A 57,671-nucleotide genomic window follows, 5' to 3' on the forward strand; every position below is an offset into this window, starting at 1 on the left:
TCATGGGCTTAGTGCGCCCAAAAATAGGAAAATAAGCAAAAAGTAAGCTTCGAAAGCGAAGCTTACTGGAATTAATGCTTACAAATAGGGCTTACTTAACAACTACTTGAAGTTTTTAGAGGTGCCCATTAAAATTCATGATGAAATGATCGGTACCTATTTTAATTCGAAATTTGTAAGTATTAGAGAACAATGATGTTAGAATATTGTTTTGATATATTTTTAAAAGTTTTACCGATTATTTCTTGTATTGTAGTAGCCCAATTAGTTGTAAAAGCAAAAAATAAGCATTCAAAAGAGAAAGAAGGGAAAAAGTAGAGGGCGGAACAAAAATTAGTTACGTCCAATGAATTTGATTTTTATTATCCTTTACATCTTAGGTTCGAGCTACAACGAGTAGATTAGTATTAAATAGTCTGGAAATAGACTATCGAAGATGTGAGCTTAGAAATGCAAAAGCGAACAAGGCCTGTTTTCTGTTGTTCAGAAAGGTTACTTGTTCGCTTTTAAGTTTCTAGGTGTAGGATGATGACTATTTCGCTATTAGGTTGCTGACATCTAAAGTGGTTTTAAAATTAGTTAAATGTCACCACAAAATACTTTTTCTTTCCGCGGCGGATAACGGTCAATTCATTTTCGAGTTTATCTGCGTCTGTTAGTATATAGTCTAGGTCTTGTATGCGGTCGCCATTGATATAGATAGCGCCGTTTTGGACATCTTCACGGGCTTGGCGTTTTGAGTTGACCACACCTGCGGTGACAAGAAGTTCAACAATATTGAGGTTGTCATCTGCGGTCACTGTGTAATTTGGCACGCCACGAAGTCCTTGTTTTAGTTCTTTGACGGAAAGATTTTTGATATTCCCTGCAAAGAGCTGTTCGGTGATATTGAGCGCTTCTTGGTAGGCTGTTTCACCGTGGACCAGGGTCACGACTTCCCGAGCGAGGATTTTTTGTGCTAGGCGCTCGTGCGGTGCTGCTTCAAATTGCTGGCGAATCTCTTCGATTTCTTCAAGTGGCAGGAAGGTGAAAATCTTTAAGAAGCGGATGGCATCTGCATCCATAATATTCATCCAGAATTGGTACATTTCATAAGGAGATGTCTTATCAGCGTTGAGCCAAACGGCATTGCCTTCCGACTTTCCGAATTTTTTACCAGTCGCGTCGGTAATGAGGGGGACAGTAATGACATGTCCCGTCTTGTCGGCCTTGCGGCGGAGCAATTCTGTTCCAGCAGTCATATTTCCCCACTGATCACTTCCTCCAATTTGAAGGGTGACGTTGTGCAGGCGGTTGAGTTCGTAGAAGTCAAATCCCTGCATGATTTGGTAGGCAAATTCTGTGTAGGAAATCCCTGTGTCAATCCGCTTTTTAACAGACTCCTTGCTCATCATGTAGTTGACTGTGAAGTATTTTCCGACATCACGCAAGAAATCAATAAAGCTGATACTAGCAAACCAATCGTAGTTATTGGTCATGACAGCCTTGTTGTCACCATTTTCAAAATCGAGGAAACGCTCCAGTTGGGTTTGGATGCTTTTGACCCAGCTGTCAACGGTATCTTTTGTTTGTAGGCTACGTTCTGCATCTTTGAAAGACGGATCGCCGATCAAGCCAGTTGCGCCTCCCACAAGCGGGTACGGCTTATGGCCAGCTAGCTGCAAGTGACGGCAGACGAGGATGGGCACCAAATGTCCTAAGTGCAGGCTATCAGCAGTTGGATCGTAGCCTGAATAATAAGAGACTTGACCTTCTTCTAAGGCTTTTCGCAAAGCATCTTCATCTGTGGTTTGAAAGACCAAACCACGCTCTTTTAGCTCATCAAAAATGTGCATGTCTCTTCTCCTTTTTAGTTTTTCATTGATTTCCATTGTATCATATTTTAAGGCAAACCGTGTAGGAAATTTTCGTCAAAATATAAAAAATATGATAAAATAGGGAGGATAAGGAGTTATCTATGACGACTAAATTACCTAAGAAAAAGAAAGAGACGAGCAAAATCGTTTCTTTGACAATCAGTGATATAGCTGGGATTGCTTTGAGAACCTTGAAACTATTAGTAGACTTTGGTGTTATTGTCATGTTTTTGTTGGGGGTCTTAGGGGCAGGTATCGGACTGGGCTATGTTGCTAGTCTTTTTGATAGTGTAACTGTACCGAACTCCACCGAATTGGTCAAACAAGTGACCGAAGTCAGTCGGATTTCTAAAGTGGTGTATTCAGATGGCAGTCTGGTTTCGGAGATTAGTTCGGATTTGCTGCGGGCACCCGTAGGCAGTGATGCGATTTCTGATAATGTCAAGCAGGCGGTCATTGCGACAGAAGATGCGACCTTTGAAAGCCATAATGGTGTCGTTCCCAAGGCGGTTTTACGTGCGGCGCTTGGTTCGGCGGGTATCGGCTCCTCGAGCGGGGGTTCGACCTTGACCCAGCAGTTGATCAAGCAGCAGATCGTAGGGGATGCCCCTACCTTTAGCCGAAAGGCTAATGAAATCATCTCCGCTCTTGCTCTTGAGCGTGCGATGAGCAAGGAAGAGATTTTAACGGCCTATCTAAATGTTTCTCCTTTTGGGCGCAATCATCAAGGACGCAACATTGCTGGAATTGAGGAAGCAGCGCGTGGAATCTTTGGAAGATCAGCCAAAGATTTAACCGTACCACAAGCAGCCTTCATTGCTGGTTTGCCTCAAAGTCCGATTGTCTATTCGCCTTATACAGCGAGCGGTGGTTTTAAATCGGAAGAGGCTATGTCCTATGGGATTGAGCGTTCAAAAGACGTGTTGTACAACATGTATCGTTCGGGGTATATTAAGAAAGAGGACTACGAGGTCTACCTCGCCTACGATATTAAGAAAGATTTTATTGCGCCAGCTCCGATTTTAGAAGATACCAAGGATTACCTGTATTATGCGGTCTTGTCTGAGGCAGAAGATATCATGTATCGGCACTTGGTTAAGAGAGATCAAGTATCTGGACAGGATTTGAAAAATGATGAGACGGTGAAAGCCTATCAGGCATTGGCAAAGCAGAATATCAGCCAAGGTGGCTATACCATTACGACCACTGTCAATAAAAATATTTATAGCGCTATGCAGTCCGTTGTAGCCAATTATGGCGAGGTGCTAGATAGTGGTGGGGGGCTAGTCGAGACAGGAAGTGTCCTCCTCGACAATCGAACTGGAGCTATTTTAGGATTTGTGGGTGGTCGAGATTATAGCTCGAATCAGAACAATCACGCCCTTAATACCAAACGTTCTCCAGGATCAACCATTAAGCCATTTCTAGCTTATGGAGTCGCTATTGACCAGGGGCTACTAGGATCTGCCAGCGTTCTGTCCAACTATCCGACTACCTTCTCTGATGGAACACCGATCATGCATGGAGCCAGCCGAGGTACAGGGATGATGACCTTACAAAGCGCCTTGAATGCATCAGCGAATATCCCTGCCTTCTGGACCTACAAAATGTTGCGAAATGCAGGGGTAGATGTCAAATCCTATATGGATAAGATGAAGTACCCTATTGACTTGTACGACATTGAAAGTCTCCCATTGGGGGGTGGAGCTGAAACGACGGTTGTTAGCAATACAAATGCTTACCAGACCCTTGCCAATGGTGGTGTCTACAATGAAAATTATATCGTAGAGAAAATTACTGCCCATGATGGAACGGTGATCTATCAGCATGAGGCAAAACCTGTGCAGGTCTATTCTAAGGCGACCTCTAGTATCATGATGATGTTATTGAGAGAGGCCTTGGCATCTGGAGAGACTTCAACCTTCTCAGGACGCTTAGCAGCGATCAATCCTCAGGCAGCTGCCAGTGACTTGGTTGGGAAAACGGGAACCAGTAATGATACGGCAGATGTGTGGCTCATGTTGGCAACTCCTCAAATCACCTTGGGAACTTGGGCAGGTCATGATGACAATACTGGCATGGAATTTCTAACAGGCTATAACAATAATGCAGCCTATGTGGCTTATTTGACGAGTGCCATCTATGAGGTGAGTCCCGAGTTATTCGAGAAACGCTTCCAGTTGGATGATAGCGTGATTGCTTCAAGTGTCCTAGCTGCCACTGGTGCAAGACCTGGTAGCGTTCAGGTAAACGGTGTATCCATTACCCTAGGAGGTCCAATGACGACAAGCTATTGGGCGAAGAATGGAGCGCCTGTTACCGACTATCGGTTTATGATTGGTGGGACGGATGGTGATTATGCAAGAGCATGGAGCACCTTGCTTCCTCCAGAGCCGCCTAAACTAGAACCGAAATCCTCGTCCAGTAACAGTTCATCATCTTCCGATACAAAACCGTCTTCAAGTAGCGAATCCAGTCGCTAATCTATTTGTGAATGATGGGAGCTAGCCACTCGCTAGCTCCCATTTTCTTTATAGAATGATTGCTTAGCCTATACTCAAGGAAAAAACAAAATGGAACAGTAGGCAAGGAAGCCAGCACGACAAAGAGGCATCTATTGAAATGATACTGGAAATGCAAAAGGGCTAGTGTCAGTGGTTATAAAAAGGTTTTAATCTACATTTGTCATTAGTCCATGCAACTTTTACAATCTGTGCAGGGAATTTGTTTTTGGAGAAGACAGTCAGCTATTGCGGAAGTATTTTGAAAAATGTTGGTCCTTGTGCTGTTTGTCGTTTGTCGTGAAAAAAGCTGAATAGGTGTCGTGAAAGAAAGTTGAAAGTCTTGAAAAATCGTGAGAAATAGGGTATAATAAGGGCATAGTATTTGTCGTGCGTCTTGTTTGAAATATTGTCCAGACAAGGCTTACAGCAGTTAAATCATACTTGGTTAAGGAAGATTTAACTGCTCTTTTTGTGCTTATTTTTAGTGTTTTTTAGGAAATGTCATTTATTCTTAAAGATTCTAAAAATTCAGACAAAACGACAGTGTGGTCTGAACAATTAGACCTAGAGAAAAAAGAAGGAGCTAAAAACTTGGCAGGACATGAAGTTCAGTACGGCAAGCACCGTACCCGTCGTAGTTTTTCAAGAATCAAAGAAGTTCTTGATTTACCAAATTTGATTGAAATTCAAACTGACTCATTCAAAGAATTCTTGGATCACGGTCTCAAAGAAGTTTTTGAAGATGTACTTCCAGTATCCAACTTTACAGATACAATGGAGTTGGAGTTCGTTGGTTATGAATTGAAAGAACCAAAGTATACCCTAGAAGAAGCGCGTATTCATGATGCGAGTTATTCAGCACCAATCTTTGTGACTTTCCGCTTGATTAACAAGGAAACAGGCGAAATTAAGACACAGGAAGTGTTCTTTGGTGAGTTTCCAATCATGACTGAAATGGGAACCTTTATCATCAATGGTGGTGAGCGGATTATCGTTAGCCAGCTCGTGCGTTCGCCGGGAGTTTACTTCAATGATAAGGTTGACAAGAATGGTAAGATCGGCTATGGTTCAACCATTATCCCAAACCGTGGTGCATGGTTAGAGCTTGAGACGGATTCAAAAGATATTGCTTATACACGGATTGACCGCACCCGTAAAATTCCTTTTACAACCCTTGTTCGTGCCCTTGGATTTTCAGGTGATGATGAAATCTTTGACATCTTTGGTGATAGTGAATTGGTACGCAATACCATTGAAAAAGATATTCATAAAAATCCGGCGGATTCACGTACGGATGAAGCCCTCAAGGAAATCTATGAGCGCCTGCGTCCGGGAGAGCCTAAGACGGCAGAAAGCTCACGTAGCTTATTGACGGCTCGTTTCTTTGATCCACGCCGCTATGATTTGGCGCCTGTTGGTCGTTATAAGATTAACAAAAAATTGAACCTTCGTACACGCTTGCTCAATCAAACCCTAGCAGAGCATGTGATCAATGGTGAAACAGGTGAGATTGTCCTTGAAGCAGGAACAGTCTTGAACCGTGCGATCCTTGAGTCACTCGAAGATCAATTCGATGAGTTGAACTTGGTGGAATACAGCCCCAATGACGCAGCGGTTGTGGTAGAGCCAGTCTTGCTTCAGAAGTTCAAGATTGTGGCACCGACAGACCCAGACCGTGTCGTAACCGTTATTGGGAATGCTAATCCGGCAGAAAATATTCGGACGATTACACCAGCAGATATCTTGGCGGAAATGAGCTACTTCCTCAACCTTGCAGAAGGTCTTGGTAGAGTTGATGATATTGACCACCTTGGAAATCGTCGGATTCGTGCGGTGGGTGAGTTGCTTGCGAACCAAGTCCGCATTGGTTTGACGCGGATGGAGCGCAATCTCCGTGAGCGCATGAGCGTGCAGGACAACGAAGTGTTGACACCACAACAAATTATCAATATCCGTCCTGTAACCGCAGCGATTAAAGAATTTTTTGGTTCTTCCCAGTTATCTCAGTTCATGGATCAGCACAATCCCTTGTCAGAATTGTCCCACAAGCGCCGTCTATCTGCCTTAGGACCTGGTGGTTTGACGCGTGACCGTGCGGGATACGAAGTGCGTGACGTGCATTACACTCACTATGGACGGATGTGTCCGATTGAAACGCCTGAGGGACCAAATATCGGTTTGATCAACAACTTGTCTTCTTATGGACATTTGAACAAGTATGGGTTCATCCAGACACCTTACCGTAAGGTTGATCGTGCGACAGGGATCGTAACCAATGAAATCGTCTGGCTAACTGCTGATGAAGAAGATGCCTATATCGTGGCACAGTCTACTTCTCCGCTTGATGAAAACAACCGTTTTGTAGACAAGATTGTCATGGGACGCCACCAAGGGAATAACCAAGAATTTCCAGCAGAATCTGCTGATTTTATGGACGTATCACCTAAGCAGGTAGTTGCCGTTGCGACAGCATGTATTCCTTTCCTTGAAAACGACGACTCCAACCGTGCCCTCATGGGTGCCAACATGCAGCGTCAGGCTGTTCCATTGATTGATCCAAAAGCTCCTTATGTGGGAACTGGTATGGAATATCAAGCAGCACACGATTCAGGGGCGGCAGTTATTGCCCAGCATGACGGAAAGGTCACATACGCAGATGCAGATAAGGTAGAAGTGCGTCGTGAGGACGGTTCACTAGATGTCTACCATATCCAAAAATTCCGTCGCTCAAACTCTGGTACGGCATACAACCAGCGTACCCTTGTTAAGTTGGGTGATATCGTTGAAAAAGGTGACTTTATCGCGGACGGTCCTTCTATGGAAAATGGAGAAATGGCGCTTGGTCAGAACCCGATTGTTGCCTACATGACATGGGAAGGGTACAACTTCGAGGATGCGGTTATCATGAGTGAACGCTTGGTGAAAGATGATGTCTACACTTCTGTTCACTTGGAAGAATATGAGTCAGAAACGCGCGATACTAAGTTAGGCCCTGAAGAAATTACGCGCGAAATTCCAAACGTTGGTGAAGATGCTCTGAAAGACCTAGATGAAATGGGGATCATCCGTATTGGTGCGGAAGTAAAAGAGGGTGACATTCTGGTTGGTAAAGTGACTCCAAAGGGTGAGAAAGACTTATCAGCAGAAGAGCGCCTCCTCCATGCGATCTTTGGTGATAAATCTCGCGAAGTTCGGGATACCTCACTTCGAGTGCCTCACGGTGCTGATGGTGTCGTTCGTGATGTGAAAATCTTTACCCGTGCAAATGGTGATGAGTTGCAATCTGGTGTCAATATGCTGGTTCGTGTCTACATTGCTCAAAAACGTAAGATTAAGGTTGGAGATAAGATGGCGGGACGCCATGGAAACAAAGGGGTTGTCTCTCGTATTGTACCGGTAGAAGACATGCCTTACCTTCCAGATGGTACACCAGTTGATATCATGTTGAACCCACTTGGGGTACCATCTCGGATGAATATCGGACAGGTTATGGAGCTTCACCTTGGAATGGCTGCCCGTAACTTGGGTATCCATATTGCAACACCAGTCTTTGATGGAGCAAGTTCAGAAGATCTCTGGTCAACCGTTAAAGAGGCTGGTATGGATAGTGATGCTAAGACGATTCTCTATGATGGTCGTACGGGTGAACCGTTTGATAACCGTGTATCTGTTGGGGTCATGTACATGATTAAACTCCACCACATGGTTGATGACAAACTTCACGCGCGTTCTGTCGGACCTTACTCACTCGTTACCCAGCAACCGCTTGGAGGTAAGGCGCAGTTTGGTGGACAGCGTTTTGGTGAAATGGAGGTCTGGGCACTGGAAGCCTACGGTGCTTCAAACGTTCTTCAAGAAATCTTGACCTACAAGTCAGATGATGTCAATGGTCGTTTGAAAGCCTATGAAGCAATTACCAAAGGAAAACCAATTCCAAAACCGGGTGTACCAGAATCATTCCGCGTCTTGGTTAAAGAATTGCAATCACTTGGTCTTGACATGCGTGTCCTTGATGAAGATGATCAAGAAGTAGAACTTCGTGACCTTGATGAGGGCGAAGATGATGACATCATCCACGTAGATGATTTAGAAAAAGCGCGTGCAAAGGCCGCAGCTGATGCAGCGGCAGCATTTGCAGCCGAATCAGAAGAATAAGGATGAGTGGAAACAGGAGCCTTCCTGTTTCTGGCTGATTCTCTTGTTAGAAATGAAGAAAGGGATTATTAGTGGTTGACGTAAATCGATTTAAAAGTATGCAAATCACTTTAGCTTCTCCCAACAAAGTCCGTTCATGGTCTTATGGGGAAGTTAAAAAACCTGAAACAATCAACTATCGTACGCTCAAGCCAGAGCGTGACGGGCTCTTTGATGAGGTCATCTTTGGTCCGACAAAAGACTGGGAATGTTCATGCGGAAAATACAAACGCATCCGTTATAAAGGAATCGTTTGTGACCGCTGTGGTGTAGAAGTCACCCGCGCTAAAGTCCGCCGTGAGCGGATGGGGCATATCGAGTTGAAAGCGCCGATTTCTCACATTTGGTATTTCAAAGGGATTCCAAGCCGTATGGGCTTGACCCTCGATATGAGCCCACGTGCCCTTGAAGAGGTCATCTACTTTGCGGCTTATGTGGTGATTGATCCAAAGGATACACCGCTTGAGCACAAATCGATCATGACCGAGCGTGAATATCGTGAAAAATTACGTGAATATGGCTACGGTTCATTCGTTGCGAAAATGGGGGCAGAGGCGATTCAAGACCTGCTCAAACAAGTGGATTTACCAACGGAAATTGCAGCCTTGAAAGAAGAATTGAAGACAGCTTCTGGTCAAAAACGGATCAAGGCAGTTCGACGTTTGGATGTGTTAGATGCCTTCTACAAATCTGGCAACAAACCTGAATGGATGATTTTAAATATCTTGCCAGTTATTCCACCGGATCTCCGTCCAATGGTGCAATTGGATGGTGGACGTTTTGCGGCATCTGACTTGAATGAATTGTACCGCCGTGTTATTAACCGGAACAATCGTTTGGCGCGCTTGCTAGAGTTGAATGCACCAGGTATCATCGTACAAAATGAAAAACGGATGCTCCAAGAAGCAGTTGACGCCTTGATTGATAATGGTCGCCGTGGTCGTCCGATTACAGGACCAGGTAGCCGTCCGCTCAAGTCTCTCAGCCACATGCTGAAAGGAAAACAAGGTCGCTTCCGTCAGAACTTGCTCGGAAAACGTGTGGACTTCTCGGGACGTTCGGTTATCGCTGTTGGTCCAACCCTTAAAATGTACCAATGTGGTGTGCCACGTGAAATGGCGATTGAACTCTTCAAACCATTTGTGATGCGTGAAATTGTTGCCCGCGATATTGCAGGGAACGTAAAAGCGGCTAAACGCTTGATCGAACGTGGGGATGACCGGATTTGGGACATCCTTGAAGAAGTGATTAAAGAACACCCAGTGCTTCTGAACCGCGCACCGACCCTTCACCGTCTCGGAATCCAGGCCTTTGAGCCAGTCTTGATTGATGGTAAGGCGCTTCGCTTGCACCCGCTTGTTTGTGAGGCCTATAATGCGGATTTCGACGGGGACCAAATGGCGATTCACGTACCTTTATCAGAAGAAGCACAGGCAGAGGCACGTATCCTTATGCTTGCGGCAGAGCACATCTTGAATCCGAAAGACGGAAAACCAGTTGTAACACCGTCTCAGGATATGGTCTTGGGGAACTACTACCTGACCATGGAAGATATTGGTCGTGAAGGCGAAGGAATGATCTTCAAGGATATGGATGAAGCCGTTATGGCTTACCGCAATGGTTATGTGCACTTACATACCCGTGTCGGAATTGCAACAGATAGCCTTGACAAGCCTTGGACGCCATCCCAACAACACAAGATTATGATGACCACTGTTGGTAAGATTTTGTTTAATGCGATTATGCCAGCGGGCTTGCCATATCTCCAAGAGCCGACCAATGCCAACTTGACAGACGGCACGCCAGACAAGTATTTCTTGGAGCCGGGATCTGATATTAAGGCTGCGATTGCAGAGCTTCCAATCAATCCTCCATTCAAGAAGAAAAATCTTGGAAATATCATCGCTGAAATCTTCAAACGTTTCCGCACAACGGAAACATCTGCCCTCCTTGACCGCTTGAAAGACCTTGGTTACTACCATTCGACTCTCGCAGGTTTGACGGTGGGTATCGCAGATATTCCAGTGATTGATAATAAGGCAGAAATTATCGAAGAATCTCACGAACGTGTTGAACAGATCAAGAAACAATTCCGTCGTGGTATGATTACAGATGATGAGCGTTATGCAGCCGTTACGGATGAGTGGCGTTCAGCTAAAGAGAAATTAGAAAAACGGTTGACAGAGTCACAAGATCCGAAGAACCCGATCGTTATGATGATGGACTCCGGAGCCCGTGGTAACATCTCTAACTTCTCCCAGCTTGCCGGAATGCGTGGGTTGATGTCCGCTCCGAATGGACGTATCATGGAGTTGCCAATCTTGTCCAACTTCCGTGAAGGATTGTCCGTTCTCGAAATGTTCTTCTCTACTCACGGCGCTCGTAAAGGGATGACCGATACGGCATTGAAGACAGCCGACTCTGGTTACTTGACACGCCGTCTTGTTGACGTTGCCCAAGATGTCATCATTCGTGAGGACGATTGTGGAACGGATCGTGGTTTGGATATCCGTTCGATTACTGATGGCAAGGAAATGATTGAGCCGCTTGAAGAACGTTTGCAAGGTCGTTATACTAAGAAAACGGTGAAACATCCTGTAACAGGTGCAGTTATCATTGGTCCAAATGAATTGATTACCGAAGATATTGCCCGTGACATTGTCAATGCAGGTGTCGAACAAGTAACGATTCGTTCTGTCTTTACATGTAACACCCGTCATGGTGTATGTCGTCACTGTTATGGTATCAACTTGGCAACAGGTGATGCGGTTGAAGTAGGGGAAGCAGTTGGTACAATTGCCGCTCAATCTATCGGTGAGCCTGGTACCCAGTTGACCATGCGTACCTTCCACACGGGTGGTGTGGCCTCTAACTCTGACATCACGCAAGGTTTGCCTCGTGTCCAAGAAATCTTTGAAGCCCGCAATCCAAAAGGGGAAGCGGTCATTACAGAAATCAAGGGTGAGGTGACGGCGATTGATGAAGATGCTGCAACTCGCACGAAGAAAGTCTACGTGAAAGGTAAGACTGGCGAGGGTGAATACGTGGTACCATTTACCGCACGTATGAGGGTCCAAGTCGGAGATCAAGTGGCACGTGGAGCAGCTCTTACAGAGGGTTCAATCCAACCGAAACGCTTGCTTGAAGTCCGTGATGTCTTGTCTGTTGAAACCTACCTCCTTTCTGAAGTACAAAAAGTATACCGCAGCCAAGGGGTGGAAATCGGAGACAAGCACATTGAGGTAATGGTTCGCCAGATGCTCCGGAAAGTCCGTGTCATGGATCCAGGGGATACAGACCTACTCATGGGTACTCTCATGGATATTACAGACTTTACTGACGCCAATGCAGATGTGGTGATTGCAGGTGGTATCCCGGCAACTGCTCGTCCAGTCCTTATGGGAATTACCAAGGCCTCTCTTGAAACCAACAGTTTCTTGTCAGCGGCTTCCTTCCAAGAAACGACCCGTGTCCTTACAGATGCGGCAATCCGTGGAAAACGTGACAACCTTCTCGGCTTGAAAGAAAATGTTATCATCGGTAAGATTGTCCCAGCAGGTACTGGTATGGCACGTTACCGTAACATTGAGCCACAGGCTGTCAATGAAGTTGAAATCATTGAAGATACTATTGCTGAAGAATTAGCAGAAGAAATGGTATAGTCTTTAGTTTATCTTTTATTACTTCGTTAACTCGTCTTGTATAATTGAACTTGAGCTACAACTCACTGACAAAAAGATAAATACTCCTAGAAGCCAAAGCTTCTTCGTTGTATTTCCTATTTTGTCTAGGAGTTGCTTAACGCTCTCGTATCTTGAGCTGTACTATTGAGAAAAGTTACACTTTTCTTATCTATCGCTTGTCTAGTTATCAACTAGACAACTACCTGCGACTCGTTGCCTAGTATTAGAAGTAAACTAAATAACTATAACAGAATAATAATGAAAAGAGGGTGGCTTTGTCAGCCCCCTTTTTATGAACAAATTTCACAAGCCAAATCTTTTTCTCCTTTTTGAAAATCCGCTATAATATTGGACATAGAGGAGTATCAGAGATGTATCAAGTCATTAGAATGTATGGTGATTTTGAACCATGGTGGTTCTTAGATGGCTGGGAAGAACATATCACCAGCAATAAAGAGTATGATAGTTATGAAGAGGCTTTGCAAGATTACAAACGCCAATGGGTGTACTTGTCGGAACAATTTCCAATGAAGAAAAGTCGGGGTGGTTTGATGGTGGCTTTCTGGACTCCAGAGGATCGCTATTGGTGCGACGAATGTGATGAGTATTTGCAGCACTACCATTCCCTAATCCTCATAGAAGCCAAGGAAAATTTGCCCGCAGGCTTGCAACGCAAAGCTAAGGGACGAAGACCACGTTTTTGCAAAATGAAAAATAAGATTTCATAGAAAGATCGGTATATTTTGCCGATTTTTTTATTTATACTCTATAAAAATCAACATCTGGAACTGGCTAAAGCTGAAACAGTTATGTCCCAAAGGGGGTCACACTTGACACGAGTTTCACTCGTTTTATTTCCGACCTTCCCCAGTCAATTCCTAGACTGTTTGACACGAGTTTCACTCGTTCTATCTTGTTTTAAGGGAACCGGCTAAAAAGCTCCACTGGAGCTTTTTACTCAGCAAGGCGAGTTAACGATGTCAGATTTTGAGCTTTGACGAGTATTATTCAGAAAAAATTTAAAAATTTTAAAAAAATAAAACTATTTACGAATAAAGGAAGTGAGGGGGAAATATGGTTCAAAAAATAGCGCAGGAACTGATCCAGAAAGCAGTGGCAAAGCGGGTGAGTGATCTTTATTTGTTACCGAGAGAAACGTCCTATCACGTCTATGAACGGGTAGCGGATACTAGGCACTTGGTTGGCGAGTTTGATGAGGCTACTTACGCTGCGGTCATTGCACATTTTAAATTTGTGGCTGGGATGAATGTAGGTGAGAAACGGCGTAGCCAGCAAGGGGCATGTGATTATGACTATGAAGTAGGAAAGATAGCGCTTAGGCTATCAACGGTGGGTGACTATCGTGGAAAAGAAAGTCTGGTGCTTCGACATCGACCAGATTTACTGATTATTGGAGAGATTCGAGATAAAGAGACGGCGCGTGCGGTGATTCGTGCCAGTCTGACAGGAGTAACGATTTTTTCAACCGTTCATGGAAAAAGTATCGCAGGTGTCTATGCTCGCATGTTAGAGCTAGGAGTGAGTTCTGATGAACTGCACCATGCCTTACAGGGAATTATTTATCAACGTTTAATCGGAGGAGGAGGAATTGTAGATGTGGCGACGAAAGCCTACCAAACCTATGCAGCAACAGGCTGGAATCAGCAGATTGATCAACTTTTTGAAGCAGGACATATCACTGCTGGTCAGGCGCAGACCGAAAAAATTATCCTTAGTTCGTCAGCGTAAAATGATCGAATTATTTACCAACCTGCTGACCAGTGGTTTTCACTTGGTAGAAATCGTTGACTTCCTCAAAAGAAGTCAATTACTAGCAGATAGCTATACGGATATTTTATCCAAGGGCTTGTTGGCTGGAAAATCCTTTGCGCTGCTTCTATCAGACTTGCAATTTTCAGATAGAGTTGTGACTCAGGTCGCCTTGGCAGAAGTGCATGGCAATCTGGAGTTGAGCTTGAAAAACATTCAAGATTATTTGGGAAACCTCGTGAAAGTTCGTAAAAAGCTAGTGGAGGTCGCTAGCTATCCAGTGATATTGCTAGTCTTTTTGCTGGCGATTATGCTGGGATTAAATGTCTATCTCTTGCCCCAATTAGAAGAGGGAGGTGGGGCAAGCAAGCTGCTGGACTATCTTCTAATTGCCCTTCTGGGAGCGATTGCTACTAGCCTTATTTTGCTGGTGTTAGTGAGGGATTGGTATCGGAAATCAGAGAAAATAAGGGCAGTTGGGCTACTGGTACGACTTCCATTTTTAGGGAGACTGCTTCAGTTGTATCTGACGGCTTATTATGCGCGAGAATGGGGCAATCTTATCGGTCAAGGTCTGGAAATGTCTAATATTATTTGTTTGATGCAAGAGCAACAATCTGCTTTATTTCGCAGGATTGGGACAGAGTTGGGTCTCGCTCTGGAAAGGGGAATAGCCTTTGAGGAGCATATTAAGGGTTATCCCTTTTTCAAGAAAGAATTGAGTCTCATGATTGAATACGGTCAAGTAAAAGATAAGTTGGGGCACGAATTACGACTATATGCGGATGAGTGTTGGGAGGAATTTTTTACGCAGCTGAAGACTTCTATGCAGCTGATTCAACCACTTGTATTTATCTTTGTCGCTCTGATTATTGTCTTTATGTATGCAGCAATGTTATTGCCAATCTATCAATATATGGAGGTATAAAATGGAAAAATTAAAAAAGATAAGTGTCCGAGCTTTCACTCTAATAGAAATGCTTCTTGTCCTGTTCGTCATCAGTGTCCTATTGCTCTTGTTTATCCCAAATTTAAGCAAGCAGAAAGAAAGCGTTAGGCAGGCAGGAAATGCAGCTGTTGTAAGGGTTGTAGAAGGGCAGGCTGAATTATATGAATTGGAAACTGGAGGGGCAGCAAGTCTGTCGAAGTTGGTGGAGACAGGAGCAATCACGGAGGCACAGGCGAAAGCCTATAATGAATATTATGAGAAACACACAGATAAGTCTCGTACGGTCACCCCTTAGAGCCTATACCCTATTAGAAAGTTTACTGACGCTGTTTATTGTTAGTTTTGTCACGATTCTACTATCAAGTTCTGTTCGTACGGTATTTACAGGAGTAGAGGAACGGCTATTTTTTCTAGAATTTGAAAGGATGTACAAGACGAGTCAACAACTAGCTATTTCTTCTCGTCGACCAGTGGTGCTTCATCTGACAGGGACTACGATTTCAAATGGGTATGATCGCTTGAAGCTCCCCTCTACCCTGCAACTCCAACAGGAACGAGACCTTGTATTCGACTATAAGGGGGGCAATTCATCCTTGTTAAAGATTGAATTTTTAGCAAGACAAAAGAAAGTAATCTATCAATTGTATTTAGGGAGTGGGAATTATAAAAAAACAGAAAAATAAGGCATACATTCTGCTCGAAAGTTTGGTCGCTTTAGCTATTTTTTCCATGGTTACGAGCCTGCTATTAGCAGGAGTGATTCATAGTAGAAAGTGGCAGGAGGAGCAGTGGCAAAAGCAAGAGGTGCTTTTGCTAGCGAAGATGGCGATCCAGACAAAACAGGACCATCTTTCCTTGAATGGATTGCGCATCACAGTTGAACGAGACCCTCATCATCTTCGCGTCTGGCATAAGGGGGAGGAGGTGCTATCTATTGAAAAAGAGTAAGGTATCCGCTTTTTCCCTGCTGGAGTGCCTATTAGCCTTGCTGGTTTTATCGGGTAGTTTATTGGTTTTTGATGGTCTAGCAAAGTTGATTCACCAAGAGGTGATTTATCAAGAAGCAAGTATCGAAAAGAAGTGGCTTGTGTTTGCAGAACAATTGCGTTATGAACTGGATGATGTCCGTTTCATCAAGGTCGAGCATGACCGCCTGTATGTTGATAAGTCTGGGCGCAAACTGTCTTTTGGCAAATCAAAAGCAGATGATTTTCGTAAAACAGATGATAAGGGACGGGGCTATCAGCCGATGTTGTATCAGGTTAGATCTGCTAAAATCCACCAAGAAAAAGCCTTTGTCCAGATTGATATCACCTTTGAAAATGGTTGGGAGAGAAGTTTTGTTTATCGTTTTGAAGAAAAAATGTAGGGCAGGGGTGATGCTGTATGCTGTACTCATGGTTACGATTTTTAGTCTGGTCTTGCAATTCTATTTACATGCTCAGCTATCAGAAGCACGGCTTGCCTCGGCTAATGATGAAAGTACCGAGGCCTATGTGATGGCGGAATGGACGGCTGATTTTGTACGAGAGGAAATCAAAGCAAGGCGTCAAACGACAGCCATTCCTCCGAGCTCTTCAGAGCTGGAGCGAGGCTTAGGAATGAAGGGTACAGAGCCTCAAAAGGAGACAGGGGATAGGAAGCTGCAAGGAAGTCTTCGATTTTCTAAAGGACAAGCCCACTATCAGTCGGAGAACAATCGGCTCCTTGTGACAGTCACGACGACAGCGGGTCATGATTTTTTCTACACCTTCCCTTTATCTAGCCAAAAGTAGCCTTATTGATATGATAGGAATATGAATTTTGAGAGAATAAAAAGATAGCAGTCATATATCGCTATATATCGCCATAAATAGCCGTAACCCTTTGATATTACTGACTTTTTAAAAAATCGTAGCTTCATACATCATCATAGATTTTCGTAGAAAGTCCACAAAAAGGGGAACAAATTTTTGAATAAAAAAAGCCTATCACCTCAAGGGGTGATAAGCTCAATACAGGAACAAAAGTCCACAAATTTTGACGAGTTCAGCAGGCAAGACTAGCGTAGTTTACAGCTACATTTTTGGGTTGCTGATAAGACTTAGTAAGTGGAAGCGGCTGCCTTTTACGGCTTCCTACTGCCTACGCAAAAGTGCTAGGCTTTATTTATAAATCTCTTTTCTGTGTCCGACTTCAAGGGCTAGTATCATCAGTTTGTCATTTTGGATATCGCAGATAAGACGATAATCGCCGATACGGTATCTCCATTCATTGGCTCGATCCCCTGTCAACCCCTTGCCCTGCTGTCTGGGATTTTCTATTCCCTCTAAATGCTTATCAATCCATGAAAATAATAAGCGTTGTATCCCTTTATCTAACTTCTTAATCTGCTTTTGTGCCTTTTTGGAGTAATGAACATGATACATCTATAACCCTAGTTCTTTCTTAAAATCAGCATGTGAGATTGTTTCAGGGTCGGCTTGATATTCTTTATAGGCTTGCTGATAAATTTTCAAATCATATTCATCTTGGATTGTAGTTTCCAAAGCTCTTTTAAATAGACTGGAAAGACTTTGTCCTGTTAGTTGTGCATAACTCTTGAAAAAGATTTCTTCTTCTTGGTTTAGCCGTACTGTAACTGTACTCATGATACTTTTACCTCTTGTTTTTAATTCCTTTGTGTTACATTGTAACACATTTCAGAAGATAATTCAATAAATTACGCTATCTAACTGGCAGCTGTTTGCCTGTTTTGCCCTGATAAAAGCCTAGCTCTTTCCACCCCTTGCAATCATAGTAGCGTGCAATTAGTAACGCTTGGTATATCGGATTGTTTAGCTTGTTAATAAGGTTTAACTAGCTTTTTGTTGCTCCTCAATTTGTTTTGAATGTCCCTGCTTAACCTCTACCAAAGCAGACGGCAGGAAGTCGTATAGCTTCTGTTCTTTTTGAGTGCTGTTTCAAAGTATATAGTTCCTTTATATCCATTCCTACACCTCTTATGATATAATAGTTTCACGACTTTTCTCAATAGCTCATATCTTAAATTTCAAGTTTTATAGCTCAACCAAATTTCAATCTGACGTAAAAAGGTTACGTTTTGTTAAGGTTTGCGATCGTTGCGTGTGGGTTCTTGAAAATATGACTATAAGAGAAATCAAAAAGCGGTATTCCGTGAAGATGTAGGGATACCTATTCGCACCTATCCAAGGATAAAGAGAGAGGCGGTGACTTATTTTGAAAAAGCTATCAACTCCCTTTAGTCCACAAAAAGGTGAATAAATTGTAAAAGAACAAGAAAGTAAAAGTCTGAAAACCTTTGTCCATCAAGGGATTAGACGATTTAGAAAGTAACAAAGTATGAATTTTGAAAAGATTGAGCAGGCTTATGACCTGCTATTAGAAAATGTTCAGACCATCCAAAATCTTTTGGGAACAAACTTTTATGATGCTTTGATTGAGCAGAATGCTGCTTATTTGGCGAGTAATCATGAGAATGCTGTCGTTGCAGCTAATATTGATGTTTTGAAGCAATTGCAGTTGACAGCTGAGGAATGGCGCAGAGCCTACCAATTTCTCTTTATCAAGGCGAATCAGACAGAACCGATGCAGTACAATCACCAATTTACCCCAGAGAGTATCGGGTTTATCTTGACCTTTCTGTTGGATCAATTGGTGACTGGAAAACAAGTAACTGTCCTAGAAATTGGTTCTGGAACAGGCAATCTAGCGCAAACAATTTTACATCATAGTCAGAAAGACATTGACTATCTAGGCATAGAAGTGGATGATTTGCTGATTGACTTGTCTGCAAGTATTGCAGATGTGATGGGAAGCGATACCCATTTCGTCAAGGGAGATGCTGTTCGGCCGCAGATTTTAAAAGAGAGCCAAGTCATCATTGGTGATCTGCCGATTGGTTATTATCCTGATGATCGTATAGCCCAGCGTTATCAAGTGGGCAGTTCCAAAGAGCATACCTATGCCCATCACTTGTTGATGGAACAGTCTTTGAAATATTTGCAACAGGGTGGATATGCGATTTTACTCGCACCGCATGATTTGCTGACCAGCCCTCAAAGTCCGCTCTTGAAAGCATGGCTAAAGGACAAGGCCAGCGTTGTTGCGGTGATGACCCTGCCAGCCACTTTATTTGGAACACAGTCGATGGTCAAGACGATTTTTGTATTACAGAAACAAACAGATCTGCCGGTAGAGACCTTTGTATATCCGCTGACAGATTTACAGAATCCCCAAGAATTACAGCAGTTTACTGTAAATTTCAAAAAATGGAAACAAGATAATGCAATTTAGGTGAAAATTTGATATACTAGTTAGGAAAACGCTTAAAAAGGGGAATCTTATGTCAAAAACAATTGCGATTAACGCAGGTAGTTCTAGTTTGAAATGGCAACTATACCAAATGCCAGAAGAAAAAGTGTTGGCGAAAGGTTTGATCGAACGTATTGGTCTAAAAGATTCGGTTTCAACCGTTAAATTTGATGGTCAATCTGCTAGTCAGACACTTGATATTGCTGACCATGTACAGGCTGTTAAAATTTTATTAGATGATTTGTTGGCGCATCAGATCATTGGAGATTTTTCAGAAATTACAGGTGTTGGTCACCGGGTGGTAGCAGGTGGTGAACTCTTTAAAGATTCAGTTTTAATCGATGATGAAGTGCTTGCTAAAATTGAGGAATTGTCAGCTCTAGCACCTCTTCACAATCCAGCAAATGCTGCCGGTATCCGTGCCTTTAAGAATATCTTGCCAGACATTACCAGTGTTGCCGTTTTTGACACAGCATTCCACACAACGATGCCAGAAGTGGCTTATCGTTATCCAATTGCAACGAAGTATTATGAAGATTATCAAGTGCGTAAGTATGGAGCGCATGGTACCTCTCATTACTATGTTTCACGTGAAGCGGCAAAGATGTTGAATAAGCCAGTAGAGGACTTGAAATTGATTACCGCCCATATCGGAAATGGTATTTCAATCACCGCTGTTGACGGTGGTAAATCTATCGACACCTCAATGGGCTTCACTCCGCTAGCTGGTCCAATGATGGGAACTCGGTCTGGAGATATTGATCCAGCGATTATTCCTTACCTCATTGAAAATGTTTCAGACTTGAAAGATGCCGCTGATGTTGTGAATGTTCTCAACAAGCAGTCTGGTATTTTGGGTATTGCGGAAGTATCCAGTGATATGCGTGAGGTAGAAGCGGGTCGTGAAGCTGGGGAAGCCAAATGTACCCTTGCCTTTGATATGTTGGTTAACCGACTTCAAAAGTTTATTGGACAGTACTTTGCGGTTCTCAATGGGGCAGATGCTCTTATTTTCACAGCAGGTATCGGTGAGAACTCTGTTGCAGTCCGTGAAGCAGTTGTAAAAGGCTTATCTTGGTTTGGTATGGAATTAGACCCAGAAAAGAATGTCTTTGGAGCCGAAGGGGATATTTCAACTCCAGAATCTAAGGTTAAAGTTTTGGTCGTTCCAACAGATGAAGAACTCGTCATTGCGCGTGATGTTGAACGTCTGAAAAAATAAGACGAGCCACTTCGTAGCTTATTCATTGCTCGTTTGTTTCTACTCCATTACATAAATGGAAAACCAGCTTTGGATACAGCATGATTTATGAATAGACTTCTAAGACAAATGGATTCCTAGTATTCGGGAATCCATTTTTGATTCTTTCCAGTAACTATTTTGTACCAATGATATTCAAATTACGCTACAAATCCCCTTTGGAGTGTATTTATAGCCGTTTAGTTTATTTTTAGTACTAGCTCAAACAGTCTGGGGAGAGACTGTTTGAGGTAGGAAATAAAGAAAACGAAGTTTTCGTCAACACAGTCTGGGGAGAGCCTGTTTGAGGTAGGAAATAAAGAAAACGAAGTTTTCGTTAAAAGTCGCAGGTAGTTGTCTAGTTGATAACTAGACAAGTGATAGATAAGAAAAGTGTAACTTTTCTCAATAGTACAACTCAAGATACGAGAGCGTTAAGCAACTCCTAGACAAAATAGGAAATACAACGAAGAAGCTTTGGCTTCTAGGAGTATTTATCTTTTTGTCAGTGAGTTGTAGCTCAAGTTCAATTATACAAGACGAGTTAACGAAGTAATAAAAGATAAACTAAATGACTATAAAGAATCCAATCTGTCCCCAGACAAATTCACTTTCTTCCTATTGTCTAAGAGGCTGTCTTTTTTTACAATAGGATTATTCGATATTGTCAGGAAATGGAGGGTAAGGATGGAGTATCAAACAAAATCGGTGATTGTAGCCAATGATATTGTTGGCTTGGGAAAGGTTGCGTTGTCAACAGCTCTTCCAGTTTTGACTGCCTGTCAGCTTGAGGTTATTCCCCTGCCGACGGTTTTGTTGTCTTCGCACACGGGAGGTTTTGACAATATTAGTAGGACACAGCTGAAGGCAGCTATGAGAGGATTCTTGGATCAGTGGCAGGGAATGGATTTTCAGACAGACGGGCTAATCACAGGTTATTTTGGTTCGCAAGAACAGCTTGATTGGCTGACAGAATTTGCTGATCAGAAACAGATTTCGCGGTTTGTCGATCCGATTATGGGAGATAAGGGGCGCTTGTATGCAGGCTATCAAGAGGATTTTGTGACAGCTATGCGCGGTTTTTGCAAGGGAGCAGATGTTATTACTCCCAATATCACAGAAGCCTGTTTGTTAGCAGATTGTGCCTATCTGGGTGAGCATTATAGCAAGAAAGATGTGGAGCAACTTTTAGCAGGGCTAAGCAGGTTGGAAAATAAACATATTATCGTAACGGGTGTAGCATTTGAGAAAGGTAAGATCGGTCTGGTTCATTTTGATCGAAAAAAAGGAAGTATTTCCTATCACATGGCAAAATCGTATCCCTACCATTTCTTCGGGACAGGAGACTTGCTGACAGCTGTCTTGGGAGCTGGTTATTTTCATGGCTTACCTCTGGATGCAGTAGCAAGCCTTGCGCTTGATTTTATAGATAAAACCTTGCAGCATACCCTGATGTTACAGCGTGATTTGAAAATGGGGCTTTGCTATGAGCTGTATCTGGTGGATCTAGCTAGCCAGATGAGTGATCTAAGGAGGAAAGAAAATGGTGCGTCAGACAACACGTCAGTTAGTGGAACTTAGTTTATACGCTGCCTTGATTATGATCAGTGTGCAGTTTTTGCGGATTCCCGTGGGAGCCCAATTTGTTCATATCGGCAATGCTTTAGTAGCGGTAGCTGTTTTGCTTTATGGCTCGAAACTGGGAGTCTTGGTCGCGGCAATTGGTCTTGGGCTATTTGATATTTTAAACGGTTATGCCGCAGTTGCTTGGATTACGATTTTAGAATCTCTCATTGTCTGCCTCGTACTTCATCTAGTGTTTGAAAAGCTCCTGCGTGCAGATAAGCAGATGCGGAATGTGGTGATTGTAGGGGTTGTCGCTGCGCTCATTAAAATAATCAGCAATCTGGTAAAATACACGATTATCAATAGTCTGGTTGGTGGAGTAAGTATCGAGGCGGCAGTTGCGGCTGCAGTGGTTAAGATAGGTGGAACGTTTGGAACTGCCTTAGTAACCATCATTGCTGTTCCTATTCTTTATCCGATTTTAAAGAGGATTGTTGCGCGATAGGACTTCAGAGAGTAGGATGTTTTATACTTTTTGAAAATAAAAATGAAACGTCATCAAGTAGTGGCTGTTTTGCTGGGAAATACTCTAGTCAAAATCAGATAGATATGGTAGAATGGAAAGGCAAAGTTACTTTGCACAGAGTAGGTGGTTTGCGTTAAGTGTGTATGGATGGGATGTTGCCATACAACGAAGCGAAAGCGCGGTAAACCATTGCATCCGCTGTCGATGAACCGACAGCTCCAATTGATAAAAGGAGCATAGTATGTTTTCGAAAAAATTTCCCAAATTAGGGGTTCAGTTATTAGTTGCTTTAGCGATGCTAATCGCTATTCGTTATATCTTGGGACACTACTATTCATTTTGGATTATTCCCAATACGCTAAAAGTCAGTTTATCTTTTATTGCTAATACTCTCATAGGAATGTTGGCAGGACCTTGGATTTCAGTGATTGTGTTTGTGGTCAATGATGTAGTGACTGCTTTAAATTCCGGGTATCAGTTTATTATTTGGTTTACCTTGTTAGAGGCAGTACAGGGCTTTTTGTATGGTTATTTTTACTACGGGAAAAAATTAGATATTCATAGTAAAAAAGACTGGCTCTATGTATTTTTGGCTACAACAGTGATTATGGGGATAGGTACCTTCCTTGTGACCCCGCTTCTCAACAGTATTTACCAACAGATTCCTATCTCGGTCCAATTTTTTGTTCAGGGACGTATTTTTAAAATTTTAGAAATTCCATTTAGAGTGGTTGTGACAATGCTTCTGTTGCCACAGCTTCATAGAATCCCAGAAGTTCGCAAGCTAATGGGCATTAAAAAATAAGAAAAAAGCAACAATTCATCCCATTGTTGCTTTTTGTGTGTCGTATGAAAATTAGTAATGTTTGATTAAGTCAAGAGTTGAACGGTCAAGTTTTTTGACAATTGCTTGTAGGAATGCCTGTGCTTGCAAGAAATCATCCATATTGTAGAGGGTTTGGTGTGAGTGGATATAGCGTGCGCAAACCCCGATTGTGGTCGACGGAATACCGTGGTTTTTCATGTGGGCAGCACCTGCGTCGGTTCCACCTTTTGCACAATAGTATTGGAATTTGATCCCTGCTTCTTCTGCGGTTGTCAGTAAGAAATCTTTCATATTTTTTAACAGGATATGACCTGGATCGTAGAAACGTAAGAGGGTACCATCTCCGATAGTACCTTGCTCTCCAAAGATGTCGCCTGCTGGAGAGCAATCTACCGCAAGGAAAATGTCAGGATTAAACTTGGTGGTAGAAGCATGCGCACCGCGCAGACCGACTTCTTCTTGGACATTGGCACCTGCAATCAATTGGTTTGGTAGTTCTGTATTTGATAGGTTTTCAAGCAACTCAGTTACCATGAGGACCCCGAAGCGATTATCCCAAGCCTTTGAAATGATATTTTTGCCATTCGCTGTTAAGATGGTTTCGTTTTTAGGAACCAGAAGATCACCGGGACGAACACCGAATGCTTCGGCTTCTTCTTTTGAGTGAAAGCCTGCGTCAAAAATCACATCGCTGATAGCAGGAAGTCCCGCACTACCATTGCTAGCCCGAGAAAGATGAGGTGGCATCGATCCTGAAATAGCAGGAATTTGACGACCGTCTTGTAAGTGGAGTGTGAACGCCTGACTGGATACGACTAATGGATTCCAGCCCCCGATTTCAACTACTCGGAAGGTTCCGTCTGCCTTAATCTGGCTAATCATAAATCCGACTTCATCCATGTGGGCAGCGACCATGATACGTGGTGCATCTGCTTGGCTAGTGTCTTTCACACCAAAAATACCACCGAGACCATCGGTCTCAATACGATCGACGTGTGGGGTGATTTTATGGCGAATATGGTTGCGGATTTCGTGTTCGAAACCTGCAATGCCTTGTAGTTCAGTAACTTCCTTGATTTTTTCGAATAAATTAGAATGTGGCATAATTGATCCTCCTGCCTACTATTTTATCATGAATTGTGGTAAAATGTTGGGTATGAAGAAGAAAAAAGTAGCCTTGCTAGCAGGCGTAGTTGGAGCGGGGATTCTCGCAGCTAGTGCGCGGTTTTCAATGATAGTGTATGAAGAACGAAAAAAAGCCAAGGCGCTTCAGCAGGTACGGGAATTTTTTAAGGAATATGGAGAGATTGCTACGGTATTCATCCATGAGATGGAGTCGAGTAAGGATCGTCTAGTTGGCGGGGTAGTCATGGAGGACGAGCGGGTCTATTTGTTTGAGAATGAAGCTGGAGTAATCTGGTATGAGGAGGAGTTGGGATGATTGTTCCAAAGAATATTGAAGAATTAGCTCATTTAGCAGAGCAGGAAGGGAAATATGTCTTTTTCTTTTCAGCAACCTGGTGTGGAGATTGTCGCTATATTAAGCCTTTTTTACCAGAAATTGAAGCAGATAATCCAGATGTTCACTTTGTGTTGGTGGATAGAGATGAGTATCTGGATGTGGCACAGGAATGGAATGTATTTGGGATTCCAAGCCTAGTGGTACTTGAAAATGGGAAAGAGATCGGTCGTTTTGTCAACCGCAATCGCAAGACCAAGCAGGAAATCAATGACTTTTTAGCAAGTATGAGAGGGTAAGGAATGATTTTTACATACAATAAAGAACATGTGGGCGATGTCTTGATGACGATCGTTTCAGATAGCAAGGGTGCAAAGGTCACGGCAGAGTGTAAGGGCAATGTGGCGCGTATTTTTCGGATTGACACTCAAGAAACAGTGGGTTGGAACATTTTCCAAGTATCTACTTTATTTGATATTACGGGACGAGGTCAGGTTTTTTTGACAGATCAAGAAGTTGCTGTTCTCAATCAAGAATTGCAAAAAGAGGGGTTTGCAGAGCAGTTAATCAATGATAATGAGCCGAAATTTGTTGTCGGAGAAATTCTTGAGCTAGTTGCCCATCCAGATAGCGACCACCTGAATATCTGTCAAGTCAAGGTGGCAGAAGATAAGGTTGTTCAGATCGTAGCAGGTGCACCAAATGCGGCGCTTGGCTTGAAGACGATTGTTGCGCTACCGGGCGCGATGATGCCAAATGGTGGCTTGATTTTTCCGGGGGAGTTGCGCGGAGAAAAGAGTTTTGGAATGATGTGTAGCCCTCGTGAGTTGCAACTTCCAAATGCCCCACAAAAACGAGGTATTATTGAGTTAGATTCACAGGAAGTAGCGGGAACGCCTTTTGATCCTGCGAAACATTGGCAAGGATAATAATAAAATGAAAAAAGTTGGTTTTTTACCAGCTTTTTATTATTTTTTGCGAATAGATGAGTAGGAGGATAAAAAATGTATAATAAAGTTATTTTAATCGGTCGTTTGACGGCTCAACCTGAAGTGAAGCAAACAGCAAGTGGAAAGCAGGTCACGCGCGTAACATTAGCAGTGAATCGTCGGTTTAAAACCGGCGGTGGTGAGCGTGAAGCCGACTTCATTGTAGCTGTCTTTTGGGGGAAATTAGCTGAGACCTTGGCAGCCTATGGTGGGAAAGGGAGCCTTATTTCTATTGATGGTGAGCTTCGCACGCGCACATACGAAAAAAATGGTCAAAACCAATATGTGACAGAAGTTCTAGGACAGTCCTTTCAATTGCTAGAAAGTCGTGCCCAACGTGCCATGCGGGAAAACAGTGTCGGTGATGATCTAGCTGATTTGGGATTAGAGGAAGAAGATCTTCCCTTTTAGATAGGAAGATTTACCAATAATATCCGTTCGTTAGAGACCTTGTGAGACTGGGTACAAGTTCATTCTTGTAAAAGATTTCAGTCAAAATAGCTTGATACAGTGGTTTAGTAGTCTCTAACAGGCTGTTTTTATCAGCTTTTATAGCCCTCTTTGAAGCTAGAATGCCATCATATCTTGTGGCTAAGATAGGGGATTGATGCATGTGAAAGTTGAGTATCAGTCTGGGGGCGGATTTGTGAAAAGGCGGGGAAATTCTCTTGACTATTTTTGACCAAATGATATAATAAAAACAACGGATTAGCACTCGGATACAAGTAGTGCTAAAATAGAATGTATTCTTGGAGGTATGATATGCTTAAGCCGTTAAATGACCGAGTGGTCGTAAAAGTAGAAGAGCAAGAGGAACAAACAATCGGTGGTTTTGTTCTTGCTGGACATGCACATGAAACAACGAAACGAGCAGAGGTGCTTGCTGTTGGTGAAGGAGTTCGGACACTGACTGGAGAATTGGTACCTTCTAGTCTGAAATCGGGCGATAAGGTTTTACTTGAACATCATGCGGGTATCGAAGTGACAGATGGTGACGAAAAACGATTGCTCGTCCGTGAAGCAGAGATTCTTGCTATTATTGAATAATCCGGGAGGGAACAATTATGACAAAAGAGATTAAATTTTCATCAGACGCACGTAGCAGTATGGTGCGTGGTGTCGATATTTTAGCAGATACAGTAAAAGTAACCTTAGGCCCAAAAGGTCGAAATGTTGTACTTGAAAAAGCCTTTGGTTCACCGCTCATCACGAATGATGGTGTGACGATTGCCAAAGAAATTGAATTGGAAGACCATTTTGAAAATATGGGTGCTAAATTGGTGTCAGAAGTTGCTTCTAAAACCAATGATATTGCAGGTGACGGAACAACAACAGCAACTGTTTTGACCCAAGCGATTGTCCGCGAAGGGATTAAAAACGTAACGGCAGGAGCAAATCCAATCGGTATCCGCCGTGGGATTGAAACGGCTGTCCGCACTGCGGTCGAAGCCCTAAAGGCGAACTCTGTTCCAGTTGCAAATAAAGAAGCGATTGCTCAAGTAGCGGCCGTATCTTCACGTAGCGCTAAAGTTGGGGAATATATCAGCGAAGCTATGGAGAAAGTCGGAAAAGATGGTGTGATTACCATTGAAGAGTCCAAGGGGATGGAGACTGAATTGGATGTCGTAGAAGGCATGCAGTTTGATCGTGGTTACCTCTCTCAATACATGGTGACAGACAATGAGAAAATGGTAGCAGAACTTGATAATCCTTATATTTTGATAACGGATAAGAAGATTTCAAACATTCAAGAAATCTTGCCGTTACTAGAAAGTATTCTCCAAAGCAGTCGTCCGTTGTTGATTATTGCAGATGATGTGGATGGAGAAGCACTTCCGACACTTGTTTTGAACAAGATTCGTGGAACCTTTAATGTTGTTGCTGTCAAGGCACCCGGATTCGGTGATCGTCGTAAGGCTATGCTTGAAGATATTGCTATCTTGACGGGTGGTACAGTTATTACAGATGATCTAGGGCTTGAGTTGAAAGATGCGACCATTGAAGCACTCGGTCAAGCAGCTAAAGTTAGCGTTGACAAGGATACAACTGTTATTGTTGAAGGTGCAGGTGATAGCACAGCTATTAACAACCGTATCAGTGTGATTAAGGCGCAAATCGAAACAACGACATCAGACTTTGACCGTGAGAAATTACAAGAACGCTTGGCGAAATTATCAGGTGGTGTAGCTGTCATCAAAGTCGGAGCGGCGACAGAAACAGAGTTGAAAGAAATGAAGCTCCGCATTGAAGATGCCCTCAACGCAACTCGTGCAGCTGTTGAAGAAGGAATCGTGGCAGGCGGTGGTACGGCCTTTGTGAATGTCATTGATGCCGTTGCCAGCCTTGAGGTTGAAGGTGATGAGGCGACAGGACGTAATATTGTTCTTCGTGCCTTGGAAGAGCCTGTTCGTCAAATTGCTCTAAATGCAGGTTTTGAAGGCTCAATCGTGATTGATCGCTTGAAAAATTCAGCAGCTGGAACAGGCTTTAATGCCGCAACTGGTGAGTGGGTGAATATGATCGAGGCAGGAATTATCGATCCTGTCAAAGTAACACGTTCTGCCCTTCAAAATGCAGCTAGCGTTGCCAGCCTGATTTTGACAACAGAAGCAGTTGTTGCAAACAAACCAGAACCAGCAGCCCCAGCTCCAGCAATGGATCCAAGCATGATGGGCGGCATGATGTAGGATATAAGGAAAACCCTTGAACATTCAAGGGTTTTTATGTGCTTCATTTCTTTGGTTTTACTATATGAGGCATGAAAGGGGCAGATATTATATAGCATTGATAGTCAATAAATAGTAGAATCCATAGCTAGATTTTTTCTTCGCTCCGCATTGCTTTATGCTCTTATTTCTGTTGGAATGGGGACAGTAAAAAGGACTTTTTAATGCCTGATTACGAGGTCTTTTTCTCCTCACATTTCGCTTTGATCGGTTGGAGTGTGAGAAGTTTTTTTAGTTTACGTGATGGGTGTGTTTGGTAATCCATTGTTCAAGCTTGATATGAACCCAAAAACTGTAGATACCCAATGTGATAATTGTCAGAGCTAACCATTTTATCCAATTTCCGAAGAGTTGCATTGCTGTACCATCAAAATATAATCGTTTTCCATCAATAACTGTATGCTTGATTTTCCACTTATACATAATACAAATTCCCCAAGGTGCACAAATGCCAAAAGTGGCAACAGTGATTAGTCCAGCTAATAGTTTGTATCCGATATAGTCGAGTAGACCGCCATCAAAATATGAATTATTCTTCATAAATATTCTCCGTCAGCTTTTAGTGTGGATCAGGGCTTGCACATAGTTTTATTTACTATATAAATGAATTCCACAACCTCACCTCTCCATCGGCATGAAGTTGCCAATGACTTTTCCGATAATACGGGGGTCTTCGGAGTAAGGAGCGAATTTGTCTGCGTACTTATTGTTGAGGGAGACGAGGCGGAGCCCGTCTTTTTCTTTGTAGACTTTCTTGATGTAAGATTGTCCATCCCAGTCCACGGCGTAGATCGCACCGTCGTAGTCGAAGCCGGTGTCCTTGATCAGGGCGACGGATCCGTCCAGATACTTTGGCTCCATGGAATCACCATAGATCCAACTTGCTAGGTCGTGGGTGATTTCTTTGTCAAAGTAGACGGTGTCGTAGTTGCGCTCTTCCCAGTAGGTTGCCCCTGTTCCCGCGGAGAGTTTTTCATAGACGTAGTATTCAAAGAGGGGTTCGCTAATCTCTAACGTTTTTCTTTCCTCTAGCCGTCTGTTTTCCTGCTCGTCTAATTGTTCTGTAGCTACTTCTAAGACAATTTCCTGACGCTCGGGGTGCAATTGTATTACAGTATCGTTAATGGCTTGTGCGGTAGCATTTTGGGATGTAGAAGAGGCAGGAGCTTTTCCAAACATCATTACAGTAGGTTCGATATTGAAAAATTTGGCTAATTCTTCTATCTCTTGAATTTTTGGAGAACGTGTACCGCTTTCCCATTTTGAAATAGTAGATTTCGTTTTGCCAATTTTCTTTGCTAACTGGTCCATTGTCAAATTGTTTGCTAGCCGATATTCCTTTATCATGGCTGGGAAAGCTATTTGCGTATCCATATCTTCACCTTCTTTCGTATGAAATAGTTTCATTATAATTATATAATTGTGTTTACATTTTGTCAACGGAATGATGATATTTAATTAGTTGACTTTTTTAACACAAAATTGTTGACAAAAAAGAAACAAGTGGTATAATATAATCAGGATAAAGGAAGGGGAGGTGCCAGTCGAAAGACTAAACGGCTATATCTGGACTGTTTTTAATGACGCTGGATTTTAAAGATGATGTAGATAGGAGGTGGTGAGTTTTGCCAGAGACAGCGTTTGAAAAGCTGCTTACTGATAGTGGAATAAAGCGGAAAGTTATAGCGAAGAAAATGGGCTTGTCCAGAGCGGGATTTTATCGAAAACAGAAAAATCCAAAGAAAACTTTTGATTTAGAAGAAACGGTTAAGTTGGCTGAGATTTTGGGAGTTGACTCTCAAAAAGTCGTTGAAGCCATTTTGTTTTCGTAAGTTTGTTGACAAAAATAACACAAACTTTAAACGAAAACTGTTTTCTCGACAAGTTAAAGGGTTCAGATTTGTTGTTGGTAAGCTTCATTGAATCATTTTAGCGGTGGGAGTTGAAAAAATGTATGGAGATCGAATCCGCGAGAGACCAGGCATTTGACATTGAGAGTTGTCCTTGATGGACGACAGTATCTTATGGAAGAGTGAGAATGGATTGTGGGTAGTAACTGCACCGAAGGCAGTTATCAGTGTAGAGGGACTCGTTTTAAAAAATGGAATGACGCAAGAAGAAACCAAAGCTGCTAAAGTAGAAGTTTTTGATGAGTTCCTAGGAATCGCGTAAAGGAGAACAAAAATGTTTAGAAAAGTATGCGCAGACTATTTGATTGAACAAGTGCGTAACAGTCACTTATCCAGTGCTGATAAGACCAAGTTTGTGTGCTGTATCAATTTAATATTGATGAAGTTGACTGAATCGGAGGAAGCTATCTACAACTTAGATGAACTAGAAAGAGTGTTGGCCTAATGATTGAAGTCACCAAAGAAGAATACATAAAGCTCAAATTTGAAAATGAAAAGCTCACGAGAGAAAACGAGCTACTAAAGGCAGCTTTGGACTCGGTGTGGCTTATCGCTGAAAATGTGAGAGGGGTGGAGAGGTAGTAGTAAAAATGCAGAGGTTGAATATTCCTATTGGGAGCATGAATATGAGTCTGATGTTGATGAAGCATCAGTGGGGAAAGAATTTGAGTTCAAGGAGGTAGATAGTGACTAGAAAATTAAAACAAGGACTTGCCGAGGCTTATGTCTTTGCTTGTTTTATGGCCCTAATATTGAGCCTAATGTTTTTGACGCGAATTGTTGCTATCCAACAAAAAAGAATGGATGAGCTAGTATTTGAAGTAGAGTATCTACAACAGCGTAACGAAATTATTACGCAACAGTTGCAAGAGATGAATCGCTATATTCAGTATCCGGGAGGTTAAAAATGAAGGCAAGCAAAGTAAAGAAGTTCAAACCCATAATATTATCAGGTGGTGGAAAAATCGTGCTGAGCTTCCCGGGGTACAGTTATCAACGAAAAGATAAAATGTGATGTAATATAGTCATTTAGTTTATATTTTTATTACTTCGTTAACTCGTCTTGTATAATTGAACTTGAGCTACAACTCACTGACAAAAAGATAAATACTCCTAGAAGCCAAAGCTTCTTCGTTGTATTTCCTATTTTGTCTAGGAGTTGCTTAACGCTCTCGTATCTTGAGTTGTACTATTGAGAAAAGTTACACTTTTCTTATCTATCACTTGTCTAGTTATCAACTAGACAACTACCTGCGACTTTTAACGAAAACTTCCTTTTCTTCATTTCCCACCTCAAACAGTCTCTCCCCAGACTGTTTGAGCTAGTACTAAAAATAAACTAAACGGCTATAACCCGTAAATCGATTAAACTATAAGGAGATGATGAAGTGACTTTTTTTCCAGAAATTGATGAAAAACAGACCATTAGAAACGCCAAGAAAAAACTAAGAGAGTATCCACGTTGGCGCAGGATAGCAGGTGATGTTGATGGTCAAAAAATGACGGCTACTTATTCCTTTGAGCCGAGACAGTCTCATGGCGTACCGAACCGTCCAGTAGAGCGGTTAGCGATCGCTAAAGTTGACGCATTAGCCGAATTAGAGGCTATTGAATATGCCATAGGTCATTTATTTGATCCAAATCATCGACGGATTCTATATGAAAAATTTTTAAGTAGTTCACGAAAGCGTGATTTTGAAATCTATAATGATTTATTTATGAGTGAGGGTAGCTACTATCATGCGTTATCTATCGCTTTGATAGAGTTTGCGGAGGTCTATAGAAACGGTCAATTGCTCGTAGAGAATGCAGATTCGACCTAGTTTTTACATAGTTAGAGTGAAGTTTGTAAGCTATTTTTGGTGATAAAATAGTATTGTGAATGAAAGGGCACGAGACTTCCTCTTGTTTTATATAGACAAAAGAGGGGCTTGAAGCAGGTTGAATGATAATAAGAACCGACCTGTCGAAGAAAGCACCGTATGACCTTTGAAAAGACTAAATGAGTATTCTAAAGAGAAAGAATATTTGTGGGATTTTGGAAATTCAGTGGATAGAAGTCGGGAATATCCTCAACTGTTAAGGTTAGTATTGACCATATTCTTCGGAAACGGACACAAGGTTGGAATACTATTCTGAGAGGATGTTGATTCACTGTGTTGGTGGTGACTATTCCAAGCATTCGAGAAAGCGAATGTTTTTCTGGTATTCAAGGAGAGGAAACTATTTTAGACAGAAGTTTGGACATCCGTCCAGTCTTGTAAAAATAAGTCAGTCCGAACCTAAAATATAAGGAGTGAGAAGAATCAAACGCTTTCCCACTTCTTGGTAGAAATCATAGAAATAGGATTTCTCTTGCCCAAAAACTTGCTGAGGGCATTAAAAGCTGCAAGGTTTCATACGATTGAAAGGATCGTGTTGGCTAGAGTTAAGAAAAAACTGAGCCATCACAACCTTAGTCAATCGGTCATTCTTACATATACTAATAAGAAACCATTGTTATAAATAGTATATGGAAACAAGGGAGGCAGAAGTCCCTTGTGCCATACCGGTTATCTGTCCTTATCAGGGGGCAGTCAACTGCGACAAGTGACGATAGTCATTTCGTTTATCTTATTTAATTGAACATGGGCTAAACTCTGTGCGAAAAAGAGACGCAGGTGTTCTAGCTTTAGCTAGTTACAGCTGTGGCTTCCTTTAGGGCTAAATCTTCCTAGCTTCAAAGGTATAGTATACCTTTGGAGGCGAGAAATAGAAGTTTGCGAAGCAAACTCTCGTCTAAAAGCTCTGCGTCAGATTTCCTAGTTTGCCGTAACTGTTGCAGGCTATGCCTGCTTTACAGGTACAGTAATAACCATCAGGGAAGTGACTGTTATAGTCATTTAGTTTATATTTTTATTACTTGGTTACCTCGTCTTGTATAATTGAACTCGGGCTACGAGCTGTGCAAAAAAATAGTTTTTCCTAGAACTTGTAGTTCTTCGTCAAAACTCCTATTTTTGCTTTGCTCGTTTAACGCCCTTTGTATCTTAATTACTGGACGCATGAAAAATGCGGAGAAAGGAGACAGCAATGTCTGAATTTAAAACAATTGAAACACAGAAAGAATTGGATCGAATCATCAGTGAACGACTGGCTCGTCAAAAAAATAGATTTAAGGATTACGACCAATTGAAGGATCGTGTGGAAGAATTGGAGACAGAAAACCTAGGCTTGAATTCAGCTGTAACTGCTTTTAAGCAGGAGTCAGCTTCGTATAGCAAGCAGATTGAAGACTTGGAAGAGAAAGTAGCGAGTTATGAACAGACAATACTACGGACTCGGATAGCGCTTCAAAATGGTTTGCCCTATGATTTGGCAGACCGCTTGCGGGGAAATGATGAGGCGGAGCTGATAGCAGATGCAGAGTGGTTATCTGGATTTTTAAACCGTCAGAGTACTGCCGCTATTGAAAGGTAGTGAGTCATTCTCAGTCGAGGAAAAAACTATTTTTCTTATTATTACTTGAAAGAGTTATCAACAACTTTACGGATACAGCTATGCAATACTATCGTTATCAAGCTGTATTGGATATTCATTATTATTAGGAGGAACAACGAATGTCAAATGTAACAAATGTAACGGCTGCAAAGCCAAAAATTGGAGGAGCAATCTACTCTGCACCACTTGGTACAGCCTTGCCAACTGATGCAACATCTTCTTTGGATGCAGCCTTTGAGGGGCTTGGATATGTATCAGAAGATGGGATGAAAAATTCAAATTCACCATCATCAGAGAACATCAAGGCTTGGGGTGGAAATACTGTTAATTCTGTCCAAAAAGAGAAAGAGGATACCTTCTCTTATACTTTGATTGAGGCATTGAATGTAGCAGTCTTAAAAGAAGTCTATGGTCCAGACAATGTAACAGGAACTTTGGCAGATGGTCTTACTATCAAGTCAAACTCAAAAGAATTGCCAGCACACGTTATTGTGGTGGATATGTTATTACAGGGTGGGGTGGCGAAGCGAATTGTCATTCCAAACGGAAAAGTGTCTGAGCTTGGTGAAATCATCTATGCAGATGGCGAAAATGTCGGCTATGAAACGACTGTACAGGCTTTGCCAGATAGCTCTGGGAACACCCACTATGAATACATGAAGAAGGGGTAAGCGCAGATGGTGAAAACAAAAACAAGTAAGCAAGTATCTGGAACGACAAAATCGGGTTTCAAATACAAGCTGGACGAGGCACGTCTGAATAACTATGAGTTGGTTGAGGCAATCAGCGAAGTAGACGCAAACCCGATGGTATTTCCTAAAATGATTAAATTGCTTTTAGGAGAGCAGGTCGAGGCGCTCAAGGATCATGTTCGTGATGAAAATGGTCTCGTTTCGACAGAGCGTATGGCAGAAGAAATTACTGAAATCTTTAACAATCATCAGGTAAAAAACTAGTGTTCCTCGCCAGAATGATAGAAGCTGATGAGGAGGCTTTAGTCTGTGATTTAGCTGAGACGTACCATATTTACGCTTATGAACAGCTACCTGCAACAAAGGTAGCTGTTTTTGCCGTTGGATTACGGGATGATTCCCGCATCAAGATGAAGATGAGTGGCCAATTATTAAACATGGAACAGTTACTGTTAGTAGGGCTACATGACAGAGTCAGTCTTCTTTGGTGGGCTAAGACAAAAGATGGTCAAAAAGGAGTTAATCGCCCGAAATCTCTTATGGACACATTATCACAGAATAAGAGAGAGCCTCAAGAATTAGTATTTGAATCTGGTGAGGAATTTAAAAAAGCTAGAGAATCATTTTTAGAAAGGATAGGAGGTGAGAGTGAATGACAAAAGATTTAAAACAGGCTGATGTACAGATTGTACCGTCTACAAAAGGAGCCGGTGAAGCTATTCAGGATGCAATTGAACCTGAAGTAAAAGAGGTTAGTAAAAATGCGGGATTGATCTTTTTAAAAGGATTCAAAAAGATCATTAAAAGCGGAAAAATTGGGGATTTCTTTTCTGCTAGTTTGACAGAAGGCGCTAATCTTCAACAAGCATCAGGAGGGATTGATACGCTATTTAAGAGTTCGGCTGACAAGGTGAAGGCCTATGCGAATGAAGCCTATCGGACCAGTGGGCAATCAGCTACTTCTTATATGGAAAGTGTGGCGGGTTTTGGCGCAAGCCTCTTGGAATCTCTAGGTGGAGATACGGAGCAGGCAGCAGGTGTAGCCAATATGGCTATGGTTGATATGGCAGACAATGCAAATGCGATGGGAACATCAATAGGGAGTATCCAGACTGCCTATCAGGAATTTGCTAAGCAAAATTACAGCATGTTAGACAGTCTCAAGCTAGGGTACGGTGATACGAAAGAGGAAATGCAGCGCTTGTTGGATGACGCAGAGAAGTTGACAGGTGTCAAGTACGACATTAGCAATCTCTCAGATGTGTCAGAGGCTATTCATGTGATTCAAGAGAATTTGGGTATTACAGGGACTGCTGCTGAAGATGCGACTTCTACTTTTAGTGGTTCATTTTCTGCCATGAAAAATGTGGCTCAAGATGTGTTAGGAAATTTAGCCCTAGGAGAAAGTATAGAACCCTCTATGACTGCTCTAGCACAGACAACCTCAACTTTTCTACTGGATCATTTTATTCCGATGGTCGGAAATATTTTGAAGGGTCTTCCGGCGGCCTTTTCAACTGGGTTGGGGGAGCTATTATCCAACTTATTTGGACCTGAGCTTGGAGAGTCAATCGAAAGTCTTCTAGTAGCGCTGGGATCAGGTTTTGCAGCATTTAACATAGTGACGATGCCCCAACAACTTCCAGCAGCTTTTGAGGCTGCAAAAAAAGCAATTATAGCTTTTAATGGAAGTTTATTAACTAATCCAATAGCCTTGGTCGTAGCAGCGATTGCTGCTCTTGTGGCTGGTTTGGTTTGGTTTTTCACCCAAACTGAAACGGGTCAAAAAATATGGTCTAGTTTTGTGGAGTGGATAACACTTGCTTGGCAAAATATTGCGCAATTCTTTATAGATCTTTGGCAGGGTATTTCCGAGGGTGCTAGTCATTTGTGGAATGGGGTCAAGGATGTATGGAATGGAGCCATTGAAGGTATAAAAATACTTTGGTATGGAATGGTGGAGTTCTTTTCCAATCTCTGGACAAGCATTCAAGAGCTGGCAACTACTGCGTGGAATCTGTTGATACAAGCTATTATGGCTATTTTGCAGCCGTTTATTGAAATCTTTATGCAGTATTGGACAGCTATATCTGACAGTCTTGTACAGATATGGGAAGGGATTAAGATGATTTTCCAAGGTGCTTGGGAATTTATCAAATCCATATTTATGGGTGCTATCTTAGTGATTATTGATTTATTGACAGGTAACTTTACTCAGCTGGGTGTTGACCTTGGTCTTATTTGGGATAGTATCAAAAATGCAATTTTCTTAATATGGGAAGGGATTAAAACCTACTTTAGTGAAGTCGTGTATGCCATTGTCAGTTTTGCAATGATCCATTTTGAGAATTTTAAAAACATGCTTTCTATGCTTTGGGAAACAGTCAAAAGTGTAGCATGGGGAGCTTGGGAATGGATAAGAGAAACAGTTTCAAGTTTGATTTATAACCTTGTGGAAGGTGCGATAAATGCTTGGAACAGTTTCAAAGATTTTCTATCGAACCTATGGGAAGGTCTCGTGGCTACTGCAACCAGTCTATGGGGAAGTTTGAGCTCTTCGGTCCAAAATATTATTGATGGCTTGGTGTCAGGAGCGAAACAAGCTTGGGAGAATCTCAAACAAAGCGTGTCGGATCTAGTTTCAAATGTTACCAGTATCTTTGATGGTTTGCTGAACATTGATTTATTCGCTGCAGGGAAAGCAATTCTGGATGGTTTTTTGGGAGGTTTGCAGTCTGCTTGGAACAACGTCACAGAATTCGTTGGAGGTATTGCTGATTGGATTCGTGACAATAAGGGTCCTATTGACTACGATAGAAAGCTCTTGATTCCAGCAGGGAATGCCATTATGTCTGGTTTGAACCAAGGACTGGAAGATAAGTTCAAAGATGTACGATCAACGGTCAGTGGTATGGCAGGAATATTGGTAGATTCTTTTGGTGATGATGGCTTGGAAGCGGGCTTCACAAGTGATGTCCACCGGAGTTTGACAAATGACAGTCTTTTGACACATTCGGCAAGTGCTGCTTCTCAATCAGGACTGTTGGATCGTCTAGCAAGCGTTGAAGCGCTACTTCAGGGCATTTTAGATAAGGATGTATCTGTCTATTTAGATAGTGAAAAGGTTGGCCAGAGTACTTATCGTACTCACGGACAAATCATGGCAAGGGAGGGGATTTAGATGTATATGATTATTAATGGCTACAATACTTCGGGCATTCCTTCTTGTCAGTTGATTGATGCTGGAGCAGTTGAGGGCGCAGCACCTCGTGTGGCAGAAACAGCGACAATTTATGGCGCAAATGGAAAGTTGAGCATTTTGGATGGTGCCTATGATGGCTATTCTAGAACCTTGACTTTTTTGGTTAAGTCGCTTGCAGATGTGCAGCGATTGGTTGAGACTTTCCGTGATGAGAAGAATGAGCTAGAGTTTGAGTATCAGTTAGGCAGTCTCTTCTATGCTGATTTCAAGTCAAGCAGATACAAACCCTATGGTCTGCATTATTGGACAGTAGACATCACGCTTGAGATGCATCCTTTCCGATATATGAAAGATGTAGAAGATGTGGTGCTTTCTAGTAGCGGTACGGTAGTGAATAGAGGGACAGTGTATTCGGAACCTATTATCGTGTTAGAGGGACAAGGAGACGTCAGCCTAACGATCGGAAAACAGACCATGCGTTTGACGCTAGATGGTAAAGCTACAATTGATTGTCGTCATGGAGAACAAGTCGTGTTGAACAAGGATGGACAAATCCAAAATACGATTCGAAAGCGTGGACCGTTCTTTGAAATTGCAACAGGACGCTCAGGTGTGACGACAAGCGGAAATGTGTCAAAAGTGACAATTAAAGGAAACTGGAGGTATAAGGTTTGATTTATCTGAAAGAGAGTAATATTCCCTTAAACTTAGCTTGGGATGATAATATTGTCCAAGAAGCAAACGGTACCTATCAGCTTTCCTTTAAGTTTCCAGTGACAGATGAAAGCTGGTCTTTGCTGACGCCAGAGACCTTTCTTTTGGCTGATGATTTGCATGGAGAGCAGGAGTTCTTTATTTTTGATGTTGTCAAGGAGAATGGCTATGTGCAGGTTTATGCAAACCAAGTAGCAACCTTGCTCAACTACTACACGATGTCAACCCTGAATGTGGATAGGGTTGCTGGCCAGACGGTGATGAATGCATTAGCGGGATCCATTGTTCGCAAGCATCCTTTTTCATTTTCATCTGACATTATGGATCATCATAGCTTGAACATAGCAGATAAATCTGTTATGGAGGTTCTAGTCAAGGATAGGCACTCTATCCTTGGTCAATGGGGTGGTGACCTTGTGCGAGACAAGTATGCGATTAAGTTGTTACAAAATGGAGGGACTGAAAATGAGTCCCTCTTTATGTATAGGAAAAATCTTAGTAAGTATCACGCAAGCAAGTCTGTCAAGGACTTGCGGACGAGGATTCACTTTAAGAAAACGCTGACGTCACAAGAAGGAGGAGCAGATCGTACCCTTAGTGTGACAGTTGACAGTCCTTTGATTGAGAAATATAGTCAAATTTATGAAGCGACGCTGGAAGTCAGTGATCAAGATGTCAAGGACGTAGCTAGCTTAAAGGAATATGGGAAGCGCTATTTTGCCTCAACCTTGTGTGATCTTGTGGAAGAAAGTTTGGAGTTGGAAGTCAAAGGGAAATCGGATGTACCAGTTAAGATCTTTGATACTGTAAGTGTTTATCACGAGCGATTTGATACAGATATTAGGGTTAGGATTTCCAAGTATCACTTCTCACCAATGTCTAAAAAATTAAAATCCATTGGCTTTGGAAAGGTGTCTCAATCAATAGGAGGTCAACTTAGTGGAATGGTCAGTGATGCAGTATCAGACACTGCATCTACCTTGCTTTCGGATTTTGAAGTGCGCCTGCAAAAGGAAATCGAAAATGCCAATCGTAGCTTTGAGACAGCATTTGAGAAACAAAAAGCCACTCTTGAAGATGGCATTGAACAAGCTAAGGCAGAAGCTGAACAATCTCGAGCTACACTAGCGACACAAATCGAAAGTAAGCTAGCAGAACAGCGTGCAGAAGCGCAAAGAGATAAGACAGCTCTAAGCCAGCGTTTAACAGCCTCAAAGGAGGAGTTGGAAGCCTTGATTGGTGACGTAGAGCGTAATATGCAATCTGGGATTTCAGAAAGCTATCAATCTTTAAGTCAAGCATTAACAGCGTATGAGACGTTAGTTGGTGAAGCCTCCCAAAAAGCCCTTCAAGCGCAGACTTTGGCGAATACACTAGCTGGACAGCAGAACGCTCTATCGCAACAACTGTTACGCCAACGGGAAGACAATGAGGGATGGCGCAACTCTTTTGAAGCTACAATATCAGCCGAATTGGGTGTGTATCGAAATGAGCTTGCTCAAGTTCGTGGCAAATTTGATGATGCAGGTAATCTAACGGCTCTTGAGACCTATAAGCGGACACAAGAGGAGAGTACCCGTGGAATTCGTACTCAATTAGAAGCATTAGCGCAAGATACGGCGCGGATAAGTAGGATTGAAACCCAAGCGGACAAGGTTGTTCAAACGGTTGAAAGTTTGAATAGTGATGTGCTGAAAAAATCGGAATTTCTGATTGAGGATGGACGTATTCAGTTTTGGTCGGGTAAGGAACTGAACGGGAACAACATTGCAAGTATGCTTACCGTTCAACCAGAAGCGATTCGGGCTGTGACGGATAAGATGGTGATCACTTCGCATCAAACCAATCTTGTTGGCAAAAAATATAAGAATACTTGTGTCCGTATTTCAACAGGGGGTGCCGTTATGGATGCTCCGCTAGCTATCAACGAGAAGGAGTTTTTAATAACTGGTGAGGCTATGCGGGTATCGGGAAGCGGTCCGCTCTATTTTTACTGTCGACTGACGTATACAGATGGTAAGACGGGGTGGCTAGGATATACAACACACCTTACTAATACCACTAAAACACCTTTTAAATTGACTTCTAAACTCCTATTACCTGCAGGAAAAACAGTTTCTAACATTATATTTTGCGTCTCTATGCAGGCTTCGAATGAATGGGAGTTGTGCAATTTATCTATCGTGCCAAAGACGAGCGCAGAGCTGATAGTAGATGGCTCTATCACAGCAGATAAGCTGAATGTGAACAGTGTTCGCGCAGGTATCTTAACCGCAAATTCTATCACATCGAACATGCTTCAAGCAAATGCAATAACTGCGGATAAGCTAAAGGTTGATACTGCGATGATCAATAAGTTGGCTTCTAATGATGCGCTTATCAATAGTTTAGTCGCGAAGCGTGCTTTTATTACAGCTGTTCAAGCAGTGGATTTAAGTGCTACTCGGATTAAGAGTGGGGTGCTACAAAGTCAGAATGGGAATCTAACGTTCGATTTGAATAATAGTAATATTTCTTTCAAAAACAACTCAGCTTCCATTAAACGGCTTGCAAGTGGTTATGCGACACAATTTATCAAACTTGAAACTGGTCAAAAACTCACCCACGGTCAGGGAGGTGCTTTAGCTTCTCGTATGACATTGGGAATGAACCATCAAGGATCTGAGGATAAGGGGCATGCGGCATTTACAGGTCTCGTAATCTGGAATGGAAAGGCAAAAAATTCTGGGACTGCTGACTTAATTGAGTTGATTTCAGATCGTATGACTTGGTACAACCAAGGAGCAACTGCCCTCATTTTTGATGGACAGGATATAAACGAGACGCGTATTTATCCAGAAAAAAATAGTACAGAGGGCGTTTGTATTTTTGGCTTGCCTAATCGTCGATTTTCAAAAATATATGTCAATGAAATGCATTCAAAAGAAACCTATGTAACTGGATCAAATGGACAAGAATATCGTATTAAACAGATGTTAAAAGACCTTGCTTTAAAAATAGGCTATAAAGGGGTAGGGAACTGGGCTGACTACATTGGATAGGAGAAAAACATGGAAGAATTATACAATCATATGCTCGCAGACCTCGCGGAGCAATTGAAGACCAAAACAGTAGAGAATGCGGAGCTTCGAGCGCGACTTATTCAGTCAATTCAGGAGCTAGAAGACATGCGCAGAGTACTTGCGTCTGATGAAAGTTTGCAAGAGCTGTTCGATGAACAGGCTAGGAAGTCAAAAGAAAAGGAGGGATAGCATGGCATTAAAAATATATTCATCAGCTTCTTACAATCCAGCGACTGGCAAAACAATCGTTGTTATTAAGGAAGCAGACGAACGTGAGACAGTCCTATTCAATGCAGAACTGGACGGAGACCACACGAACACTTCAGAAGCAGAGTTGATCAAATTAGCTGTTGACTGGTTCACACTGAAGTATGTCAAGGACTTTTCAGACCAATTACGGAATGACAGAATCAATGAGGCGAATAGGGTTATTTCAGAAGTTCAAGCACAAGCTGCGCTGACAGATGAGCGAGCGTCAAAAGCAGAAGCAGAACGTAATGAACGCTTTGAAAAGCTAGAGGCGACAGTCGCCCAAGCAGTTACAGAACTTACAGCGATTTTTTCGAGCAGGCTGTCTGAAGAATCCCATGAAAAAGATGAGGAAATGGTATGAATCAGCTAGTTAGCGGTTTGATTACAGGAGTAGCATTGCTAAAGAAAGGAAAATTTACTATGAAATTCACAAAAGACTCAATTGTTGTCAAAAGTTGGGTAGGCTTGGTTGTCAAAGGGATCTATAATTTCAACGATGTGCCAAAGCTATTCAACTTGCGTACTGTCGTAGCTCAGGTTTTGTCTGAGCAAGAAGTAAGGATTGGGGAATAGTTGTTGGCTACTCTTTTTAGAATGGAGAGTATATGTTTTTATTTTTACAAAATTTGATTGAGTCCCAGGATGGGAAGATTTTTTATATTTTGGGCTTGATTGCTTGTGCTATGATTATTGATTTTTTTACAGGAGCAATTGCCGCCAAAATCAATCCAGATATTGACTTTGTTAGCAAAATAGGAATTAATGGAATATTACGGAAGTTATGCTCAATGATTGTCATGATTTTCTTTGTTCCAGTTGCAATTCTTTTACCAAGTGAGACAGGAATTGCTCTTTTATATGTTATGTATCTAGGTTATCTTTTATTTGAGTTGACCTCTATTTTGGAAAACCTCAAAAAAATGGGGCTAGAGGTGCGTTTATTCAAAGATTTTCTAGATGTTTTTAAGAAGAAGTAAGGGTGTGTAATCTATAAAAACATGTATAGGTGATGCAACAGCTTCAGTCTTTATCATTTATACGACTGGACAAATGCTAAATATAATGCGGGTGATACGAGTAATGTCTCATTAAATAATCAACAGTATCTTATCCGCACTTTTTATGCTTTGGGTATTTGGGACGATAAGACAGTTCAGTCTTTTGATGCATTAAAAATAAGGAGGTAGAGCATGAGAGCGGTTAAGTGCTTGTTTGTAATGATGGTATTGTTACCTGCGGGCTACATCGCTTTTGTGCTTAGCCCGTTTTTAGAACTATTCAATAAGGAGGAGAAGAATGACAAGAGCAAATGAAGTAGCACAATTCTTTATCAATCTTGCCAATGCTGGTATGGGAGTGGACAAGGATGGCGCCTATGGTTATCAGTGCGCAGATGTCCCGACATTCGCAGCTAAAAAATGGTTTGGTGTAGACTTATGGGGTAATGCTATTGATCTGATCAAGTCGGCGAAACAGGCTGGATGGCAGGTATTCTATCTGCCAATGAATGAAAGACCCAAAGCTGGTGATTTCTTTGTGATGAATTTTTTTGCCGGTGGCATCAATTATGGTCACACGGGAGTGGTGATTGCAGACAGTGATGGCAAGACCATGAAAACCGTTGAACAGAACATTGATGGCAACTGGGATAGCTTGCAGGTTGGTGGTCCAGCCCGCTTTAATACCCGCAATGTCTCTAATGTGGTAGGCTGGTTCAGACCACCGTATCAAAATGGAGGCACACCAGCAACTACCAAGCCAACAAGCAAAGAAATTGACCTGATTCCAGAGACCGGTACTTTTACAGTCGGAGCAAGTTATATCAATGTCCGCCGTGCGCCGAGCCTAAAGGGTGAGATTGTGGCAACCTATCGACCTGGGGAAGCTATTAAGTATGACAGCAAAGGATCAGCTAACGGCTTCCGCTGGATTTCCTATATCGGAGGTTCGGGCATTCGTAATTACCTAGCGATTGGTCAAACAGATGCAGCTGGTAAGCGTATCTCCCTTTGGGGAAGTCTTAAATAACCTTACCCCCGCCCAGAGAAATCTGAGCGGGATTTTTTGTAAACAAAACTTAACAATATTTTTAAGAAAAATTCCGAATATTGAGTATTTTTGTATTCAAAAGATATATAATGTGATATACTTTGTATGAAAAATATCAAAAAGGAAGTGAGTATAATGTTGTTATATAGAAATTTATATGATGAAACTTTCTTAGAAAAATTTAAAGATAAAAGAGAAGAGATAGAAAATCTCTCTACAGAAAATCTATCCATTGATGTAGATGAAATAGCGAACCGATGTGGAATTAAAATCGAATATAAAGATTTAGAATATTCAGGGGAAGCTGAACAAGGGATGGATAGTAGAATTTGTGTTAATATCTGGGATCCGAAGGTCAGACAGAGATTTACTATAGCACACGAAATAGGACATATTATTTTAGAACACCAAGGCAAAATTCATTATAGGGATGAGGATAGCTCTAGGTATAAAGATGTTATATCTAGAATGAATGAAGTTTCAGCAAATAAATTCGCAGCGACTTTACTTATGCCACGTAAATTAGTGCAGGAGGTTGTTGGTAAAGTTATAGAGGATTTAGGATATACAAGAGAGCAAAATTTCGATAATGGAGATGTAGATAAGATAATCGAAATAGGGGCAGGTATTATGAATGTTTCTGAACAATCCTTTAGATATAGATTAGATAATTTGCAGGTATTTGTTGATGCATAATAGCAACGATGATTTTTATAACAAAGTTAATAAAGAATATGATGCAAGCAAATATTTCGAAGAAGTGATAATAAAAATACGCTATATAGTCAGAAGAAAAACAGAGGAAGAAAAGGATTATAGATTCTATAAAATACTCAATCTGGAAATTGAATCAGAAAATAGCGAAATCGCTGACGAATTAAAAGAATTCATTAAAGATTGCAACAAGAAGTTAAAGAGTGAAAATATGTACAATGGTGGGGATTGGCAACTTTTCTATCTTTATAAAGAATTAATCCAATTCTTTACCTCTGATTCTTTTCAGGATTCGTGTAACTATTTTCGTGGACAATCTCATGAATACCCATTGCTTCCTGGTATTTTGAGAAAAAATGTTCAAAATGACTACAGGCAAAGATTTGAGTATTTATATAAAAGAGTAGCTAATGAATTTCCTGAAAAAATCTCCTATTTTCCTTTGGATACTGATAATATGGGTGACAGAGAAGAACAGCTGGCTTTGTTACAACACTACGGTTTAAAGACCAGTTTGTTAGATATAACTAAAAATCCCTACATTGCCTTACTTTTTATGCTATCTGGTTTGTCGCATATTAATCAGAAGTGTTCTCCGTCTTTATTTTTCTTCAAGATTGATGACGAGAAGCATAGAGAAAAACATCTATTTACTGAAGTGAAAAAAGATAGAATAAACGAACGTATAATAGCTCAAAAAGGAGCTTTTCTAAATTTTGACAAAATAGATAGTATTAAAAGTTATGATATCAAAAAGATAAAAACCTACAAAATAGTTTTAGAGTATGACGAGCATTTTCATAAAAAATCTTTGCGAGAAGACATAAAACGTATTGAAGAACTTCTTAGTATGACTCAAACTAACTATACGGAACTAGGAGAGTATAAACAGGAACTGGAGAAAAAATTATCCAATTCAGATTATGAAATATTGGAATGCTTAAGGCATATTTGTGAAGAATTGATTAAGAAACTAAAGGAATATCATTATTTCAAAGAGGATTTATTTCCAGATTTTGAACGTAAGATTCAATATTTGGCTCAACACTACGAAGCTACTACTCGTAAAACTTTAGGATTAGATAATTAGTTAGGATTCTAAAAATTTCCGTCTCAAGACCGATGCATTCAACAACGGTGCGTGCTATACTATGTTCAATCCTAAAATTTTTCATAATCTCCTACGCCAGCCTTATGCTGGTGTTTTTGTATTGCAATGAGATATAGTTGCTCAGTTTACTTTTAGTGCTAGGCAACGAGTCGCAGGTAGTTGTCTAGTTGATAACTAGACAAGTGATAGATAAGAAAAGTGTAACTTTTCTCAATAGTACAGCAAGATGAGTTAAAAAGTAAACTGAGCGACTATAAAATTTCAAAACGCTCTTAGAATCTATTTTCCAAGAGCGTTGTTTTCAGGCTGAAAGTGAGAGTAGTTATTCAACGGAGCTAGGGACACCGTTCGGATCAAGTAATTTCTGTTTGATATCCAATGTGAGAGGGGTGATAGTTCCCCGTTTACACGTATTTTGACCGATACATTCATCTGTGATAGCGGTTAAAACCCCGATGATTTCGCCGTTAAGATAGACGGCAGAGCCAGAATTTTCCGTAGCTGATCCCAAGTCAGCTATCAATGTTCCATCGCTTTCAACCGAAAGTATTTTGCCTCTAGCCTTTGTAAAATCGGTTCTTGTGAAGTTGGAGTACCCGGTTGTCTCAACTGTCTTTCCCACTAATTTAGTTAGGTCTTGATAGATTTTAAGTTTGATGCGTTGAGTATCTGTGTTAATAGAAATGGGTTCTGTAATTTCTGTAATACTGATATCATTTTTTAAGTCATTGAAACCTGCGTAGCCCGGCATGACTTTAAAAGGGTTATTCCCTTGGCTGTAAACTTTGAAATGTTCACTTAAATCGGGAGCAAGCGAGATTGCGGTATTGCTACTGTTGTAACGGCCGTATCGATCTGTAACACTGTGAGCAGCTGATAAAAATTTACCGTTTCCGATATATGTCCCTGTCGAACGCATGGTTTGTCCATCTGATTTTGTCACATACCAGGAATATGTAAGGTTGTAGGGGAATGCTTTTTGCTCCCTAGATGTTACGGGTTGTCTTGTGCCTGCAAAAGCTAGATTTGGCGTAAATGCAATAATAGCCGAGCAGAGGAATAAGAAAAATTTTTTCTTCATCTTTTTTCTCCTTTGTATTTGATAATTCTATCATAATATTATTTTCTTTACAAATAGGCAAAGTAGCTATGATGAACCAAATGATGCTTGATACCAATAAATATATTCCAAAGAAAAGCGGTAATCTGCGAGCATCTGGGCATGTAGTTGTAAATTCTATAGTCTATAATCCACCTTACGCAAGAGCGCAGTATTACGGACCAAAACGAAAAGGGTTTGTTTCTGAAAAACAAAGGCGATTTTTCTTTGCTAACAAAGAGGAATTATTAGCAGCTAAAAGAAAGTACACAACGCCTGGAACTGGTACACATTGGTATGAGAAATCCTTTAAAAATGCTAACAATATTAGAAATTGGAAAAGAGCATTTATCAAAGCAATCCATGTAGATGCTACTTGATAAATTTTAATACTGCTTGATATAATGTTTCAAGCACAAGGAGTAGTATATAGGGATTACACCTTGATGGAGGAGATTCCGGTTCAAATCCAGGCTATTGTGTTAGCATCTAGGAAACTAGGTGCTTTTTTTAAAAAATAACTTAAAAGTATTTACAAATAATAATTTTTAGGTTATAATTGTTACTAGAAAGAGGTGCAAAGGTGCATAATATCTATTTTTATAAAGATAAAAATGGCAATGAACCAGTTTTAGATTATATGCGAGAGCTTGCTAGTAAAAGAGGGAAAGATAGCAGAATTAAGCTTAATAAAATCAATGACTATATTGAGTTGTTAAGTCAATATGGAACACGTATAGGCGAGCCATATATTAAGCATTTAGATGCTGAAATTTGGGAGCTAAGACCATTAAGGGATAGAATTTTATTTGTTGCATGGATTGATGGTAGTTTTGTTTTACTGCATCATTTCATGAAACAGACACAGAAAACACCTAAAAGAGAAATTGAGCAAGCTAAACGTGAGTTAGCAGACTTAAAAGAAAGAGGTTTAGATAATGAAAAATAGCGCAATTGGTAGTAACTGGAAAGATGTAAGAGCAGAATTATTTAGCAAAGAAGAAATTCTAGAAAGTGATATGCGCGTGGCTATCATGAGTGAGCTTATCGAGGCTAGAAATGAAAAGGGCATTAGTCAGAAGAAACTAGAGGAGATGAGCGGTGTTAGCCAACCAGTTATCGCTAGGATGGAAACGGGTAAAACTAGCCCACAACTTGATACAGTTTTAAAAGTATTGGCAAGTCTTGATAAGACCTTAGCAGTTGTACCTTTGGAACAGGAACAAGCATAAAAAAACAGCACCCGTTAAGGTGCTGTTTTCTTGCCTGCTGAACTCATAATTTAATACCTTTTTTACTACCCCTCTAATATCTTGTACTTGTTTATACTTTACATTTTAGAATGAAAAAGTTAAAAAGTGGGTTAGTGATTTGGTGTATTTTATTGAATTGTTGGGTATTGATACAATTATAAAAAATAAAGCGCTTTTATGTTTTCGTCACAATTCGCTTAAGGGAGACGTGTCTCGGATTTTTCCGCGCGCTAGCTCTTATCGCGAACTTGAGTTTTAAAAAAGGCTTGATACGGCTAGTATTAGCGAGTTGCGAGATAAGTCAATAAAAGGGAATTATTGCAGCTGTTATATGATGATATAAATTGTTGTTGCTTAAAAAATGGAGTGTTGGACATCTCATGATATACCCAAATACAAGACGAGAGAAATAGCTGCTGAAGCAGACTGGCTTGGTCGTCCTTTGCCAGATGAAGAAGCTGATAGATCTGCATTAGACAATATGTAAAGCTCCGAGTTTTTTATTTTATGGAGTAGTACATTTTCAAATTTTACTTCTATCTTTAATAGCATTTTCTGGTTTCGTCAGACCTTGGTTTTAGGAGTAGGAGCTGATTTTTGAGGTGGCTGACAGTCCAAACGTGAACACATGCCTGTGTTTTATTTGGTCTTTTTATGAATAAATGAAAGCGTTATACTAGGATTATACATAAGCTATCAGGAGGAGCTATTATGGCAAAAGTGAATGAAATTACAAGAGAATCATGGATTTTGAGTACATTCCCAGAGTGGGGGACATGGCTCAATGAAGAGATCGAAGAAGAAGTGGTTCCAGAAGGGAACTTTTCAATGTGGTGGCTGGGTAATTGTGGTATCTGGCTTAAGACACCGGGCGGGGCTAATATTGTTATGGATCTTTGGTCAGCGCGTGGTAAGTCAACGAAGAAAGTAAAAGACATGGTTCGCGGACACCAAATGGCGAATATGGCAGGCGTTCGTAAACTCCAACCAAACTTGCGCGTGCAGCCAATGGTTATTGATCCATTTGCCATCAATGAATTGGACTACTATCTTGTGTCTCACTTCCATAGTGACCATATTGACATCAATACGGCAGCAGCTATTGTGAACAATCCTAAATTAGACCATGTGAAATTTGTCGGACCTTACGAGTGTGGCGAAATCTGGAAGAAGTGGGGTGTTCCGGAAGAGCGTATTATCATTGTAAAACCAGGTGATAGCTTTGAAATCAAGGATATGACGGTTCATGCGGTAGAATCTTTTGACCGTACGTGCTTGGTGACCCTTCCAGTAGAAGGTGCAGATGCCCAAGATGGTGAATTGGCTGGACTTGCGGTGACAGATGAAGAAATGGCGCGCAAGGCTGTAAACTACGTCTTTGAGACACCGGGTGGAACAGTATACCATGGTGCGGACTCTCACTTCTCAAACTACTTTGCTAAACATGGACGTGACTTTAAGATTGATGTTGCCTTGAACAACTATGGTGAGAACCCACTTGGAATCCAAGACAAGATGACGTCAATTGACCTTCTTCGCATGGCTGAAAATCTTCGTGCTAAGGTTATCATCCCAGTTCACTATGACATCTGGTCAAACTTTATGGCTTCAACTGATGAAATCCTAGAATTGTGGAAGATGAGAAAAGAACGTCTGCAATACCAATTCCACCCATTCATCTGGGAAGTTGGTGGTAAGTACACCTATCCAATGGATCAAGATCGTATTGAATACCATCACCCACGCGGATTTGACGATTGCTTCTTAGAAGATTCTAACATTCAGTTCAAAGCCTTGCTGTAAGAGCAGGAGTGACTTAGTAGGCACAGTCATCACTAATCGATAAATAAAAGGGATTGGAAGTCTGTTATCGACCTCCAATCCTTTTTTTGATTTCTGAAGCAGGATTGAGCCTAGAAAGCAAGAGGAGAGGCGGTTTATTGTATTTTTTCTGTGTCATCCACACTACATAAGGAGTAAAAGAAGGCTAAAGATGATATTGCACAAATACCCATCCATTATGATGAGCTAATCAATGGGCAGATAGGTAGTTGTTGACAATTCAGTATTCATTAGGTTGATATTGATACCTCCAGAAAAGTAATAAGAAGCATTTGTATTAGGTCGAGCATACCAAAAAGTTTTTGTTTGATTATGAGGATTTCTATTTTAGAAACGCCACCCTGTCCCCGTACAGTAGAAGAAGGAGTAATAATGGCACTTGGATTTTTGTGTTAGCCTAGTAAAGGAAGAAAGTGATGGAAAGACAATTGGTAGCAAATTATATGTTTTATATTGATACTCTTTTATGTTTGATATAATGATATTAGAAATCAAGGATTTTGAAAGGAGTTTCAATGAAAAAACAGCTATTCTTTGACCATTTAAAAAAATTACTTGCCTTTCACTTAGGAGAGCAATGTGGAACTATTAAATGTATAACCTTTGTTGAGAAAGGGAATCATTGCTTTATCACCATTGAGGATCATATCATCGAAACCTTAGTCATATTATCAAATTGGTTGAGTAAGGAAGGGGTTGTATTTTTCTGTGGTCTCATTTATGAAGAAAAAGAACTTGTCGGAGTGCAAGTATGTATAGAGAATGAGGAGTTAGAGAAATTGAATACTCGTGTATTTTAGTCAAAGATGGTCTCATGGCTTTGGTTAGAACCCTGTCTTTTTAAGACTTATCCTGATGTAGTATAGGTGGAATCGGCAAAGAATTTATGGGTTTTTAGTTTCATAAAGTATCACTTGGCGAGTGGAACAATCCTTATACCGAGACTTTCCGCAGTGATAAAAATGCCTGAAATAAATGTTTTTTAGGCATTTGGAAACTTCAAAAGTTTAACAAAAAATATTAGGTACAGCACGGAAATCGTTACAGCTTGCTGTCATGTAAGGAAAGTCTCTAAAAGAAATTTTATTCAAAAACCCTAGAAGCAGTTCACTGAACTGCTTCTAGGGTTTTTCGTCGTATTAATCCCTAATCATGCTCGGTTGGGGGGATTTATGGGCGAAGGTTTTTCCACTTCCAGTTTTGGACTTCGGGAATATCGTCCCCGTGTTCACGGATGTAGTCCTTGTGGTAGGCAAGGGTTTGGTCCATCTTTTCGGCAAATGCTTGTGCTTCTTGTCCGAGTGTAGCAAGGGCGGCATCTTGGGCGAGGTGGAAGCGGTCTAGTTCAGACATGACACGCATATCAAATGGTGTAGTGATGTCCCCGTTTTCACGGTAGCCATGGACATGGAGCTTGTGGTTGTGACGTCTGAAGAAGATGTCGCGGATCATTCCTTCATAAGCATGGAAAGCAAAGATAACAGGTTTGTCTTTTGTAAATACGCTATCGAACTCTTGGTCGGACAGTCCGCGGGGGTCCACATCTGGATGGCGAAGTTTCAAGATGTCTACGACATTGACAAAGCGAATCTTTAAGTCAGGGAAGGCCTTGTGGAGGATTGAAATCGCAGCTAAGGCTTCCAAGTTTGGCTCAGTTCCTGCGGCAGCAAATACTACATCAGGTTCTCCATTAGCAGGAACAGTCGATGCCCAATCAATGACCTTATATCCTTTTTCAACCAATTCCTCTGCTTCAGTGATGGAGTAGAACTGCGGACGTGGGTGTTTTGAAGTGATGATTAGATTGATGACATCCTCTTCCTTGAAAGCCTTATTCATGACAGCCAAGAGGCTGTTGGTATCCGCGGGAAGATACTCACGGATGTACTCAGGTGTTTTTTCAGATAGGTGGGTAAGGATGCCCGGGTCTTGGTGGGTGTAGCCGTTATGGTCCTGTTGGAATACGGTTGAGGTCGCAATCAAGTTGAGGGCAGGGTAGTTCTTCCGCCAGCTAGTATGTGTTTTTGATTTACGCAGCCATTTGAAGTGCTGGGTAATCATGGTATCGACTACCCGTAGGAATGATTCATACGAAGCGAAGAATCCGTGGCGGCCGGTCAAGACATAGCCTTCTAAAAGACCCTCTGCTTGGTGCTCTGATAGTTGCGAGTCAATGACGCGACCAACCGGGCTAAGCCATTCGTCGTAATGCTCGTTGCGCCGACCAAGCCATTGGCGATTGGTTTTTGTAAAGACAGCGTTTAAACGGTTGGATTTGGTTTCATCTGGCCCAAAGATACGGAAGTTATCCGGATTTGCCTCCACCAAGTCCGCAACGTATTTACCAAATTCAATCATGTCTTGTGCAAGGATGTCACCGGGTGTTTTGATATCAAAGGCGTGTTTTTTCCAGTCAGCTGTATCCATTGGCTTGATAACACCTGCATTGGTGATTGGGTTCATCGACATGCGGCGTTGACCTTTAGGTGCGATTTCTGCAATTTCTGGGAACAATCGACCATTTTCATCAAACAACTCTTGAGGACGGTAGCTTTGAAGCCAGTCAAGGAGGGCGTCAAGGTGCTCCATGTGGTGGGCGTCTACTGGGATAGGAACTTGGTGAGCTCGGAATCCACCCTCAATTGGGAGTCCTTCCCAAGTCTTAGGACCCGTCCATCCTTTTGGAATCCGGGCAACAATCACCGGCCAAGCAGGCATACTTGCTTCTTCAGCTGAACCTTTACGCGCCTTTTCTTGAAGAGCTTGAATCATTTCAATAGCGCGATCAAGTGTTTGAGCCATTGCCTGATGTGCTACTGTAAGGCTTGAACTTGTAACGTCAACAAAGAGGGGATTCCAGCCTAGTCCCTTGAAGAATTGAGCCAACTCTTCATCAGTCTTTCGTTCTAAGATCGTAGGATTGTGGATTTTTCCACCGTTGAGGTACAGAATTGGCAAGACGGCTCCGTCGTTTACTGGATTGATAAAGGTATTGGCAAACCAGCCCGCCATCAAGGGGCCTGTCTCTGCCTCTCCATCTCCGATCACCGTTGCTGCGATAATGTTTGGATTATCCAAGACAGCTCCTGCGGCGTGTGATAGGGCATAGCCAAGTTCTCCTCCCTCATGGATGGAGCCGGGTGTTTCAGGAGCGGCATGAGAGGCAATGCCTCCCGGGAATGAGAAGATTTTACATAGTTTTTGGAAGCCTTCTTCTGTTTGTGGAATATCAGGGTTAAGCTCTGTGTAGCTGCCATCAAGATAGGCGTTTGCGACCATGACTTGCCCACCATGACCGGGTCCTTCAATGTAAAACATATCCAAATCGTACTTGTTGATGGCACGATTGAGGTGGGCGTAAATGAAATTTTGCCCCGGGACAGTTCCCCAGTGGCCAATTGGGTGAGCCTTCAAATCATTCTCGACAACTGCGCGTCTGAGCAGAGGGTTGTCTTTCAAATACATTTGAGCGGCTGAGATATAGTTAGCAGCCCGCCACCAAGCGTCAACCTTAGCAAGATATTCTGGTGAATCAAATAGTTGTGTCATGATTCAATCTCCTTTATCGATTATTGTGTTTTATTTCACATATTCACTATATCATCTTATGTAAGCCCTGTCAAAACTTGAAAAATCTGTTGAAAACAAATAGAAAAGAAATAGAAACAGCAAGCTCTGACTGATATTTTTTTGAAAATTACCGATATAATATCAATACTTCCACATTAATCTGGAAGTAAGTTGACTTTAATAATAAAAACGCTTACATTATAATGATACATGTAACAGGGAGGTCCAGATTGAATCCTAGACAAATCAATATTCTGAGAGATCTCATAGCTGCCAAGAATTATGTAACAGCACAAGAGCTTTCCTCTAAATACGCTGTTTCAACCAAAACAGCCTATGCGGATCTACAAATGGTGAATGAAGAACTGTCATCTTTTGGTGTTACGATAGAAAAAACGCCACGTCGTGGCATCCGATTGCAGGTTAAACAAAATGAAAAGAGAAAAATTCTAGCCTTAGTTGAGCAATGTAACTATGATGTGCTGGACGAAGATTCTCAATTTCATAGAGAGTGCGACCTGTTAAAAGAGTTAATTTTAGGCAGTGGCACAATCGATGTGTTGGACTGGTCTGTGAGCCACTTTATCAGCGAGGCTTCGATTCGTAGAGATTTAGAGCGACTGGAACAGCGTTTCAGCTCCTATCAGGTATCGCTACTAAAGAAGAGTGGTCGTGTTTCCTTGGTTGGCCAAGAAGAGAATGTTAGGAAGTTCTTCCGAGACTTTATCATTCGGCATTTTGACTTGACCAGCCTACAATATGAGGAAGGTTTAGCTCGCTTTTTCTCTCCTGACTTGATCAGGAATGTTGTGGAAAGTGTTCAAAGATCGTCTCATTTCTATCATTTTAGAACATCTGAACAATATCGGGTCTATCTGGTCTTAGATTTGCTCATTAGTTCTAAGCGCTACCTTCAAGGAAATTCGATTGTAGAGCCAGATGTGGGCGTCGGTGTTGAAAATCTCCAACAATATGAGGTCTATATCATTGCTGGAGAGTTGCTCAGTCAGGCGACTGGTATTGCGATGAATCTGATTACAGACGCAGAAGTTCGTGCGATCTGTTATACGCTCCTATCAGTGGGATATGAGACGGAGATGGTGCAGCAGTCGGAGTTTCGAAATACAGTTGAGCAGTTTATTGCAAGAGTATCGGAGTTGACCGGTGTTGACTTTCGGTCTGATGGGCATCTCTTTCAAATGTTAGTGAACCATACGCAGCCGATGATTTATCGCTTAAAGAGTGGGATTAACATTAAAAATCAGATTACAGAAAATATAAAGACGAGGTATAGTGCGCTCTATTATATTGTCTGGTTAGCCTCAAAGTCCTTATCCGAGAAGTATGCAGTCGAATTTTTTGACGCAGAGATTGCTTTTCTGACCATCTATTTTGAGATTTCGGTTGAGAAGATGACAACGCCTCTGACCATTTATGTGATTTGTCCGCATGGTCTAGCGACTTCAGAGTTGGTGATGAGTTCCTTACGCCGTACGATTTCCGATTTTGATCATCTGGTTAACATGGATATGCGGGAATTGACAGAAGAAAAGCTTGAGCAGGCGGATTTGATTATCAGCTCCATCCACTTAGAGCAATTTGCGGTCGATTATATCCAAGTTAGCCCGATCGTGACAGATGAGGAATTAGCCATCATTCAACAGGCCTACACGAGTTTGACCAAAGGAAATCGGAATATGCTGTCTGTGATTCATGACAACACGAGTTTTTCAAAATCGGTGATTCGGGATTTGTTACAAACCAATATCTTACTTCATCAGTCCTGTTCATCTGCTGAAGAGTGTATTCGGAAAATGGTTGGGAAAACCTCATTGAGAAATCAGCGGAACAAACGGTTTTTAGAATCAGTCTTGGCTAGGGAGAAGTTAGGGAGTACCAGTGTCTACACAGGGATTGCCCTGCCTCATGCAGATCCGGCATTTGTTGCAGAATCACAGCTGGTCATCATGACCCTTGATAAGCCTATCCTCTGGGGTCAAAACATGGTCAAGGTGGTGGTTCTCATCGCCATTGCAGAAAAAGATGAGGAACTGTATAAGAAAGCACTGATTAGTTTATATTCAAAAATTGATCGTACTAGCTATATTGATACCTTACATTCGATTGAGGATCAGGCTGATTTTATCGATTGTTTGTAGGAATTAGAAAAAAGGAGACGGTTACAATGGCGGAAGCTATTACATTATCGGATTATCTGAATGAGTCCTTAATTTTTACACAAAAACGCTATTCTTCCAATAAGGAACTGTTCGCAGAAGTGTCAGCGGTCGCCTTGGAGAAAGGATATGTACGGGAAGACTTCCTCGAACGCGTAGAACAACGCGAGGAGATGTTCCCGACGGGTATTCAGCTGGAACAGTTTGGGGTGGCAATTCCACATACAGATGCAGAATGTGTCTATAAGGAGTTTGTGGCAGTCATCACCAATACAGAACCAGTCTCGTTTAAAAGCATGGAAGATTTGAGCCAGACAGTTGCAGCTGACATTGTGTTTGTTCTGGGCTTGAACCAAGCCCATGCTCAATTAGAAATGCTTCAATCGTTAATGGGGCTCCTCCAAAATGCAGAGGTGTTAGCCCAACTCTTAGCTGCCAAAACAAAAGAGCAGCTGTTGACCATCATAAAAAATAATTATTTATAGCCGTTTCGTTTATCTTTTATTATTTTGTTAACGTGTCTTATGTACTTGAGTTCAGCCTAATACTCTTTGCAAATCAACAGGAGGCTTTGTCAGCTTGTCTTGATGAGTGAAAAACTCCACTACCTGAGACTTTTGAAGAAAACTTCGTTTTCTTCATTTCCCCCCTCGACCAGTCTCTCCCCAGACTGTTTGAGTTAGTATTAAAAGTAAATGAAACGACTATATAACCTATAAAGGAGAACAACTTATGGCTAAATTAAAAGTATTGGTTGCATGTGGTGCAGGAATCGCTACATCAACAGTGGTAATGAAACGTGTAGAGGATTTGTTTAAATCCAACAATATTGATGTTGATATTCTTCAAATCAAAATTGCAGAAGCAAAGGCAAGAGAAGCAGATGCAGATCTGTTGATTACCACCACTCTTCTTCCGGGTGAATTTAGTATTCCTGCAATCAAAGCAATGGGGTATCTAACTGGTATCAATGCAGACAAAGTAGACGAGCAAGTCTTGGAGGCTGCACGCTCAATTTTAGGATAAAAGGAAAAAGGAGAAGAAACAATGAGTGCTATCAATGACGTTGTTCAGTATATTCTCGGCTTAGGAGCATCTGTGATGCTTCCCATCATGTTGACAATTGTCGGCTTGATTTTCAGGCTACCATTTGGAAAATCCCTCAAGTCGGGTTTGACGGTAGGGATTGGTTTCATTGGGATTAACCTTGTAATCGGTATGTTGTCTAGTAACTTAGGTCCTGCAGCCCAAGCAATGGTTGAGAACTTTGGTGTATCGTTGAATATTATTGATACTGGTTGGCCTTCAGCAGCGGCAGCAGCATGGGCAGCTCCAGTTTCTGCGATTATGATCCCCATCTGTGTGGTGGTGAACCTGATCATGTTGTTCACTAAGACGACCAAGACCCTTGATATTGACCTATGGAACTACTGGCACTTTATCGCTGCTGCTGCAACGGGTTATATCGTAACAGGTGGGAATTGGTGGTTCTCAATCCTGTGTGGTGTCCTGTATGAAATCGCCTGCTTACTGATTGCAGACTGGACAGCTCCGATGGTTGAAAAATTCTATGGACTAGAAGGTGTCAGCCTTCCAACTGGTTCTACGGACGCCTTTGGCTTGATCGGTATTCCTGTGGGGATACTGGTGGGTAAAATTCCTGGTTTAAATAAGCTTGACGTTAGTGCAGACACCATCCAAGAAAAATTTGGCATCTTTGGTGAGCCAATGATGATGGGGATTATTATCGGTGCTGCTATTGCAGCTCTTGGAGGATATGATGCTGGTGGCATTATTACAATGGGGATCAACATGGGAGCGGTGATGTTCTTGATGCCTCGGATGGTTAAAATCTTGATGGAAGGCTTGATTCCAATTTCAGAGGCGGCGCGTGACTTCTTGCAAAAACGTAATGGTAATAGCGACCGTACCATTTATCTTG

At 41.7% G+C, this 57,671-nt stretch carries 59 protein-coding genes and 1 riboswitch (1 of these 60 running past the window's edge); of the genes, 51 read left to right on the forward strand and 8 right to left on the reverse strand.

The window, feature by feature from the left end:
- The first annotated feature begins 192 nt into the window (after positions 1–192).
- A complete protein-coding gene (locus BU200_RS11645) occupies positions 193–318 on the forward strand; it encodes a hypothetical protein (protein WP_280523035.1) in 126 nt (41 codons plus the stop codon).
- 257 nt (positions 319–575) lie between these two features.
- Here BU200_RS11645 and tyrS read toward each other — a convergent pair whose 3' ends face one another.
- Positions 576–1,835 carry a tyrosine--tRNA ligase gene (gene tyrS / locus BU200_RS01945; protein ID WP_075098559.1) on the reverse strand — a complete coding sequence of 420 codons (1,260 nt, stop codon included), beginning with the start codon at positions 1,833–1,835 and terminating at the stop codon, positions 576–578.
- Positions 1,836–1,957: 122 nt separating this feature from the next.
- Here tyrS and pbp1b point away from each other — a divergent pair, with 122 nt between their 5' ends.
- The 11 genes from pbp1b to comGG all read left to right on the forward strand — a co-directional run bounded on the left by pbp1b (position 1,958) and on the right by comGG (position 16,731).
- A complete protein-coding gene (pbp1b, locus tag BU200_RS01950) occupies positions 1,958–4,339 on the forward strand; it encodes a penicillin-binding protein PBP1B (RefSeq protein WP_075098560.1) in 2,382 nt (793 codons plus the stop codon).
- 612 nt (positions 4,340–4,951) lie between these two features.
- Positions 4,952–8,515: a DNA-directed RNA polymerase subunit beta gene (gene rpoB, locus BU200_RS01955; protein ID WP_075098619.1), complete on the forward strand. Its 3,564-nt coding sequence runs from the start codon at positions 4,952–4,954 to the stop codon at positions 8,513–8,515.
- 71 nt (positions 8,516–8,586) lie between these two features.
- On the forward strand, positions 8,587–12,216 hold the full coding sequence (gene rpoC / locus BU200_RS01960; RefSeq protein WP_075098561.1) for a DNA-directed RNA polymerase subunit beta': 3,630 nt from the start codon (positions 8,587–8,589) through the stop codon (positions 12,214–12,216).
- A 392-nt stretch (positions 12,217–12,608) separates the two neighbouring features.
- Positions 12,609–12,965, forward strand: a complete 357-nt coding sequence (locus BU200_RS01965) for a DUF1033 family protein (RefSeq protein ID WP_075098562.1) — start codon at positions 12,609–12,611, stop codon at positions 12,963–12,965.
- Between the two features lie 346 nt (positions 12,966–13,311).
- The gene (locus BU200_RS01970; protein ID WP_075098563.1) at positions 13,312–13,986 is read left to right on the forward strand and encodes an ATPase, T2SS/T4P/T4SS family; all 675 of its coding nucleotides are present in this window, start codon (positions 13,312–13,314) and stop codon (positions 13,984–13,986) included.
- A complete protein-coding gene (gene comGB / locus BU200_RS01975) occupies positions 13,880–14,935 on the forward strand; it encodes a competence type IV pilus assembly protein ComGB (protein ID WP_083609329.1) in 1,056 nt (351 codons plus the stop codon). Before BU200_RS01970 ends, comGB begins: the two co-directional genes overlap by 107 nt.
- A 1-nt stretch (position 14,936) precedes the next feature.
- Positions 14,937–15,251, forward strand: coding sequence for a competence type IV pilus major pilin ComGC (comGC, locus tag BU200_RS01980; protein ID WP_075098564.1), 315 nt, complete (start codon positions 14,937–14,939; stop codon positions 15,249–15,251).
- Complete coding sequence (gene comGD / locus BU200_RS01985; RefSeq protein ID WP_075098565.1) at positions 15,211–15,639, forward strand: competence type IV pilus minor pilin ComGD; 429 nt, start codon at positions 15,211–15,213, stop codon at positions 15,637–15,639. Before comGC ends, comGD begins: the two co-directional genes overlap by 41 nt.
- Entirely contained in the window at positions 15,611–15,904 is a 294-nt protein-coding gene (gene comGE, locus BU200_RS01990; protein WP_075098566.1) for a competence type IV pilus minor pilin ComGE, read from the forward strand. The genes comGD and comGE overlap by 29 nt, the downstream gene beginning before the upstream one ends.
- The gene (comGF, locus tag BU200_RS01995) at positions 15,891–16,325 is read left to right on the forward strand and encodes a competence type IV pilus minor pilin ComGF (RefSeq protein WP_075098567.1); all 435 of its coding nucleotides are present in this window, start codon (positions 15,891–15,893) and stop codon (positions 16,323–16,325) included. Before comGE ends, comGF begins: the two co-directional genes overlap by 14 nt.
- Positions 16,279–16,731 (forward strand): competence type IV pilus minor pilin ComGG, encoded by a 453-nt coding sequence (gene comGG / locus BU200_RS02000; RefSeq protein ID WP_211268952.1) that lies wholly within the window; start codon positions 16,279–16,281, stop codon positions 16,729–16,731. Before comGF ends, comGG begins: the two co-directional genes overlap by 47 nt.
- A gap of 369 nt (positions 16,732–17,100) precedes the next feature.
- Here the strand turns inward: comGG and BU200_RS02005 are convergent, their stop codons facing one another.
- Both BU200_RS02005 and relB read right to left on the reverse strand, forming a co-directional pair.
- Positions 17,101–17,364 carry a type II toxin-antitoxin system RelE family toxin gene (locus tag BU200_RS02005; protein WP_075098568.1) on the reverse strand — a complete coding sequence of 88 codons (264 nt, stop codon included), beginning with the start codon at positions 17,362–17,364 and terminating at the stop codon, positions 17,101–17,103.
- Entirely contained in the window at positions 17,365–17,586 is a 222-nt protein-coding gene (gene relB / locus BU200_RS02010; RefSeq protein ID WP_075098569.1) for a type II toxin-antitoxin system RelB family antitoxin, read from the reverse strand.
- A gap of 712 nt (positions 17,587–18,298) precedes the next feature.
- Here relB and BU200_RS02015 point away from each other — a divergent pair.
- From BU200_RS02015 to BU200_RS02035, 5 genes are all read left to right on the forward strand, one after another.
- Positions 18,299–19,252 carry a class I SAM-dependent methyltransferase gene (locus BU200_RS02015; RefSeq protein ID WP_075098570.1) on the forward strand — a complete coding sequence of 318 codons (954 nt, stop codon included), beginning with the start codon at positions 18,299–18,301 and terminating at the stop codon, positions 19,250–19,252.
- Positions 19,253–19,301: 49 nt separating this feature from the next.
- A complete protein-coding gene (locus BU200_RS02020; protein ID WP_075098571.1) occupies positions 19,302–20,492 on the forward strand; it encodes an acetate kinase in 1,191 nt (396 codons plus the stop codon).
- A gap of 705 nt (positions 20,493–21,197) precedes the next feature.
- A complete protein-coding gene (locus BU200_RS02025; RefSeq protein ID WP_075098572.1) occupies positions 21,198–22,091 on the forward strand; it encodes a pyridoxamine kinase in 894 nt (297 codons plus the stop codon).
- Positions 22,054–22,581: an ECF transporter S component gene (locus BU200_RS02030; RefSeq protein WP_075098573.1), complete on the forward strand. Its 528-nt coding sequence runs from the start codon at positions 22,054–22,056 to the stop codon at positions 22,579–22,581. Before BU200_RS02025 ends, BU200_RS02030 begins: the two co-directional genes overlap by 38 nt.
- Positions 22,582–22,715: 134 nt before the next feature.
- Positions 22,716–22,805, forward strand: a riboswitch (THF riboswitch).
- Positions 22,806–22,843: 38 nt separating this feature from the next.
- Complete coding sequence (locus BU200_RS02035; protein ID WP_075098574.1) at positions 22,844–23,407, forward strand: folate family ECF transporter S component; 564 nt, start codon at positions 22,844–22,846, stop codon at positions 23,405–23,407.
- Positions 23,408–23,458: 51 nt separating this feature from the next.
- Here BU200_RS02035 and pepA read toward each other — a convergent pair whose 3' ends face one another.
- Entirely contained in the window at positions 23,459–24,532 is a 1,074-nt protein-coding gene (gene pepA / locus BU200_RS02040; RefSeq protein WP_075098575.1) for a glutamyl aminopeptidase, read from the reverse strand.
- Positions 24,533–24,584: 52 nt separating this feature from the next.
- On the opposite strand from pepA, the gene BU200_RS02045 reads away from it, so the two are divergent.
- The 6 genes from BU200_RS02045 to groL all read left to right on the forward strand — a co-directional run bounded on the left by BU200_RS02045 (position 24,585) and on the right by groL (position 28,563).
- Entirely contained in the window at positions 24,585–24,869 is a 285-nt protein-coding gene (locus BU200_RS02045; RefSeq protein WP_075098622.1) for a DUF4651 domain-containing protein, read from the forward strand.
- Positions 24,866–25,186, forward strand: a complete 321-nt coding sequence (locus BU200_RS02050; RefSeq protein WP_075098576.1) for a thioredoxin family protein — start codon at positions 24,866–24,868, stop codon at positions 25,184–25,186. The genes BU200_RS02045 and BU200_RS02050 overlap by 4 nt, the downstream gene beginning before the upstream one ends.
- 3 nt (positions 25,187–25,189) lie before the next feature.
- Positions 25,190–25,816, forward strand: coding sequence for a YtpR family tRNA-binding protein (gene ytpR, locus BU200_RS02055; RefSeq protein ID WP_075098577.1), 627 nt, complete (start codon positions 25,190–25,192; stop codon positions 25,814–25,816).
- 75 nt (positions 25,817–25,891) lie between these two features.
- On the forward strand, positions 25,892–26,287 hold the full coding sequence (locus BU200_RS02060; RefSeq protein ID WP_075098578.1) for a single-stranded DNA-binding protein: 396 nt from the start codon (positions 25,892–25,894) through the stop codon (positions 26,285–26,287).
- A 351-nt stretch (positions 26,288–26,638) separates the two neighbouring features.
- Positions 26,639–26,923: a co-chaperone GroES gene (gene groES, locus BU200_RS02065; RefSeq protein WP_075098579.1), complete on the forward strand. Its 285-nt coding sequence runs from the start codon at positions 26,639–26,641 to the stop codon at positions 26,921–26,923.
- A gap of 17 nt (positions 26,924–26,940) precedes the next feature.
- A complete protein-coding gene (gene groL / locus BU200_RS02070; RefSeq protein ID WP_075098580.1) occupies positions 26,941–28,563 on the forward strand; it encodes a chaperonin GroEL in 1,623 nt (540 codons plus the stop codon).
- A 270-nt stretch (positions 28,564–28,833) separates the two neighbouring features.
- On the opposite strand, the gene BU200_RS02075 is transcribed toward groL, so the two are convergent.
- Positions 28,834–29,142 (reverse strand): DUF898 family protein, encoded by a 309-nt coding sequence (locus tag BU200_RS02075; protein WP_075098581.1) that lies wholly within the window; start codon positions 29,140–29,142, stop codon positions 28,834–28,836.
- 78 nt (positions 29,143–29,220) lie between these two features.
- Positions 29,221–29,976: a S24 family peptidase gene (locus BU200_RS02080; protein ID WP_075098582.1), complete on the reverse strand. Its 756-nt coding sequence runs from the start codon at positions 29,974–29,976 to the stop codon at positions 29,221–29,223.
- Positions 29,977–30,227: 251 nt separating this feature from the next.
- Here BU200_RS02080 and BU200_RS02085 point away from each other — a divergent pair, with 251 nt between their 5' ends.
- The 19 genes from BU200_RS02085 (at position 30,228) to BU200_RS02170 (ending at position 45,767) form a co-directional block, all read left to right on the forward strand.
- Positions 30,228–30,434 (forward strand): helix-turn-helix domain-containing protein, encoded by a 207-nt coding sequence (locus BU200_RS02085; protein ID WP_075098583.1) that lies wholly within the window; start codon positions 30,228–30,230, stop codon positions 30,432–30,434.
- Between the two features lie 175 nt (positions 30,435–30,609).
- Positions 30,610–30,774: a hypothetical protein gene (locus BU200_RS11090; RefSeq protein WP_158015085.1), complete on the forward strand. Its 165-nt coding sequence runs from the start codon at positions 30,610–30,612 to the stop codon at positions 30,772–30,774.
- Positions 30,775–30,956: 182 nt separating this feature from the next.
- Positions 30,957–31,094, forward strand: coding sequence for a hypothetical protein (locus BU200_RS11095; protein ID WP_158015087.1), 138 nt, complete (start codon positions 30,957–30,959; stop codon positions 31,092–31,094).
- A gap of 104 nt (positions 31,095–31,198) precedes the next feature.
- A complete protein-coding gene (locus tag BU200_RS02090) occupies positions 31,199–31,417 on the forward strand; it encodes a hypothetical protein (protein WP_075098584.1) in 219 nt (72 codons plus the stop codon).
- A 483-nt stretch (positions 31,418–31,900) separates the two neighbouring features.
- Positions 31,901–32,335, forward strand: coding sequence for an ArpU family phage packaging/lysis transcriptional regulator (locus BU200_RS02095; RefSeq protein ID WP_075098585.1), 435 nt, complete (start codon positions 31,901–31,903; stop codon positions 32,333–32,335).
- Positions 32,336–33,584: 1,249 nt separating this feature from the next.
- On the forward strand, positions 33,585–33,971 hold the full coding sequence (locus BU200_RS02105) for a capsid assembly scaffolding protein Gp46 family protein (RefSeq protein WP_075098587.1): 387 nt from the start codon (positions 33,585–33,587) through the stop codon (positions 33,969–33,971).
- 140 nt (positions 33,972–34,111) lie between these two features.
- The gene (locus BU200_RS02110) at positions 34,112–34,663 is read left to right on the forward strand and encodes a phage tail tube protein (RefSeq protein WP_075098588.1); all 552 of its coding nucleotides are present in this window, start codon (positions 34,112–34,114) and stop codon (positions 34,661–34,663) included.
- 6 nt (positions 34,664–34,669) lie between these two features.
- The gene (locus tag BU200_RS02115; protein WP_075098589.1) at positions 34,670–34,948 is read left to right on the forward strand and encodes a hypothetical protein; all 279 of its coding nucleotides are present in this window, start codon (positions 34,670–34,672) and stop codon (positions 34,946–34,948) included.
- A gap of 14 nt (positions 34,949–34,962) precedes the next feature.
- Positions 34,963–35,340, forward strand: coding sequence for a DUF5361 domain-containing protein (locus BU200_RS02120; RefSeq protein ID WP_075098623.1), 378 nt, complete (start codon positions 34,963–34,965; stop codon positions 35,338–35,340).
- Positions 35,337–37,865 carry a phage tail protein gene (locus tag BU200_RS02125; RefSeq protein ID WP_075098590.1) on the forward strand — a complete coding sequence of 843 codons (2,529 nt, stop codon included), beginning with the start codon at positions 35,337–35,339 and terminating at the stop codon, positions 37,863–37,865. The genes BU200_RS02120 and BU200_RS02125 overlap by 4 nt, the downstream gene beginning before the upstream one ends.
- Positions 37,866–38,561, forward strand: a complete 696-nt coding sequence (locus BU200_RS02130; RefSeq protein ID WP_075098591.1) for a phage tail protein — start codon at positions 37,866–37,868, stop codon at positions 38,559–38,561. It begins immediately after the preceding gene.
- On the forward strand, positions 38,558–41,641 hold the full coding sequence (locus BU200_RS02135) for a phage tail spike protein (protein WP_075098592.1): 3,084 nt from the start codon (positions 38,558–38,560) through the stop codon (positions 41,639–41,641). Before BU200_RS02130 ends, BU200_RS02135 begins: the two co-directional genes overlap by 4 nt.
- 9 nt (positions 41,642–41,650) lie before the next feature.
- Positions 41,651–41,851 (forward strand): hypothetical protein, encoded by a 201-nt coding sequence (locus tag BU200_RS02140; protein ID WP_075098593.1) that lies wholly within the window; start codon positions 41,651–41,653, stop codon positions 41,849–41,851.
- Position 41,852: 1 nt separating this feature from the next.
- On the forward strand, positions 41,853–42,275 hold the full coding sequence (locus BU200_RS02145; RefSeq protein ID WP_075098594.1) for a hypothetical protein: 423 nt from the start codon (positions 41,853–41,855) through the stop codon (positions 42,273–42,275).
- Positions 42,272–42,487, forward strand: a complete 216-nt coding sequence (locus BU200_RS02150) for a hypothetical protein (RefSeq protein ID WP_075098595.1) — start codon at positions 42,272–42,274, stop codon at positions 42,485–42,487. Before BU200_RS02145 ends, BU200_RS02150 begins: the two co-directional genes overlap by 4 nt.
- 32 nt (positions 42,488–42,519) lie before the next feature.
- Positions 42,520–42,891 carry a phage holin family protein gene (locus BU200_RS02155; protein ID WP_075098596.1) on the forward strand — a complete coding sequence of 124 codons (372 nt, stop codon included), beginning with the start codon at positions 42,520–42,522 and terminating at the stop codon, positions 42,889–42,891.
- Positions 42,892–43,210: 319 nt separating this feature from the next.
- On the forward strand, positions 43,211–43,942 hold the full coding sequence (locus BU200_RS02160) for a CHAP domain-containing protein (RefSeq protein ID WP_075098597.1): 732 nt from the start codon (positions 43,211–43,213) through the stop codon (positions 43,940–43,942).
- A 126-nt stretch (positions 43,943–44,068) separates the two neighbouring features.
- On the forward strand, positions 44,069–44,659 hold the full coding sequence (locus BU200_RS02165; RefSeq protein ID WP_228063971.1) for an ImmA/IrrE family metallo-endopeptidase: 591 nt from the start codon (positions 44,069–44,071) through the stop codon (positions 44,657–44,659).
- Entirely contained in the window at positions 44,652–45,767 is a 1,116-nt protein-coding gene (locus BU200_RS02170; RefSeq protein ID WP_083609331.1) for an FRG domain-containing protein, read from the forward strand. The genes BU200_RS02165 and BU200_RS02170 overlap by 8 nt, the downstream gene beginning before the upstream one ends.
- Positions 45,768–46,110: 343 nt before the next feature.
- On the opposite strand, the gene BU200_RS02175 is transcribed toward BU200_RS02170, so the two are convergent.
- Positions 46,111–46,869 carry a trypsin-like serine protease gene (locus tag BU200_RS02175; RefSeq protein WP_075098598.1) on the reverse strand — a complete coding sequence of 253 codons (759 nt, stop codon included), beginning with the start codon at positions 46,867–46,869 and terminating at the stop codon, positions 46,111–46,113.
- 53 nt (positions 46,870–46,922) lie between these two features.
- Between BU200_RS02175 and BU200_RS02180 the strand changes: the two genes are divergently transcribed.
- The 5 genes from BU200_RS02180 (at position 46,923) to BU200_RS02200 (ending at position 50,782) form a co-directional block, all read left to right on the forward strand.
- Positions 46,923–47,267 carry a minor capsid protein gene (locus BU200_RS02180; RefSeq protein WP_280523052.1) on the forward strand — a complete coding sequence of 115 codons (345 nt, stop codon included), beginning with the start codon at positions 46,923–46,925 and terminating at the stop codon, positions 47,265–47,267.
- 203 nt (positions 47,268–47,470) lie between these two features.
- Positions 47,471–47,836, forward strand: coding sequence for a type II toxin-antitoxin system RelE/ParE family toxin (locus tag BU200_RS02185; protein WP_075098600.1), 366 nt, complete (start codon positions 47,471–47,473; stop codon positions 47,834–47,836).
- The gene (locus BU200_RS02190; protein WP_075098601.1) at positions 47,826–48,119 is read left to right on the forward strand and encodes a helix-turn-helix domain-containing protein; all 294 of its coding nucleotides are present in this window, start codon (positions 47,826–47,828) and stop codon (positions 48,117–48,119) included. Before BU200_RS02185 ends, BU200_RS02190 begins: the two co-directional genes overlap by 11 nt.
- A gap of 732 nt (positions 48,120–48,851) precedes the next feature.
- Positions 48,852–49,943, forward strand: a complete 1,092-nt coding sequence (ulaG, locus tag BU200_RS02195; protein ID WP_075098602.1) for an L-ascorbate 6-phosphate lactonase — start codon at positions 48,852–48,854, stop codon at positions 49,941–49,943.
- A 554-nt stretch (positions 49,944–50,497) separates the two neighbouring features.
- Positions 50,498–50,782 carry a hypothetical protein gene (locus BU200_RS02200; RefSeq protein ID WP_228063970.1) on the forward strand — a complete coding sequence of 95 codons (285 nt, stop codon included), beginning with the start codon at positions 50,498–50,500 and terminating at the stop codon, positions 50,780–50,782.
- A gap of 370 nt (positions 50,783–51,152) precedes the next feature.
- Here the strand turns inward: BU200_RS02200 and BU200_RS02205 are convergent, their stop codons facing one another.
- Positions 51,153–53,531 carry a phosphoketolase family protein gene (locus BU200_RS02205; protein ID WP_075098604.1) on the reverse strand — a complete coding sequence of 793 codons (2,379 nt, stop codon included), beginning with the start codon at positions 53,529–53,531 and terminating at the stop codon, positions 51,153–51,155.
- Positions 53,532–53,782: 251 nt separating this feature from the next.
- Here BU200_RS02205 and BU200_RS02210 point away from each other — a divergent pair, with 251 nt between their 5' ends.
- The 4 genes from BU200_RS02210 to BU200_RS02225 all read left to right on the forward strand — a co-directional run.
- Positions 53,783–55,711: a BglG family transcription antiterminator gene (locus BU200_RS02210; protein WP_075098605.1), complete on the forward strand. Its 1,929-nt coding sequence runs from the start codon at positions 53,783–53,785 to the stop codon at positions 55,709–55,711.
- A 26-nt stretch (positions 55,712–55,737) separates the two neighbouring features.
- The gene (locus BU200_RS02215) at positions 55,738–56,214 is read left to right on the forward strand and encodes a PTS sugar transporter subunit IIA (RefSeq protein WP_075098606.1); all 477 of its coding nucleotides are present in this window, start codon (positions 55,738–55,740) and stop codon (positions 56,212–56,214) included.
- Between the two features lie 247 nt (positions 56,215–56,461).
- Positions 56,462–56,755: a PTS sugar transporter subunit IIB gene (locus BU200_RS02220; protein ID WP_075098607.1), complete on the forward strand. Its 294-nt coding sequence runs from the start codon at positions 56,462–56,464 to the stop codon at positions 56,753–56,755.
- A gap of 21 nt (positions 56,756–56,776) precedes the next feature.
- Positions 56,777–57,671, forward strand: partial view of a PTS galactitol transporter subunit IIC gene (locus tag BU200_RS02225; RefSeq protein WP_075098608.1) — the 5' portion only. 380 nt of this gene lie beyond the right edge of the window; only the first 895 of its 1,275 coding nucleotides appear in the window; its start codon is at positions 56,777–56,779; its stop codon lies off the right edge, out of view.

It is taken from the genome of Streptococcus acidominimus, from assembly GCF_001921825.1.
GTDB lineage: Bacteria > Bacillota > Bacilli > Lactobacillales > Streptococcaceae > Streptococcus > Streptococcus acidominimus.

Excerpts from the sequence above, each read along its gene's own strand:
- BU200_RS02080 (WP_075098582.1), bottom strand. The coding sequence starts at position 29,976 with ATGGATACGCAAATAGCTTTCCCAGCCATGATAAAGGAATATCGGCTA.
- BU200_RS02205 (WP_075098604.1), bottom strand. The coding sequence starts at position 53,531 with ATGACACAACTATTTGATTCACCAGAATATCTTGCTAAGGTTGACGCT.
- ulaG (WP_075098602.1), top strand. The coding sequence starts at position 48,852 with ATGGCAAAAGTGAATGAAATTACAAGAGAATCATGGATTTTGAGTACA.
- BU200_RS02015 (WP_075098570.1), top strand. The coding sequence starts at position 18,299 with ATGAATTTTGAAAAGATTGAGCAGGCTTATGACCTGCTATTAGAAAAT.
- tyrS (WP_075098559.1), bottom strand. The coding sequence starts at position 1,835 with ATGCACATTTTTGATGAGCTAAAAGAGCGTGGTTTGGTCTTTCAAACC.
- BU200_RS02150 (WP_075098595.1), top strand. The coding sequence starts at position 42,272 with ATGAATCAGCTAGTTAGCGGTTTGATTACAGGAGTAGCATTGCTAAAG.
- BU200_RS02035 (WP_075098574.1), top strand. The coding sequence starts at position 22,844 with ATGTTTTCGAAAAAATTTCCCAAATTAGGGGTTCAGTTATTAGTTGCT.
- BU200_RS02115 (WP_075098589.1), top strand. The coding sequence starts at position 34,670 with ATGGTGAAAACAAAAACAAGTAAGCAAGTATCTGGAACGACAAAATCG.
- BU200_RS02145 (WP_075098594.1), top strand. The coding sequence starts at position 41,853 with ATGGCATTAAAAATATATTCATCAGCTTCTTACAATCCAGCGACTGGC.
- BU200_RS01970 (WP_075098563.1), top strand. The coding sequence starts at position 13,312 with ATGGTTCAAAAAATAGCGCAGGAACTGATCCAGAAAGCAGTGGCAAAG.
- pbp1b (WP_075098560.1), top strand. The coding sequence starts at position 1,958 with ATGACGACTAAATTACCTAAGAAAAAGAAAGAGACGAGCAAAATCGTT.
- BU200_RS02140 (WP_075098593.1), top strand. The coding sequence starts at position 41,651 with ATGGAAGAATTATACAATCATATGCTCGCAGACCTCGCGGAGCAATTG.
- BU200_RS02105 (WP_075098587.1), top strand. The coding sequence starts at position 33,585 with ATGTCTGAATTTAAAACAATTGAAACACAGAAAGAATTGGATCGAATC.
- BU200_RS02160 (WP_075098597.1), top strand. The coding sequence starts at position 43,211 with ATGACAAGAGCAAATGAAGTAGCACAATTCTTTATCAATCTTGCCAAT.
- comGC (WP_075098564.1), top strand. The coding sequence starts at position 14,937 with ATGGAAAAATTAAAAAAGATAAGTGTCCGAGCTTTCACTCTAATAGAA.
- BU200_RS01965 (WP_075098562.1), top strand. The coding sequence starts at position 12,609 with ATGTATCAAGTCATTAGAATGTATGGTGATTTTGAACCATGGTGGTTC.
- BU200_RS02120 (WP_075098623.1), top strand. The coding sequence starts at position 34,963 with ATGATAGAAGCTGATGAGGAGGCTTTAGTCTGTGATTTAGCTGAGACG.
- pepA (WP_075098575.1), bottom strand. The coding sequence starts at position 24,532 with ATGCCACATTCTAATTTATTCGAAAAAATCAAGGAAGTTACTGAACTA.
- BU200_RS02060 (WP_075098578.1), top strand. The coding sequence starts at position 25,892 with ATGTATAATAAAGTTATTTTAATCGGTCGTTTGACGGCTCAACCTGAA.
- BU200_RS02155 (WP_075098596.1), top strand. The coding sequence starts at position 42,520 with ATGTTTTTATTTTTACAAAATTTGATTGAGTCCCAGGATGGGAAGATT.
- relB (WP_075098569.1), bottom strand. The coding sequence starts at position 17,586 with ATGAGTACAGTTACAGTACGGCTAAACCAAGAAGAAGAAATCTTTTTC.
- BU200_RS02075 (WP_075098581.1), bottom strand. The coding sequence starts at position 29,142 with ATGAAGAATAATTCATATTTTGATGGCGGTCTACTCGACTATATCGGA.
- BU200_RS02200 (WP_228063970.1), top strand. The coding sequence starts at position 50,498 with ATGAAAAAACAGCTATTCTTTGACCATTTAAAAAAATTACTTGCCTTT.
- BU200_RS02125 (WP_075098590.1), top strand. The coding sequence starts at position 35,337 with ATGACAAAAGATTTAAAACAGGCTGATGTACAGATTGTACCGTCTACA.
- BU200_RS02175 (WP_075098598.1), bottom strand. The coding sequence starts at position 46,869 with ATGAAGAAAAAATTTTTCTTATTCCTCTGCTCGGCTATTATTGCATTT.
- BU200_RS02050 (WP_075098576.1), top strand. The coding sequence starts at position 24,866 with ATGATTGTTCCAAAGAATATTGAAGAATTAGCTCATTTAGCAGAGCAG.
- BU200_RS02025 (WP_075098572.1), top strand. The coding sequence starts at position 21,198 with ATGGAGTATCAAACAAAATCGGTGATTGTAGCCAATGATATTGTTGGC.
- comGG (WP_211268952.1), top strand. The coding sequence starts at position 16,279 with ATGGTTGGGAGAGAAGTTTTGTTTATCGTTTTGAAGAAAAAATGTAGG.
- BU200_RS02190 (WP_075098601.1), top strand. The coding sequence starts at position 47,826 with ATGAAAAATAGCGCAATTGGTAGTAACTGGAAAGATGTAAGAGCAGAA.
- BU200_RS02030 (WP_075098573.1), top strand. The coding sequence starts at position 22,054 with ATGGTGCGTCAGACAACACGTCAGTTAGTGGAACTTAGTTTATACGCT.
- BU200_RS11095 (WP_158015087.1), top strand. The coding sequence starts at position 30,957 with ATGATTGAAGTCACCAAAGAAGAATACATAAAGCTCAAATTTGAAAAT.
- BU200_RS02215 (WP_075098606.1), top strand. The coding sequence starts at position 55,738 with ATGGCGGAAGCTATTACATTATCGGATTATCTGAATGAGTCCTTAATT.
- BU200_RS11090 (WP_158015085.1), top strand. The coding sequence starts at position 30,610 with ATGGACGACAGTATCTTATGGAAGAGTGAGAATGGATTGTGGGTAGTA.
- BU200_RS02130 (WP_075098591.1), top strand. The coding sequence starts at position 37,866 with ATGTATATGATTATTAATGGCTACAATACTTCGGGCATTCCTTCTTGT.
- BU200_RS02045 (WP_075098622.1), top strand. The coding sequence starts at position 24,585 with ATGAAGAAGAAAAAAGTAGCCTTGCTAGCAGGCGTAGTTGGAGCGGGG.
- comGB (WP_083609329.1), top strand. The coding sequence starts at position 13,880 with ATGCAGCAACAGGCTGGAATCAGCAGATTGATCAACTTTTTGAAGCAG.
- groES (WP_075098579.1), top strand. The coding sequence starts at position 26,639 with ATGCTTAAGCCGTTAAATGACCGAGTGGTCGTAAAAGTAGAAGAGCAA.
- BU200_RS02220 (WP_075098607.1), top strand. The coding sequence starts at position 56,462 with ATGGCTAAATTAAAAGTATTGGTTGCATGTGGTGCAGGAATCGCTACA.
- BU200_RS02005 (WP_075098568.1), bottom strand. The coding sequence starts at position 17,364 with ATGTATCATGTTCATTACTCCAAAAAGGCACAAAAGCAGATTAAGAAG.
- groL (WP_075098580.1), top strand. The coding sequence starts at position 26,941 with ATGACAAAAGAGATTAAATTTTCATCAGACGCACGTAGCAGTATGGTG.
- BU200_RS02165 (WP_228063971.1), top strand. The coding sequence starts at position 44,069 with ATGAAAAATATCAAAAAGGAAGTGAGTATAATGTTGTTATATAGAAAT.
- BU200_RS02020 (WP_075098571.1), top strand. The coding sequence starts at position 19,302 with ATGTCAAAAACAATTGCGATTAACGCAGGTAGTTCTAGTTTGAAATGG.
- BU200_RS11645 (WP_280523035.1), top strand. The coding sequence starts at position 193 with ATGATGTTAGAATATTGTTTTGATATATTTTTAAAAGTTTTACCGATT.
- BU200_RS02110 (WP_075098588.1), top strand. The coding sequence starts at position 34,112 with ATGTCAAATGTAACAAATGTAACGGCTGCAAAGCCAAAAATTGGAGGA.
- ytpR (WP_075098577.1), top strand. The coding sequence starts at position 25,190 with ATGATTTTTACATACAATAAAGAACATGTGGGCGATGTCTTGATGACG.
- BU200_RS02170 (WP_083609331.1), top strand. The coding sequence starts at position 44,652 with ATGCATAATAGCAACGATGATTTTTATAACAAAGTTAATAAAGAATAT.
- comGD (WP_075098565.1), top strand. The coding sequence starts at position 15,211 with ATGAGAAACACACAGATAAGTCTCGTACGGTCACCCCTTAGAGCCTAT.